A 57,505-nucleotide genomic window follows, 5' to 3' on the forward strand; every position below is an offset into this window, starting at 1 on the left:
GCGACCGCCGCGGCCGGCCCGGTCAGGGCCGCCGAGCGCACCGCCGGGGGCAGCCCGAGGCTCTGGCGCTCCACCAGCTCCCGCTCGGCGTGGCCGGCCGGGTCCCAGCGCACGAGCGCGCCCACGGCGCTCTCGTGCTCGGCGGTGACCACCACGACCCCGCCGTCGCGGGCCCGGCGCACCAGCGCCGCGGCGTTGAACCAGCGGCGCAGCGTCTGCTCCGCCGCGCGCAGGGCCGGGCGCATCAGCATCTGGTTGCCGTCCAGCAGCAGGGCCGCCGCGTAGCCGCCCTCCGCCACCGGCTCCGCGCCCGGGGTGGCGACCACGAGCGCCGGGCCGCCGGGCACGTCCGCGCGCACGGCCTCGCCCGAGGACGCCACGACCGGCACCTGCGGGAAGGCCCGCCCGAGCTCCTCCGCCGTGCGCAGCGCCCCGACGGTGACCAGCCGCATCCGCCGGAACCCGCACGCGGCGCAGGCCCAGGAGTGCGCCGAGCGCCCGCACCACCCGCACCGCGGCACCCCGCGGCGGGAGACCACCCCGAGGGGCCCGTCGCAGGAGGTGCACCGGGCCGGCTCGCGGCAGCGCTCGCAGGCCAGGTGCGGGGCGTAGCCGGCGCGGGCGACCTGCACCAGGACCGGGCCCCGCTCGAGGCCCTCGCGGGCCGCGCGGTAGGCCGTCTCGGGCAGCCGGGCCCGGGAGGCCAGCGGGTCCCGGGCGGCGTGGAAGGAGTCGGCGGTCGAGACGATCCGGGGCATGTGGGCGCGCAGCACGTCCCGCCCGGGGGCCAGCCGCCGGGCCCATCCGGAGGCCACGAGCCGCTGCGCCTCCGGGCTCACGGCGTGCCCCGCGAACAGCGCCGCGCACCCGCTGCGCCCGGCCCGCAGCAGCAGCACGTCGCGCACGTGCTGGTAGGGCGCTCGCTGCTCCACGAGGTTCTCGTCGCCGTCGTCGAAGCAGGCCACGAGTCCGAGGTCGTCCACCGGCGCGTAGGCGGCGGAGCGGGTGCCCAGGACCACCCGGACCTGCCCGGTCGCGGCGGCGAGGAACGCCCGGTAGCGCGGGGTGGGCCCGTCCTCGGCGTGCAGCCGCACGAGGTGCTCCGCCCCGATCTCGTCCACGACCGAGCGCTCGAGCCGGGCCAGGGCCTTCTGGTCGGCCACGACGGCCACCGCGCCGCGTCCGGCCCGCCAGGCGGCGCCGATCGCCGCGGCCAGCACGTCCGTCCAGTCGTGGGCGGGGTGGGAGGGCAGCACCTCGATGACCGCGCGCGGGGCACCGCCGGCGGCCAGCTCGGCCAGGAAGCCGGGGCCGCCGGTGTAGTCGGCCAGGGCGGCGTCGTGGGAGGGTCCCGGCGCGTGCGGGGACAGCCCGGTGGAGTGCCCCGGTGTCTCGGCCAGGCGCTGCTCGAGCTCCTTCTCGACGCGGGCGACCCGCGGGGGGACGGCCACCCGCACGACGTCGGCGGTGGTGCCGGCCGCGCGTGCCGCCACGTCCTCGGCCAGCCGGGCGATCTCGGGGCTCAGCACGGGCAGGGGCGAGAGCACCCGGCGCAGGGGTTGGATCCGGGCCATGACCTCGGAGTCCGCGACGCGCTCGAGGACGTAGCCGGTCAGCTCCTGGCCCCCGAAGCCGACCTTGACCCGGACCCCCGGCACGGCCGCGTCCGACAGCTCGGCGGGCACGGCGTAGTCGAAGACCCGGTCCAGGTGCGGGACGTGGGTGTCCAGCAGCACCCGGGCCACGGGGTCGTGCTCGGCCGGCAGCGCGGCGCCCACGCCCTTGGTGTCGGGTCGCGGCGGGCGGGGCGGGAAGCCCGAGAGGAGCGACAGCTGCCGCGGGGCCTCCGCGGCGGCCTCGGCATCCTCCGGGGCCATGCTCAGAGCCCGGCGGCCGACCGCAGGTCCGCGACGCGGTCGGTGCGCTCCCAGGTGAACTCCGGGTCGAGGCGGCCGAAGTGCCCGTGCGCGGCGGTCCGCGCGTAGATCGGGCGCTTGAGCTCGAGGTCCTCGATGATGGCCAGCGGGCGCAGGTCGAAGACCTCGCGGATGGCCCCTTCGATCCGGACGGGGTCGACGTGCGCGGTGCCGAACGTCTCGACGTAGAGCCCGACCGGGGCGGCGCGCCCGATCGCGTAGGCGACCTGCACCTCCACCCGGTCGGCGAGCCCTGCGGCCACCACGTTCTTGGCCACCCAGCGCATCGCGTAGGCGGCGGAGCGGTCGACCTTCGAGGGGTCCTTGCCGGAAAAGGCGCCGCCGCCGTGGCGGGCCATGCCCCCGTAGGTGTCCACGATGATCTTGCGCCCGGTCAGCCCCGCGTCTCCCACGGGCCCGCCGCGCACGAAGTTGCCGGCGGGGTTGATGATGACCTTGGTCCCGGACAGGTCCAGCCCGGTCTCCTCGAGCACGGGGGTGATCACGCTCTGCCGGAGGTCCGAGGCCAGCTGGTCGAGGTCGTAGCCCTCGACGTGCTGGGAGGAGACCACCACGGTGTCCACGGCCACCGGCCGGTGGCCGTCGTAGCCGAGGGTGACCTGGGTCTTGCCATCGGGGCGCAGCCCGGGCAGCACGGCGGTCTTGCGCACGCGCGCGAGCTGCTCGGAGAGGCGGTGGGCGATGTGGATCGGCGCCGGCATCAGCACCTCTGTCTCGTCCGAGGCGTAGCCGAACATGATGCCCTGGTCCCCGGCGCCCTGCGCGTCGCGGGCGTCCCGGGCGGTGCCCTCGCGGACCTCGAGGGACTGGAAGACGCCCTCGTAGATCTCGGGGGACTGCTCCCCCACGCTGATGGACACCCCGCAGAACTCGCCGTCGAAGCCGTGCACGGAGGAGTTGTAGCCGATGTCCAGCAGCGTCTTGCGCACCACGTTGGGGATCTCGACGTAACCGCGGGTCTTCACCTCCCCGGCCACGTGGACCAGCCCCGTGGTCACCATGGTCTCGACGGCCACGGAGGACTCGGGGTCCTGGCGCAGGAGGTCGTCCAGGATCGAGTCGCTGATCTGGTCGCAGATCTTGTCGGGGTGTCCCTCCGTGACGGACTCGGAGGTGAACAGTCTCAGGTGCTGGGTCGTCTCGCTCACGGGAGACCACACTACCGTTTGCCCCGGACGGCACAGCGCGGCCGCCCGCGCCGGGCCGCCCGGCGCGGGCGGGTCAGCCGCGGACGCCGGCCAGTTCCTGGGCGATCCGCTCGACGAGCCCGCGGGCGACCTCGTCCTTGGGGCCCTCGAGCAGCTGCTCGGGGCCGCCGGCCGCGCTGAGCACGGTCAGCGCGGTCGTGTCCTGGCCGAAGACCAGGTTCTCCCCCACGTGGTTGACGGCCAGCAGGTCGCAGCCCTTGCGCACGAGCTTCCGGCGCCCGAACGTCAGCGGGTCGGTCTCGGCGTCGCCGGTCTCGGCGGCGAAGCCCACGAGGAGCTGGCGGCGCCGGGCGGTGTTGCGCAGGTCCACGAGCTCCCGCAGGACGTCGGGGTTGCGCACGAGCTCCAGCACGGGGTTGGAGCCGTCCTCGGCCTTCTTCAGCTTCGCGTCGGCGACCCGGGCCGGGCGGTAGTCGGCCACGGCGGCGGCCATCACCACGACGTCGGCCCGCGCGGCCGCCCGCACGCACGCCCGGCGCAGCTGCTCGGCCGTGCCGGCGTGCACGACCTCCACGCCGGCCGGGACGGAGGTCTCGAGGTGCGCGGCCACGAGGACGACCTCGGCGCCGGCGTCCCGGGCGGCGGCCGCGACGGCCACGCCCTGCTTGCCGGAGGAGCGGTTGCCGAGGAAGCGGACCGGGTCCAGCGGCTCGCGGGTGCCGCCGGCGCTGACCAGCACCCGCGTCCCCGCGAGCGGGCCGTCGGCGGTCCCGCCGCTCCCGGCCAGGCGCAGGGCGGCGGCGTGGATGGCCTCGGGCTCGGGCAGTCGGCCGGGGCCGGTGTCGGGCCCCGTCAGCCGGCCCACGGCGGGCTCCAGGACGGTGTGCCCGTGGGCGCGCAGGGTCGCGACATTGGCCTGCACGGCCGGGTTCAGCCACATCTCCGTGTGCATCGCCGGGGCGAACAGCACAGGGGCGCGGGTGGCCAGCAGCGTGGTGGTCAGCAGGTCGTCGGCGAGCCCGTGGGCCGCGCGCGCGAGGAGGTCCGCGGTCGCGGGGGCGACGACGACGAGGTCGGCGCTCTGCCCCTGGTGGACGTGGTTGACCTCGTCCACCCGCTCGAACACCCCGGTGCTGACCCGCTGCCCGGAGAGCGCCTCCCACGTGGGGGCGCCGACGAAACGCAGCGCGGCCTCGGTGGGCACGGGCACGACCGTGTGGCCGCCCTCGGTGAACAGGCGCAGCAGCAGCGCCGCCTTGTAGGCGGCGATGCCCCCGCCGATGCCGAGGACGACCTTCACGCCGTGCCGCCCCGCCGCACGGGCCGGGGCCGGCTCACAGGTCCTGGAGGTCCCCGGGCTCCCGGCCCGGCTCCTCCGGGGCGGCGTCGGCGGCGTCGCCGGCGCCGTTGGCCGGGTTGTCCTCGCCGCTGCCGGGCAGGTCGCCCAGCGGCTCGAGGGGGGTCCCGCCCGCGGAGAAGTCCACGGTGGCCTCGTCGGAGAACGGAGCGCCGGCGGAGAAGTCCTCCTCCGTGCCCTGGGCGAAGAAGTCCGCGCCGAAGACGTCGGCGGCGAGGTCCGCCTCGGTGGTGAGCTGGCCGTTCTCGGCGAAGCCGGCGTGCTCCACCGGGCGTCCCTCGATCAGGCCCTCGTCGATCTCACGGAAGGAGATGGACAGGGGCTTCTCGTTGAGCTGCGTGTCGACGAGGGGACCGACGTACTCGAACAGGCCCTCGTGCAGCTGCGAGTAGTAGGCATTGATCTGCCGGGCGCGACGGGCGCCGAAGATCACGAGTCCGTACTTGGAGTCGGACTTCTTCAGCAGGGCGTCGATCGGCGGGTTGATGATGCCTTCGGTGTGGGTAGACAAGCGATTGCTCCAAACGCGGTGGACGGGTATCAGGGTGCCTGCTCGGGGTCGACCCCCATGAGCTGCACGAGTTCGGCGGCGGCGCGCTCGACGCGGTCGTTGACGACGGTGTGATCGAACTCCGGCTCGGCCGCGAGTTCCAGTTTAGCGGTTTCGAGCCGCACCCGCTGTTCCTCGGGCGTCTCGGTGCCCCGGCCCACCAGCCGGGCCACCATCTCGTCCCAGCTGGGCGGGGCGAGGAACACGAAGTTGGCCTCCGGCATGGTGGTGCGGATCTGGCGTGCGCCCTGCAGGTCGATCTCCAGCAGCACGCAGCTCCCGCGCTCCAGCGCCTGCTCCACGGTGGAGCGCAGCGTGCCGTAGCGGTGGGAGTTGTGCACCACGGCCCACTCGAGCAGCTGCCCGTCGCGGGCCATCGCGTCGAACTGCTCGTCGGAGACGAAGAAGTAGTGCACCCCGTCGACCTCCCCCGGGCGCGGGGCCCGGGTGGTCGCCGAGACGGACAGCCACACCTGCGGGTAGTGGTCCCGGACGTAGGTCGAGACCGTGCCCTTGCCCACGGCCGTGGGTCCGGCGAGCACGGTCAGGGACGGGCGCGCGGCGCGGGGCGCGTCGGGACTCACGGGCATCCTCCTGGGAACGGGGTGGGGAACACCCCAATCTACCGGATCGCGCCCCGCCCCCCGCACCCGCCGGCCGGGCTCAGCGGTCGAGGTACTCGATGAGCGCCTTGCGCTGGTGCACCCCGAGCCCGCGCAGTCGCCGCGTGCGGGCGATGCCGATCTGCTCCATGATAGCCGCCGAGCGCACCTTGCCGATCCCCGGGGTGGACTCGAGCAGGTCGGAGACCTTCAGCCGGCTCACGGCCTCGTCCTGCTCGGCCCGCTCGAGGATCTCGGCCACCGACATCCGGCGCTCGCGCAGCCCCTTCTTCACGTCGGCGCGCGCCGTCCGTGCCCGGGTGGCCTTCTCCCTCGCGGCGGCTCGCTCGTCGTCGGTCAACGGACGCAGTGCCATGTAGATCCTCCTCGTCGCCACGGGCTGCAGCCTTCGTCCGCAGGAGGACGGACAGCCCGTTTGCTAAAGAAACTACATGATTAACGATTCGCCGCAAGGCGACACGACCGGGGCGTGACCAGGGGTGTCGCCCGCGGCGTGCGCCCGGCGGGGACCGCGGGGTCTCAGCCCAGCGCCGCCGCCAGCTCCCCGGCGGAGCGCTCGACCGCCTCCCGCAGCGCGGCCACGGCCGGGCCCCGACGCAGGATCGCCCGGCTGGAGGTGGCGAGCACCTGCCCGGAGGCCGGGCCGAACACGGCCGGGAGGTCCTCGGCGCGGGCGCCCTGCGCGCCGTAGCCGGGGGCGAGCAGCGGGCCGCGCACCCCGGCCAGGTCGATCCCGAGCTCCGCCAGCGCGTCGCCGACCGTGGCGCCCACCACGAGCCCGCACGGGCCCAGGGCGGGCCGGGGGCCCGCTCCGGCGGCCGCGTCCCCGAGGGCCCGGTCGTTCTCTGCCGCGGCCGCCGAGCACACGGCGCGGGCCACCGACCCCCGGCCCCCGACGTGCTGGACGGAGCGCCCCTCCGGGTTGGAGGTGAGCGCGAGCACGAACGTGCCGCGGCCCGTGCGGGCGGCCAGGTCCAGGGCCGGGCGCAGCGACTCGAAGCCGAGGTAGGGGCTGAGCGTCACCGCGTCCGCCGCGAGCGGGGAGTCCTCCCCCAGCCAGGCGGCGGCGTAGGCCTCCATGGTGGAGCCGATGTCGCCGCGCTTGGCGTCGGCCACCGTGAGCAGCCCGGCCGAGCGCGCCCGGCCGAGCAGCTCCTCGAGCACGGCGAAGCCCGCCGCCCCGTAGGACTCGTACAGCGCCACCTGGGGCTTGACGGCGGCGGCGTGCCCGGCGGCGGCCTCGAGCACCGTCAGCGTGAACCGGCGCAGCCCCTCCGCGGTGCGGGGCAGCCCCCACGCGTCGAGCAGCCCGGGGTGCGGGTCGATGCCCACGCACAGCGGGCCGTGCGCGTCCATCGCCCGGCCCAGCCGCGCCCCGAAGGGCTCGCGGCCGGGCGCGGGCGGCGGCGCGGCCGGGCCCTCAGGCACCGACGGCCTCGGGCTGGGCCGGTGCGACGATGGCGCGCAGCCGCTGCTCGTGCTCCTGCAGGCTGGTCACGTCCCACGTGTAGGAGCGCAGCGCGGTGACCGCCTGGAGGGCGGCGCCGAGCACGGAGACCGTGGTCATCAGGGGCACGCCCACGCTCGTGGCCGCCGCCCGGATCTCGTAGCCGTCGCCGCGCGCGGCACCGCCCGCCGGCGTGTTGAAGATCAGGTCGATCTCCCCGTCGCCGATGAGGTCCACGATGGTCCGCTCCCCGGGGGCGGTCTCGCTGATCTTGCGCACCACGGTGGACTCGATGCCGTTGCGCCGCAGCACCTCGGCCGTGCCGCCGGTGGCCAGGATCTCGAAGCCGAGGTCCCGGAACATCCGCACGTAGGCGATCGAGGAGCGCTTGTCCTTGTTGGCCACCGAGACGAACATCCGCCCGGACGTGGGCAGGGACACGTTGGCCGCGGCCTGGGCCTTGGCGAAGGCCGTGTCGAAGTACTTGTCCAGGCCCATGACCTCGCCGGTGGAGCGCATCTCGGGCCCGAGCAGGGAGTCCACGACGGCGCCCTCGGCCGTGCGGAACCGGGCGAAGGGCAGCACGGCCTCCTTCACCGCCACGGGCGCCGAGGCCGGCAGGGTGGACCCGTCCATCCGCTCCGGGAGGTGCCCCTGGGCCCGCAGCTCGGCGATGGTCGTGCCGGTGCCGATCAGGGCGGCGGCCTTGGCCAGCTGCACGCCCGTGGCCTTGGAGACGAACGGGACGGTGCGCGAGGCTCGCGGGTTGGCCTCGATGACGTAGAGGACGTCGGAGGCCACCGCGAACTGGATGTTGATCAGCCCGCGCACCCCCACGCCCCGGGCGATGGCCAGGGTGGCCTCGCGCACCCGCTCGACCACGTCCGGGCCGAGCGTGATCGAGGGCAGGGTGCACGCCGAGTCGCCGGAGTGGATCCCGGCCTCCTCGATGTGCTCCATGACGCCGCCGACGTAGAGCGCCTCGCCGTCGTAGAGGGCGTCCACGTCGATCTCGATCGCGTCCTCGAGGAACTTGTCGATCAGCGCGGGCCGGGAGGGGGAGACCTCCGTGGCGTTCTGCAGGTAGCGGGCCAGGGAGGGCTCGTCGTAGACGATCTCCATCCCGCGCCCGCCGAGCACGTACGAGGGCCGCACGAGCACGGGGTAGCCGATCTCGTCGGCGATCCGCTTGGCGTCCTCGAAGGTCGAGGCGGTGCCGTTCTTCGGCTGGCGCAGGCCGGCCTCGCCGAGCACGCGGGCGAACTCCCCGCGGTCCTCGGCGAGGTCGATGGCCTCCGGGGTCGTGCCCAGGATCGGCACGCCCGCGGCCTGCAGCTGCGCGGCGAGCTTGAGCGGGGTCTGCCCGCCCAGCTGCACGAACACGCCCAGCAGCCCGCCGGTGCGCCGCTCGGTCTCGACGACCTCCATGACGTCCTCGAAGGTCAGCGGCTCGAAGTACAGCCGCGTGGAGACGTCGTAGTCGGTGGAGACGGTCTCCGGGTTGCAGTTGACCATCACGGTCTCGTGGCCGGCCGCGCGCAGGGCCATCGAGGCGTGCACGCACGAGTAGTCGAACTCGATGCCCTGCCCGATCCGGTTCGGGCCCGAGCCGAGGATCATGATCGACGGCTGCTCGTGCCGGCCGACCTCGGACTCCTCGTCGTAGGAGGAGTAGTGGTACGGGGTGAACGCCTCGAACTCCGCCGCGCACGTGTCCACGGTCTTGAACACGGGGCGGATGCCCAGGGCGTGGCGCACGCCGCGGACCACGGACTCCTCCAGGTGGGCCAGCTCGCCGATCTGCTCGTCGGAGAAGCCGTGCCGCTTGGCCAGGCGCAGGGTGCGCCCGGTGAGGTCGCCGTCCTCGCGCACGGCGCCGGCGACCTCGTTGAGCAGCACCAGCTGGTCGAGGAACCACGGGTCGATGCCCGTCGCCTCGTAGAGCCGCTCCACGGACGCGCCGGCCAGCAGGGCCTGCTGGACCTGCCGGATCCGCTCCGTGGTGGGCGTGCGGGTCGCGTCGACGAGGCGGTCCAGGGCGTCGTCGTCGAGCGCGGGGGGCACGAAGGAGAAGACGGAGTCCTTCTGCTCGAGGGAGCGCATGGCCTTCTGCAGGGCCTCGGTGAAGTTGCGCCCGATCGCCATGGCCTCCCCGACCGACTTCATGGTGGTCGTGAGCGTGGGGTCCGCGGCGGGGAACTTCTCGAACGCGAAGCGCGGGATCTTCACGACGACGTAGTCCAGCGTCGGCTCGAAGGACGCCGGGGTCTTGCGGGTGATGTCGTTGGGGATCTCGTCCAGGGTGTAGCCCAGCGAGAGCTTCGTGGCGATCTTGGCGATCGGGAAGCCGGTGGCCTTGGAGGCCAGCGCCGAGGAGCGGGAGACCCGCGGGTTCATCTCGATGACCACCACGCGGCCGGTGTCCGGCTCGATCGCGAACTGGATGTTGCAGCCGCCGGTGTCCACCCCGACCTCGCGGATCACGGCGATCGCGATGTCGCGCAGGTTCTGGTACTCGCGGTCGGTGAGCGTCATGGCCGGAGCCACGGTGATGGAGTCGCCGGTGTGCACGCCCACGGGGTCGAAGTTCTCGATGGAGCACACGACCACGACGTTGTCGTGCTTGTCGCGCATCATCTCCAGCTCGTACTCCTTCCAGCCGAGGATGGACTCCTCGAGGAGCACCTCGGAGGTGGGGCTGTACTGGATCCCGGCCCCGGCGATGCGGTGCAGGTCCTCCTCGTCGTAGGCCATGCCCGAGCCGAGCCCGCCCATGGTGAAGGACGGCCGCACGACCATGGGATAGCCCAGTTCGTCGGCCGCGGCCAGGGCCTCCGCCATGGAGTGCACGATCACCGAGCGGGCGGACTCGGCGCCGCAGCGCTCCACGACGCCCTTGAACTTCTCGCGGTCCTCGCCGAGGTTGATCGCCTCGACGTTGGCGCCGATCAGCTCCACGCCGTACTTCTCGAGCACGCCGTTGGCGTCGAGGGCGATCGCGGTGTTCAACGCGGTCTGCCCGCCCAGGGTGGGCAGCACCGCGTCCGGGCGCTCCTTGGCGATGATCTTCTCGACCACCTCGGGGGTGATCGGCTCCACGTAGGTGGCGTCGGCGAACTCGGGGTCGGTCATGATGGTCGCCGGGTTCGAGTTCACGAGGATGACCCGCAGGCCCTCCTCCTTGAGCACCCGCAGCGCCTGCGTGCCCGAGTAGTCGAACTCCGCGGCCTGCCCGATCACGATCGGCCCCGAGCCGATGACCAGAACGCTGGTGAGATCTGTCCTGCGCGGCATGTCAGTGCTGCCCTTCCGTGCTGGCGTCCCGGTCCGGCCGCGCGCCCTGCGCGCCGCCGGGGACGGCGTTGTCGATGGTCGGGTCGGCGCGGCCGTCCCGGTGGCTGTCCATCAGCTCGATGAACCGGCCGAAGAGGTAGGAGGCGTCGTGCGGGCCCGCGGCGGCCTCGGGGTGGTACTGCACCGAGAAGGCCGGCAGGTCCCGGCAGTTGAGGCCCTCCACGACGTCGTCGTTGAGGCACACGTGGCTGACCTCGACGCGCCCGAACTCCTCCAGCGGCGCCGTGACCGGGCCCTCGAGCGGGGCGTCCACGGCGAAGCCGTGGTTGTGGGCGGTGATCTCCACGCGCCCGGTCCTGCGGTCGAGCACCGGCTGGTTGATCCCGCGGTGGCCGAAGACGAGCTTGTAGGTGCCGAAGCCCAGGGCCCGGCCCAGCAGCTGGTTGCCGAAGCAGATGCCGAAGAACGGGATCCCGGCGCGCAGCACCTCGCGCAGGGTCTCGACCTGCCGCTCGGCGGTGGCCGGGTCGCCCGGGCCGTTGGAGAAGAACACCCCGCGCGGGTCCAGGGCCCGGATCTGCTCGAAGGTCGTGTCCGCCGGGACGACGTGCACGCGCACCCCGCGCTCGGCGAAGCGGTGCGGGGTCATGGACTTGATGCCCAGGTCCACGGCCACGAGCTCGTGGCGGACCTCGCCCGCCCAGCCGTGCTCGGAGGGCTCGACGACGTAGGACTCGGCCACCGAGACGGTCTCGGCGAGCCGGCGCCCCTCCATCCGCTCGGCGGCGCCCACCGCGTCCACGAGCTCGGCCTCGGGGCGGCGGGCGGCGTCACCGGAGAAGATGCCGCCGCGCATCGCGCCGCGGTCGCGCAGGTGGCGGGTGATCGCCCGGGTGTCGACGTCCTGGATGCCGACGACGCCCTGGTCGCGCAGCTGCTCGTCGAGGGAGCCCTCGGAGCGCCAGTTGGAGGGGCGGCGGGCGGCGTCGCGCACGACGTAGCCGGCCACCCAGATCCGCCGGGACTCGGCGTCGGCGGCGTTGACGCCGGTGTTGCCGATGTGCGGCGCGGTCTGCACGACCAGCTGGCCGGCGTAGGAGGGGTCGGTGATGGTCTCCTGGTAGCCGGTCATGCCGGTGGAGAAGACCGCCTCGCCGAGGGCGGTGCCCAGGGCGCCGTAGGCGCGGCCGCGGAAGACGCGGCCGTCCTCCAGCACCAGCACGGCGGGTTCAGTGGTGATCGAGCTCAAGGTCGTCCTCACGTTCGTGTCTGCGGGTCGGGAAGTCGGGTGGCGGCGGGGCGCCGCGGGTGGGTCAGGAGCGGGGTGCGGGGGCGATCGCCTCCACCGCGGCGAGCAGGCGCCGCTTGTCCTCGGCGCGCTGGGTGCGGAAGCCGGTGTCCACGACCGTGCCGCCCAGCGACCAGGTGAGCACGGCGAGCCCGTCCTTCTCGACGAACTTGCCGACCATGCCGGAGCCGGTGCCCACGGCGACGACGTCCGCCGCGGGGACGAACAGCGGCGCGGCGCCCTGCCGCTCGAAGAGCACGCCCTCGTCGAGGACGAGGGCCCGCGCCCGGGCGCGGACCCCCAGCCCGTGGGCGGCCACCCGCTCGAGCGGGGCACCGCCCAGCGTGGTGGCCACGTACATGCCCGGCACGGCGAGCCGGGGCTCGCGCTCCTCGACGCCGGCCGGCAGCGCGGGCGGCGCCGCGATCCCGGCCTGGCGCCGCACCCGTCCCGTCCAGCCCCGGCGGATCAGGGCGAACAGCACGGCGAGCACGAGGACCGTGCCGAGCACGGTGGTGAGCTGGTCCATGGGGCGGGGGCCTCCGGGGCGGTGGAAGGGGCGGGGCGGACGGTCGCGGTGGGGCTCAGGCGTCCGGCGAGGGGGTGTTCAGCGCGCCGTCGAGGACCGTGGGGTGGCCGCGGAAGAAGGTGGCGCGCACCGCTCCGGGCAGCTCCATCCCGCGGTACGGGCTGTTGCGGCCCTTGGAGGCGTGCCGGGCGGGGTCCACCACGGTGGTCGCGGCCGGGTCCCACAGCACGATGTTCGCCGGCTCGCCCTCCGCGAGGGGCCGGCCCTGGGTGCCCAGACGCCCGATCCGGGCCGGGGTCGCGGAGGTGATCCGGGCGACGTCGGGCCAGGTCAGCAGGCCGGTGTCCACGAGGGTGTGCTGGACCACGGACAGCGCGGTCTCGAGCCCGGTCATGCCGTTGGCCGCGCACGACCACTCGCACTCCTTGTCCTCGGCCGGGTGCGGGGCGTGGTCGGTGCCGATGACGTCGATGGTGCCGTCGGCCACCGCCTCGCGCAGGGCGTGCACGTCCTCGTCCGTGCGCAGCGGCGGGTTGACCTTGTAGACGGGGTCGAAGCTGCGGACCCGCTCGTCGGTGAGCAGCAGGTGGTGCGGGGTGGCCTCGGCGGTGACGTCGATGCCGCGCTGCTTGGCCCAGCGCACGATGTCGACCGAGCCCCGGGTGGAGAGGTGGCAGATGTGCACCCGGGAGCCCACGTGCTCGGCGAGCAGGACGTCGCGGGCGATGATGGCCTCCTCGGCCACCGCCGGCCAGCCGGTGAGGCCCAGCTCGGCGGAGACGGTGCCCTCGTTCATCTGGGCGCCCTCCGTGAGCCGCGGCTCCTGCGCGTGCTGGGCGACGACGCCGTCGAAGCCCTTCACGTACTCGAGCGCCCGCCGCATCAGCACCGGGTCGTGCACGCACATGCCGTCGTCGGAGAACATCCGCACGGCGGCGCGGGAGTCGGCCATGGCCATGATCTCGGACAGCCGCTCCCCCCGGAGGCCGACGGTCACGGCGCCCACGGGCCGGACGTCGACCCAGCCGGCGGACCGGCCCAGCTCGTGCACCTGCTCCACGACCCCGGCGGTGTCCGCGACGGGATCGGAGTTGGCCATCGCGAACACCGCGGTGTAGCCGCCGAGCGCAGCCGCGCGGGTGCCCGTCTCCACCGTCTCGGCGTCCTCGCGGCCCGGCTCCCGCAGGTGGGTGTGGATGTCCACGAGCCCGGGCAGGGCCACGAGCCCCGCGGCGTCGACCACCCGGGCGTCGTCCGGGGCGGGCAGGTCGGTCCCGACGCGCCGGATCAGGCCCTCGTCGACGAGGATGTCGGCGGTCTGCTCGCCGAGCAGCCGGGCGCCCTGGATGAGGTACGAGGTCATGGGATCAGCGCTCCTGGGGATGCGGGGGTGGAGGGGGCGTCGAGGTCGTCGCCGGACAGGAGCAGGTAGAGCACCGACATCCGCACGGAGACGCCGTTGCGGACCTGGTCCAGGACCGTGGAGCGCGGGGAGTCCGCCGCGGCGGAGGAGATCTCCAGGCCGCGGTTCATCGGCCCCGGGTGCATGATCGCCGTGCTCGCCCCCGCGGCGTCGAGCGCCGCGACCCGCTCCGGGGTCAGGCCCCACTCGCGGGCGTACTCGTGGGCGGTCGGGAAGAACGCGGCGTGCATCCGCTCCCGCTGCACGCGCAGCATCATCACCGCGTCCGGGGCCGGCTCCAGCGCCTGGTCGAGGGAGTAGACCACCTCGCACGGCCAGCCGGCGATGCCCACCGGCAGCAGGGTGGGCGGGGCCACGAAGGTGACCCGGGCGCCGAGGGTGGTGAACAGCCACAGGTCCGAGCGGGCCACCCGGGAGTGCAGGACGTCGCCGACGATCACCACGTGCATGCCCTCGAGGTCGAGCCCGCGGGTGCTCTCCCGGCCCTCGGTGCGGGCCCGGTGCTGGCGCAGCGTCATGGCGTCGAGCAGGGCCTGGGTGGGGTGCTCGTGCGTGCCGTCACCGGCGTTGACCACGGCGGCGTCGATCCAGTCCGACTCGGCCAGCTGCTGCGGGGAGCCGGAGGCCGAGTGCCGGATCACCACGGCGTCGGCGCTCATCGCCGCCAGCGTCTGGGCGGTGTCCTTGAGCGACTCGCCCTTGGAGACCGAGGAGCCCTTGGCGGAGAAGTTGATGACGTCCGCGGACAGGCGCTTGGCGGCCGTCTCGAAGGAGATCCGCGTGCGGGTGGAGTCCTCGAAGAAGAGGTTCACGACCGTGCGCCCGCGCAGCGCCGGCAGCTTCTTCACGGAGCGGTGGCCCACCTCGGCCATCTGGTCGGCGGTGTCGAGGATCGTCAGGGCGGCGTCGTAGGAGAGGTCCCTCGTGGACAGCAGGTGCCTCATGCGCGGGTCGCCGGCACGGGGGTCTCGATGACGACGCAGTCGGCGTGCCCGGCCGGCCGGGGGTCGGGGTCGGTCTCGGTGAGCCGGACCCGGACCTTCTCCTGGGAGGAGGTCGGCAGGTTCTTGCCGACGTGGTCGGCACGGATCGGCAGCTCCCGGTGGCCGCGGTCGACGAGCACGGCGAGGCGGACCACGCGGGGGCGCCCGACGTCGACGAGGGCGTCGAGGGCGGCGCGCACGGTGCGCCCGGAGCAGAGGACGTCGTCGACGAGGACCACGGTGCGCCCGTCGATGCCCTGCACCGGGATCCGGGTGGGCTGGGGGGCGCGGGCCGGGTTCTTGCGCAGATCGTCGCGGAACATCGTGACGTCGAGCTGGCCGAGGCTCGCCGCGGCGTCGAAGCCGGGGTCGGTCGCGGCGATCCTCGCGGCGATCCGCTGGGCCAGCGGGTAGCCGCGGCGCGGGATGCCGAGCAGGACGAGGTCCGAGCTGCCCTTGTTGGACTCGAGGATCTCGTGGGCGATGCGCGTGAGCGCGCGGTCGATGTCGGCTGCCGAGAGGATGACGCGCGCGGGCGAGGGTCCCGTCGAGGGACCGGCCGCGGAGGTGTCGTCGATCATGGGTGCCGCCTCCTTCCCCGCCTCACAGGACGGACTTAAAGGTTGCTTGCTCGCCCCAAAGTAGCACAGCGGCCGGGCCCGCCCGCGCGGGCGGGTGCCGGACGGGGCGCCGTGGTCCAGGGGCCGTGGTCTAGGCGCTGTGGTCGGCCCGCTCCCACCAGAGCGCGGTGGCGGCCGCCGAGCCGAGGGCCACGAGCACCACGCCGGCGGCCCCGGCCCAGCCGACGTCGGCCCGGTCGGGCCCCGCGGCCCCGGCGAGGAGGGCGGGCACCGCCCACGGGAACCACTCGCCGTGGCCCACGGCGGCGAGCACCTGGGCCAGGAGGACGGTGAGGAACAGCACGCCGACGGCGGGGAGGTAGCCCCGTCCCACACTGGCGGCCAGGCCGTAGGAGGCGGCCAGGCCGGCGGTGAGCAGGCCGGTGCCCAGCACGGTCCCGGTGCCGCGGACGGCCGTCGCCGCGGACCACCCGGGCAGGTCCAGCAGCGCGCCCAGGACGAGCACGAGCGCGACGAGGAGCAGGGTCAGCAGCGCGCACCACGCGAGGCCCAGGAGCAGCTTGGCCAGCACCACCGCCGTGCGGGACGTGGGCACGGCCAGCAGGTCGGTGGCGGTGCGGTCCGAGAACTCCCGGCCGAAGAGCCAGATCGCCGCGGTGCCGAAGACGAGCAGCCCGCCCACGGCGACCGTCTGGGCGGCCAGGGAGAAGTACCCGGGCCAGTCGGCGGTGCCGCCCGCCAGCTGCGCCTTGGCCCCGAGCAGCCCCAGGGTGCGGGCGCGGCCGACGTCCTGCAGGACGAACATGAAGAACGCCCCGACCAGCGCGGCCAGCACCATCGCGGCCGCGGTGGCCCACGGCACCCGGGACCGGCGCAGCTTCAGGGTCTCCGCGTGCACGGCGGCGGCGAGGTCACCGGTCACGGGCGCGCTCCTGCGGCCCGGGCGCCGGGACCTGCCCGGCCGGCGGGCGCACCAGGCGCAGGAAGTAGCCCTCGAGGTCCTCCCGGACCACCGTGAGGCCCGTGGGGGCGACCCCGCCCCGCACCAGCGCGGTGGCCACGTCGTCCGGGCGGCGCGCCGCCCGCTCCCCCGTCAGCACGACCGCGCCCGCCCGGCGGTGGGCGGGGAACCCCGCGGCCGCCAGGACCGCCACGGCCCGGTCGTCGTCGCGGGTGGTCAGCTCCAGGTGGTGCCGCACCCGCTCCGGCAGGTCCCGCGCGGGGAACTCCTCCAGCAGCCGGCCGCGGTGCAGCACGCCGATCCGGGTGGCCAGGCGGGCGACCTCGCCCAGCAGGTGGCTGGAGAGCAGCACCGTGGTGCCGTGCTCGCGGGCGAGGTCCCCGAGGAGGGCCCGGACCTCCGCCACGCCGGCCGGGTCCAGCCCGTTGACCGGCTCGTCGAGCACGAGCAGCGCGGGGCGGTGCAGCATCGCCCGGGCCAGGGCCAGCCGCTGCCGGTTGCCCTGGGAGAGGTCGCGGGCGCGGCGGTCGGCGTACTCGCCGAGACCGAACAGCTCCACCGCGTCCGGGACCGCGGCCGACGTGCGCACCCGGCGCAGCCGCCGGGCGACCTCCAGGTTCTCGCGCACGGTCAGCTCCGGATAGGCGGCGGCCGCCGCCACCAGGTAGCCCACCTGCGCCCGGGTCGAGCGGTCGCGGGGCCCGCGGCCCAGGACGGCGATCGAGCCCGCACCGGGCCGGACCATGCCCAGGACCATCCGCATCAGGGTCGTCTTCCCGGCGCCGTTGAGGCCCAGCAGCGCGTAGATCTCCCCCGTCCCGACCTCCAGGTCCACCGCGTGCACGGCGCGCACGGGACCGTAGTGCTTCGAGACGCCCCGCAGGCGCAGTGCCGGAGCTGTCATCGGGGCCTCCCCGTGCTCGTCCTGCCAGGATCGTAGCGCCCGCGCCCCGGTCCCGGCAGGGCCACGACGACGGACACCCCGCCCGGCCCGGTGCTCGGGCGGGACGGGGTGCGGATCGGCGCGGGCTCAGCCGAGCAGGGTGGGCTTCATCTGCTGCAGCCGGCCCAGCAGGCCGTTGACGAAGCGCGGCGAGTCGTCCCCGCCGAGGTCCTTCGCGAGGCCGACGGACTCGGCCACGGCGACGCCGTCCGGGACGTCGTCGTTGAACAGCAGCTCCCAGGCGCCCACGCGCAGGACGTTGCGGTCCACGGCGGGCATCCGCTCGAGCGTCCAGCCCTGGGAGTAGGTCTCGAGGTACTCGTCGAGCTCACCGCGGCGCATCGTCACCCCGAGCACCAGCTCCTCGGCGTACGGGGAGACGAGCGCCTCGCTGTGCAGCCGGCGCCGCTCCATGACCTCGCGGGCGTCCTCCCCGCGCTGCTCGGCCTCGAACAGGATCTCCACGGCGCGGCGGCGCGCCTTGCCCCGGGCGCTCACTCGTTGACGCGGCCCAGGTAGTCACCCGTGCGGGTGTCGACCTTGACCTTCGTGCCCTGCTCGAGGAACAGGGGCACCTGGATCTGGTAGCCGGTCTCCACGGTGGCGGGCTTGGTGCCGCCGGTGGAGCGGTCGCCCTGCAGGCCCGGCTCGGTGTAGGTGATCTCCAGCACCACGGACGCGGGCAGCTCGATGTAGAGCGGGGAGCCCTCGTGCATCGCGATGGTCGCGTTGATGTTCTCGAGCATGAAGTTGGCGGCGTCGCCCACGACCTCGCCGGGGACGGTGATCTGGTCGTAGTTCTTGTTGTCCATGAAGACGTAGTCGGCGCCGTCCTGGTACAGGTACTGGTACTCGCTGCGGTCCACGGTGGCGGTCTCGATCTTGGCGCCCGCGTTGAAGGTCTTGTCGACCACCTTGCCGGAGGTGATGTTGCGCATCTTCGTGCGCACGAACGCCCCGCCCTTGCCCGGCTTCACGTGCTGGAACTCGATGACGTTCCACAGGTTGCCCTCGAGCTTGAGCACGGTGCCGTTCTTGATGTCGTTGGTGGTAGCCACAGGTTCTCTCTCTAGTCTGTCTGCGTCGTCGGCAGGTCGGTGGGGTCGGAGGGTGTCGCCCCGGACCGCGGACCAGTCTAGCTGGGCGCGCCCTCGGCGATCTCCTGGTAGGTCGCGAAGAGGATCGCCTGGTCCGGGACCTCGAGGATCCGCGGCCGGGCCACGGCGTGCAGCACCACGAAGCGCAGCAGGTTGCCCCGGGTCTTCTTGTCCCGCTTCATGACCTCCAGCAGCCGCGGCCACTGGTCCCACCGGTACGTGGTGGGCAGCCCGAGGCCGCCGAGGATGCTGCGGTGGCGCTCGACGACGTCGTCGGCGAGGGTGCCGGCGGTCCGGGCGAGCTCGGCGGCGAAGACCATCCCGACCGACACCGCCGCGCCGTGGCGCCACTGGTAGCGCTCGTTGTGCTCGATGGCGTGGCCCAGAGTGTGCCCGTAGTTGAGCATCTCGCGGCGCCCGGCCTCGCGCAGGTCGCCGGAGACGACCTCGGCCTTCACCCGGATCGCGCGCTCCACGAGCTCGCGGACCACGGCGGACTGCGAGTCGCGCACCGCCTCCGGGTTCGCCTCGATCAGCTCGAGGATCCGCTCGTCGGCGATGAAGCCGCACTTGACCACCTCGGCCATGCCCGTGAGCAGCTCGTTCTCGGGCAGGGTCCGGAGCGTGTCGAGGTCGCACAGCACGGCCGCGGGCGGGTGGAAGGCGCCCACGAGGTTCTTGCCCTCGGCGGTGTTGATCCCGGTCTTGCCGCCGACGGCGGCGTCGACCATGCCCAGCAGCGTCGTGGGCACGTGCACCACGCGCACCCCGCGCAGCCAGGTCGCGGCCACGAAGCCGGCGAGGTCGGAGACCGCTCCCCCGCCCACGGAGACGATCGCGTCGGAGCGGGTGAAGTCGTTCTGGCCGAGGACCTGCCAGCAGAAGGACGCCACCTGGATGTGCTTGCCCTCCTCGGCGTCCGGGATCTCGGCGGTGAACGCCTGGTAGCCCTGGGTGCGCAGCTCCTCCATCACCACGTCGCCGGTGCTGCGCAGCGCCCGCGGGTGGATGACGAGCACGCGCTGGACCCGGTCGCCGAGCAGGCGCGCGGCCTCGCCGAGCAGGCCGTGGCCGACGAGGACGTCGTAGTCGTCGGCCGGTCCGGTGCCGGTGACGGGGATGGTCGTGACGGTGCCGGGAGCGGGCTCGCTCATGCCTGGGCCTCCTGGGGGTGGTCGGGGGCGCTCCCGGGGGGCCGGGAGCGCAGACGGGCGATCTGCGCCTCGAGGTCGGCGCCCAGCTCCGCGACGGGCCGGCCGCGGGTGCCGTCGAGGGTGATGTCGGCGAGCTCCTCGTAGCAGGCGCGGCGGGCGTCCAGCAGCTCCTGCCAGCGCCGGGCGGGGTCGGGCGGGAGCATGGGCCGGGTCCGGTTGCCGCTGATCCGCGGCAGCACCGTCGCGGCGTCCACCTTGAGGTAGGCGACGAGCTCGTGCCGCAGCAGCTCCCGGACCGAAGGGATTATCGGGGCGCCGCCGCCCACGGAGACGATCGCGTGGGCGTGACCGGGGTCGCGCAGGAGCTCCGCGACGGTGGCGGCCTCGAGGTCCCGGAAGTGCTCCTCGCCGTGCTGCGCGAAGATCTCGGAGATCACCCCGTGCCGGGAGACGATCACCTGGTCGGTGTCCACGAAGTCGTAGCCGTAGGCCGTGGACATGTGCCGGGCGAGGAAGGACTTGCCGGCGGCCATGGGCCCGATCAGCACCACGGGCCGCTGCGGGCCCGTGCGGGGGTCGCCGGTGGCGGGGTCCCGGTGGTTCACGCCCGGGCCTCCCCGCCGTCCGCCGGCGCGACCAGCGGGTCGCCCATGTGGTCGCCGGCCGTGGCCGCCGCGTCGTCGTCGAAGGCCCCGAGCTCGCCGGCGGAGGCGAGGGAGTCCGGGATCGCGGCGAGGTAGGCGTCCTTGTTCCGGGCGGTCTCGGCGATGGAGTCCCCGCCGAACTTCTCCGTCACGGCGTCCGCGAGCACGAGGGCGACCATCGCCTCGGCCACGACCCCGGCGGCGGGCACGGCGCAGACGTCGGAGCGCTGGTGGTGGGCGCGGGCGGCCTCGCCGGTGGCGACGTCCACCGTGCGCAGGGCCCTGGGGACGGTGGCGATGGGCTTCATGGCCGCGCGCACGCGCAGCACGTCGCCGATGGACATGCCGCCCTCGATCCCGCCGGCCCGGTTGCTCACCCGGCGCACGACGCCGTCGGCGCCGCGGGCGATCTCGTCGTGGGCCGCGGAGCCGGGCCGGGCGGCCGTCAGGAAGCCGTCGCCGACCTCCACGCCCTTGATGGCCTGGATGCCCATCAGCGCGCCCGCCAGGCGCGAGTCCAGCCGGCGGTCCCAGTGCACGTAGGAGCCCAGTCCCGGCGGCAGGCCGTAGGCGAGGACCTCGACGACGCCGCCGAGGGTCTCGCCCTCCCGGTGCGCGGCGTCCACGGCGGCCACCATCGCCTCCGCGGTCGCGGTGTCGTAGCAGCGCAGCGGATCGGCGTCGAGGGCGGCCACGTCCGCGGGCAGCGGCCGGGGTGTGTCCACGGGGGCGCTGACCGCGCCCACCGCGGTCGTGTGGGACACCAGCTGCACGCCCAGGGCCTCGAGGATCTTCGCGGCCACCGCGCCCAGGGCGACCCGCGTGGCGGTCTCCCGGGCGCTGGCGCGCTCCAGGACGGGGCGGGCCTCGTCGAAGCCGTACTTCTGCATGCCGGTGAGGTCGGCGTGGCCGGGGCGGGGGCGGGTCAGGGGGGCGTTGCGCGCGCGTCCCTCGAGGACCTCCGGGTCCACGGGGTCGGCGGACATGACGTCGCGCCACTTGGGCCACTCGGTGTTGGCGATCTCGATCGCCACCGGCCCGCCCTGGGTCACGCCGTGGCGCACCCCTGCGAGCAGGCGCACCTCGTCCTGCTCGAACTTCATGCGGGCCCCGCGCCCGTAGCCGAGCCGACGGCGGGCCAGGGCGTTCCGGACGTCCTGGCTGGTGAGGGAGACCCCCGCCGGAACGCCCTCGATGATCCCGACGAGCGCCTCGCCGTGGGACTCGCCGGCCGTGAGCCAACGCAACATAGCAACTCTTTCCGTTCGTGGTCTCGGCGGCAGGGACCGCCCGGGGGCGTCCTGCCGACAGGTTTCAGGTGCGGGGTGGGGACGGGACGACGCGGACGGGCCGCCCCACCGCCGTGCACAGCGCGGCGATCACGTCCTGCTCGCGGGGCAGGGGTTCGCCCGGGCCGCGACCGGTGAAGAGGCGGATCTGATCGACCGCCTGGAAGATCAGCATATCGATTCCCGGGGCCACGGCTCCCCCGGCCCGCGTCCAGGCCCGGGCGAGCGCCGACGGCCACGGGTCGTAGGCGGCGTCCAGGAGGACGCCCGTGGTGGCCGGGGCGAGCGCGGCCGCGCGCTCGGCGAGCTCGTCCGCCCCGTGCGGGGGCAGGGTCGAGACGACGACGTCGTAGCCCGGCAGCGCTCCCGGTGCCTCGTCCCAGGCCCGCAGCCGCACGGGCACCCCGAGCCGGCGTCCCGCCTCGGCCGTGCGCCCGGCGCGGGCGGCCGAGCGCACGAAGACGTCGACCGCGGGGGCGCCCAGGCCGCCGGCGGCGGCGACGGCGGCCGTGGCCGTGCCTCCCCCGCCCAGCACCGCGACGCGGGGGGTCCCGGGCACCGCGCCCGCGGCCCGCACCGCGCCCACGATCCCGGCGACGTCCGTGTTGTGGCCCAACAGCGTGCCGTCCGGGCGGAAGACCAGGGTGTTGACCACGCCCACGGCCTCGCCCAGCCCGGTGCGCTCGTCGGCGCACTCGGCGGCCACCGACTTCAGGGGCATCGTCACCGACAGCCCCCGCCAGGCGGGGTCGCCGCGCCGGGCGTCGAGGAACGCCGGGAGCTGCTCCTCGACGAGGTCGTGGGCGCCGTAGTCGATGTCCTCGCCGAGGACGGCGTACGCGGCGCGGTGCAGGTCCGGGGAGCGCGAGTGGCCGATGGGGTGGCCGACCACGGCCGCGCGGGCGGGGCTCACCCGCACCGGCCCTCGTTCTCGCTGCACCACTGGTTGTACTCCTCCACGTACTCGAGGTGCTGGGCGTAGGTCTCGGCGAACTTCGTTTCGCCCGTCTCCAGGTCCACGGTCACCCAGAAGTAGTAGTCGTTGTCCTGCGGGTCGGCGGCGGCCACGATGGCGGCGTCCCCCGGGGAGCCGATCGGGCCCACCGGCAGGCCCGGGTTGGCGAAGGTGTTGTACCGGTTGGACTCGTCGCGGCGCTCCTCCTCCGAGAAGTCGTAGCTCTTCCGGCCGAGGCCGTAGGTCACGGACGCGTCGGACTGGATGAACCCGGAGGTCTCGCCCTCGGGGTTCTCGAGCCGGTTCTCGATGGCCCCGGCCACGATGTCGTAGTGCTCGGGCTGGACCTCGAACTCGATGATCGAGCCGATGGTGAGCACCTCGAAGATCTGCTCCTCGTCGGTGATGCCGTTGTCGTCGAGGGTCGCGCGGGTGCGGTCGACCATGGTCTGCAGGACCTGCTCGGCCGTGGCGTCCAACGGGAACCGGTACTCGCCCGGGTGCAGCCAGCCCTCGAGGGTCGGGAAGCGGGCGGGGATCCCGAAGGCGCCGGTGTCCTCCTCGAGGGCCTCGAACTCCTCCACGGGGATGCCGGTGGACTCGCTGAGGATGCCGAACACGTCGGACATCCGCAGGGTCTGGGCGACGGCTGCGTAGTGGGTGGCCTCGTCCTCCTCCATGAGGGCCCCGACGGCCGCCTCCGAGCTCATCTCCGTGCGCAGCTCGTACTCGCCCGGCTGGATGAAGTCCCCGGCGTGCTCCTCCTGGAAGCTCTCCAGGAAGGTCTCGGCGTCGGCGACGACCCCCTGCTGCTCGAGGGCGACGGCGACCTGCCCGGTGGTGGCGCCCTCGGCCACGGAGAAGGTTACCGGGTCCTCGCCCTCGCCGCGGTAGTCGCGCACCTCGAACCAGCCGAAGGTGGAGCTCAGCACGGACACGGTGATCAGCCCGGCCAGCAGGAACAGGGCGATGGCCGTGGTCAGGGAGACCCGGCCGCGGCGCCGCCGCCGTTTCATCTGCTCGGGGGTCAGCTCCTCGTGCTCGAAGACGCCGCGCAGGCCCGTGGAGGGCTCCCGCGACGACGGGGCGTCCAACAGGCTCCCCAGGCCCCCGGAGCCGCCGGAGGACTCGCGGGGTGCCTCGGGGCGCCGGGGCGCCGACTGGTCGTACGGGTCGTCGCTCACGAATGCTCTCCGTCCGGATCGGTGGTCGTCAACGGTGCAGGCCGCGCCCGGTCGGGCGGTCCGGCGGTGTCCTCGGCGGGGCCCCGGGAGTCGGTGGCGGGGCCTCCGCGGTGCTCCGCGACGGGACCGTCCGCGTCGAGGTCTCCCCCATTATGCGCGACCGCGGGCGCGGCCGGGCCGAGGGCAGGCGGGTCGACCGGCGCCCCGGGCTCCGCGCCGGTGGCCTTGGCCCGGTCCAGGGCGCTCTGCAGGATGGTCGCCGCGGCCACCTGGTCGACCTTGTCCATGTGCTTGCGGCGGGAGACCCCGGCCTCGAGCAGGGACCGGTGGGCGTCCACGGTGCTCAGCCGTTCGTCGACCAGGCGCACCGGCACGTCCCAGCCCTTGGCCCGCAGCCGCCGCACGAGGGCGGCGGCGTAGTCCTGGGCCATCACGGTGGAGGCGTTCTGCCCGCCGTCCAGGCTGCGGGGCAGGCCGACGTAGACCGCGACGGCGCCGTGCTCCCGGACCAGTCCGGCCAGGAGCTTCACGTCGAAGCCCTTCTGGGGGTCGCGGCGCAGGGTCGTCAGCGGGGTCGCGAGGATCCCGTCGGGGTCGCCGAGGGCGACCCCCACGCGGACGAGGCCGACGTCGACCCCGATCCTGCGGCCCCGGACGTAGGCGTCGCTCACGCGGCGGCGCCGCCCGTCGTGCGGGTGACGTCCGCCAGCACCGCGTCGAGGGCCGCCCCGATCTGCGAGGCGTCCTGCCCGCCGCCCTGGGCGATGTCGTCCTTGCCGCCGCCGCCGCCGCCGAGGACCTGGGCGGCGGTGCGCACGAGCCGGCCGGCCTTGACGCCGGCCGCGCGGGCACCCTCCGTGGTGGCGACCAGCACCAGCGGGCGGCCCTTGGCCACACCGGCCACGGCGACCACCGCGGCGGCCTGGCCGAGGCGACCGCGCAGGTCGAGGGCGAGGGCGCGGACGTCGTCGGCGCCGGCGACCTCACCGGCGTCGTGCACGAGCGCGGTGACCGGGCCGATCTCGCGGGCGTTCTGCAGCAGAGCGCCGGCCTGGGCCTGGAGCTTCTCGCGGCGCAGGCCGGCGAGCTCCTTCTCCGCGGACCTGAGCTTGTCGAGGGTGGCGGCCAGCCGCTCCGGCAGCTCGGCGGAGCTCTGCACCTTGAGCATGTCGGTGAGCTGGTGCACCAGGGTGCGCTCGGCGGCCAGGTGGCGGAAGGAGTCCAGGCCCACCAGCGCCTCGACGCGGCGGTTGCCCGAGCCCACGGACTGCTCGGTGAGCAGGGTCAGCGAGCCGATCTGGGCGGTCGCACCCACGTGGGTGCCGCCGCACAGCTCGCGCGACCAGGGTCCGTTCATCTCGACGACCCGCACCCGGTCCCCGTACTTCTCGCCGAACAGCGACGTCGCGCCCATGGCCTTGGCCTCGGCGAGGGGCATCTCCTGGGTGACGACCTCGTGGTTGTCGTGGATCGCGGCGTTGGAGACCTCCTCGATCTCCTGGCGCTGGGCCTCGCTCAGGCCCTCCCCCCAGGCGAAGTCGAAGCGCAGGTAGCCCTCCTTGTTGAAGGACCCGCGCTGCACGGCCTCCGGCCCGAGGATGTCGTGCAGGGCCGCGTGGACGACGTGGGTGCCGGAGTGGGCCATCTCCCCGGCGCGCCGCCGGGCGACGTCCACCTGCGCGTGCACCGTGGCGCCGGCGACGGCCTCGCCCTCGCGCACGACCGCCTGGTGCACGGACAGGCCCTTCACGGGCTGCTGCACGTCGGTGACCTCGAGGACGAACCCGTCGCCGGTGATCGTGCCCCGGTCCGCCGCCTGACCGCCGGACTCGGCGTAGAAGGGGGTCTCGTCGAGGACGACCTCGACGGCGGTCCCCGCCGGCGCGGCCGGCACGGTCACGCCGTCCTGCAGCAGGGCGCGCAGCACGGTCTCGCCGCGCAGCCGCTCGTAGCCGGTGAACACGGAGCCGCCCTCGTCGACCAGCCGGCGGAACACCGAGAGGTCGGCGTGGGCGCCCTTCTTGGCCCGGGCGTCCTGCTGGGCGCGGCTGCGCTGCTCCTCCATGAGCCCGCGGAAGGCGGTCTCGTCGACGGCGACCCCGGCCTCGGCGGCCATCTCGAGGGTCAGGTCGATCGGGAAGCCGTAGGTGTCGTGCAGGGCGAACGCCTCGGCCCCGGAGACGGCCTGGTCCTGCCGCTTCGCGCCGGCCACGGCCTCGTTGAGCCGGGTGGTGCCGGACTCGATGGTCTTCAGGAACGCCTTCTCCTCGGCGTAGGCGATCCGGGAGATCCGCTCGAAGTCGTCGGCCACGTAGGGGTAGACGCCCTGCATGGCGTCCCGGGAGGCCGGGAGCAGCACGGGCAGGCAGGGATCGGTGACGCCCATGAGGCGCATCGCGCGGATCGCCCGGCGCAGCAGGCGGCGCAGGATGTAGCCGCGGCCCTCGTTGGACGGGCTGACGCCGTCGGCGATGAGCATCAGCGAGGAGCGGACGTGGTCGGCGACCACGCGCATCCGCACGTCGTCGTCGTAGCCCTCCTCACCGGGCTTCTCGGACCCGTGGTAGCGCCTCCCGGACAGCTCGGCCGCCCGGTCGAGGACCGGCCGGACCTGGTCGGTCTCGTAGAAGTTCTCGACGCCCTGCAGGAGCATGGCCAGGCGCTCGACGCCCAGGCCGGTGTCGATGTTCTGCTCCGGCAGGTCGCCGAGGATCTCGTAGTCCTTGCCGGAGCCCTCGCCGCGCTGGTACTGCATGAAGACGAGGTTCCAGATCTCGATGTAGCGGTCGTCGTCGACCGCCGGGCCGCCCTCCCGGCCGTAGTGGGGGCCGCGGTCGTAGAAGATCTCGGAGTCCGGGCCCGCGGGGCCGGGCTGGCCGGTGTCCCAGTAGTTCTCGTCGCGGCCCATCCGCTGGATCCGCTCGGCGGGCACGCCCACCGTGTCCTTCCACAGGGCGTAGGACTCCTCGTCGCCCTCGTAGACGGTCACCCACAGGCGGTCGGGGTCGAGACCGAAGCCGCCCTGCTGGAGGGGGCCGGTGAGCAGCTCCCACGCCATGGGGATGGCGCGCTCCTTGAAGTAGTCGCCGAAGGAGAAGTTGCCGGCCATCTGGAAGAACGTGCCGTGGCGGGCCGTCTTGCCGACCTCCTCGATGTCCAGGGTGCGGATGCACTTCTGGATGGAGGTGGCCCGCTTGTAGGGGGCCGTCTCCTGGCCGAGGAAGTACGGGATGAACGGCACCATGCCGGCGATCGTGAACATGGCACCGGGCTGGGAGGAGACCAGGGAGGCGGAGGGCACCACGGTGTGGCCCTGGCCTTCGAAGTAGTCCAGCCAGCGCTTGGCGATTTCCTGAGACAGCATTACCGGTGCTTTCCTTCGCGGTCGGTCGAGGGGTCGGTGGGGTCCGCCGGGGAACGGTCCCCGCGGGGGGTCGCGGTGCCGTCGAGCACCTGCGGCGAGGCCGTGCGGGCGGTCAGGCGGGGGGACGGCGACCCGGGGGCGCGCACGCCGAAGGACTCGCGCAGCTCGGCCTCGCGCTCGTCCATCCCCGCCCGGACGGTGGCCGCGAAGCGGTAGAGCCGGGAGCGCCAGTCGCCGGCCCGGGGGGTGCGCGCCGGCCGGGCCGCACCGGGCACCGAGAGGTCCTGGCCCGGGGCGCGGGGGATCCGGGTGGCGGCGGCGCCGAGGAGGCCGCCGGCGGCCACGAGGGCGAGCTTGCCCCAGAAGCTCATGGCCGGTCCTCCCCCGGTTCGTGGCCGCCCGGACCGCCGGCTCCCGGGGCGCCGCCGGTCTCGTCGTCGGCCCCGAAGCGGTCGGCCCGGTGCGAGCCCTGCGGGGCGGCGTCGCCGGTGAACGCGCGGCGCACCCCGTGGGAGAACGCCGCGACCTTGATCAGCGGCTGGCCCACCGTGGAGGCGACCAGGGAGGACAGCGCCGAGACGTTCGCGGACGCGTCGGAGACGTTGGTCGTGATCCCGTCCACCTTCTCGAGCTGCGAGTTCGTGGTCGACACGGTGCGGGTGACCTCGTCGATGAGGGGGACGGTCTCGTTGTTGAGCGAGCGGATCGTCAGCCGCAGCTCGTCGAAGACCTTGCCGAGCTTGAGGATCGGCACGGCGAGCAGGAGCACCAGTACGGCGAACACCCCCGCGGCGAGCAGTCCTGCGATTTCTCCACCGGTCATGGGGCGGCGCGCTCCTTGCTGGTCGGGTCCGAGGGGGCCGGGGCGGAAGGCCGCCCCGGGCGTGCGGCGAGGGGCACCGGCGCGGTGCCCGGGGATCAACTGTACCGAACGGGAAGAGCCCGCGGCGCTGGCGCCGCGGGCTCTCCGCCGGTGAGGCCCTGTCCCGGCGGGGCCGGGACAGGAGCCCGCAGGGATCAGGCCATGCGGGCGTAGTACTCCACCACGAGCTGCTCCTCGCAGGTCACGGGGACCTCGGCGCGCTTGGGCTTGCGCACCAGCTTGGCCTGCAGCTTCTCGATCGACACGTCGAGGTAGCCCGGGGTGTCGGGCAGCACGGCCTGGTGGGCGCCGGCGGCTGCGACCTGGAAGGGCGCCATCTTCTCCGACTTGGGGTGCACGTGGATCAGCTGGCCCTCCTTCACGCTGTAGGAGGGGCGGTCCACCCGCTGGCCGTCCACCATGATGTGGCGGTGCACGACCATCTGGCGGGCCTGGGCCATGGTGCGGGCGAAGCCGGAGCGCAGCACCAGGGCGTCGAGGCGGGACTCGAGCAGGGCGACCAGGTTCTCACCGGTCTGGCCCTCCTGGCGCTTGGCCTCGACGTAGGCGATGTGCATCTGCTTCTCGCGGATGTTGTACTGCGCGCGGAGACGCTGCTTCTCGCGCAGACGGACGGCGTAGTCCGAGTCGGCCTTGCGGCGGGCACGACCGTGCTCACCGGGGCCGTAGGGACGGCGTTCGAAGTACTTCTCGGCCTTCGGGGTCAGGGCGATCCCGAGGGCGCGGGACTTGCGCACCTGACGGCGCGCACGCGTGTTGTTAGCCACGTTTACCTTTCACAATGCGGTGCTCTCCCCCGTCCGGCGTGCGGTGCGGGGGGAGCGTGTTCTGTACGGTCCGGCCTCCGAGGACGGGAACGGTCCCGCCGGAGAGGTGAGGATCAGCCGCAATCCTTGTGTTCCTGCAAGCGCCGTGGCCACGCGCCGCGCACCGTGGTTGAGGCGGTGCGCCGGACGTGCGGGAGCACGGGCCTTGCCGGCCGACAGTCCAGTATAGCGTGCGCGGGACCGGCGCGCGCCCCGGTGCCCCGCGCGCCGGAGCGCCGCCCGTGCGGCACGGGCGGCGCTCCGGTCCTCGCGGGGTGCGGCGGTGTCAGTCGACGTCCTCGTCGACCCAGTCGAAGGTCTTCGTGACGGCCTTCTGCCAGTTGCGGAACAGCCGTCCGCGCTCGGCCTCGTCCACCTGCGGGGTCCAGCGCCGGTCCTCGGCCCAGTTCGCGGTGACCTCCTCCGTCCCGGACCAGAAGCCCACGGCGATGCCCGCGGCGTAGGCGGCGCCGAGGGCCGTGGTCTCCGTGACCCTCGGGCGGATGACGGGCACGCCGAGCTGGTCCGCCTGGAACTGCATGAGCAGCTCGTTGGCGGTCATGCCGCCGTCGACCTTGAGCTCGGTGATGTCCACCCCGGCGTCGGCGTTCATCGCCTCGACCACCTCCCGGGACTGGTAGGCCGTGGCCTCGAGCGCGGCCCGGGCGATGTGCCCCTTGTTGACGTAGCGGGTCAGGCCCACGAGGGCGCCGCGGGCGTCCGAGCGCCAGTAGGGGGCGAACAGGCCGCTGAAGGCCGGGACGAAGTAGGCCCCGCCGTTGTTCTCGACCGAGCGGGCCAGCGACTCGACCTCCGGTGCGGAGGAGAGGATCCCCAGGTTGTCCCGCAGCCACTGGACCAGGGAGCCGGTCACCGCGATCGAGCCCTCCAGGGCGTAGACGGCGTCCTGGTCGCCGATCTTGTAGCACACGGTGCTCAGCAGGCCGTTCTCCGAGTGCACCACCTCGGTGCCCACGTTCATCAGCACGAAGCTGCCCGTGCCGTAGGTGTTCTTGCCCATGCCCTTCTCGAAGCAGGCCTGCCCGAACATCGCGGCCTGCTGGTCGCCCAGGATGCCGGCGATCGGCACGTCCTTGAGGAACCCGCGGGTGCGGCCCTTGCCGTAGACCTCGGAGGAGGAGCGGATCTCGGGCAGCATCGACGTGGGGATGCCCATGTCGGCGCAGATCTCCTCGTTCCAGTCGAGGGTCTCGAGGTTCATGAGCATGGTGCGCGAGGCGTTGGTGACGTCGGTGACGTGCACCCCGCCGTCCACGCCGCCGGTCATGTTCCACACCAGCCAGGAGTCGGTGTTGCCCATGAGCAGGTCGCCGCGCTCGGCGCGCTCCCGCGCCCCGTCCACGTTGTCCAGGATCCACTTGACCTTCGGGCCCGAGAAGTAGCTGGCCAGGGGCAGGCCCACGCGGTCCTTGTACCGGTCCGCGCCGACGTCCCCGCCGAGCTCCTCGACGATCTTCTGGGTCCGGGTGTCCTGCCAGACGATGGCGTTGTAGACGGGCTGCCCGGTGGTGCGGTCCCAGACCACGGTGGTCTCGCGCTGGTTGGTGATGCCCACGGCGGCCAGATCCCGGGCGTTGATCTCGGCGGAGGCCTCGGCGTCCGCGACGACCTTGCGGACGTTGCGCCAGATCTCCATCGGGTCGTGCTCGACCCAGCCGGCGCGCGGGAAGATCTGCTCGTGCTCGAGCTGGCCCGTGCTGACGATCGAGCCCTGGTGGTCGAAGATGATCGCCCGGGTGCTGGTGGTGCCCTGGTCGATGGCCATGACGTGCTGCGGTTCGGTGCTCATCGGTGGTACCTCGCTTCGTGGTGGTGTGCTGCGGGTCGGACGGGTGCGGGCGCGCGGCCTCAGGCCGGCGGGTTCGAGTAGAGCTGGTAGAAGCCGCCGGCGAGCAGGGCGCCGAGGACCGGGCCCACGACCGGGACCCAGGCGTAGCCCCAGTCGCTGCTGCCCTTGCCGCGGATCGGCAGGAGGGCGTGGGCGATGCGGGGCCCGAGGTCACGGGCGGGGTTGATGGCGTAGCCCGTCGGCCCGCCGAGGCTCGCGCCGATGCCGACGACGAGCAGGGCCACGGCCAGCGGGCCGAGCTGGGAGGGGGTGTTGCCGAAGAGCAGGATCACCGCGACGAGGACGAACGTGCCGATCACCTCGGTGACCACGTTCCAGCCGTAGGAGCGCACCGCGGGCCCGGTCGAGAACACGGCGAGCTTGGTCTCCCCGAGGACCTCCTCGCCCTCGATGTCCTCGTCGAAGTGCTTCTTGTAGGCCAGGAACGCCACGACCGCGCCCAGGATGCCGCCGAGGAGCTCGCCGGCGAAGTAGACGAGCGTGCTGACCGGGGTGATGGCCACGCCGGGGGCGTACTCCTCGGACCCGCTGGCCCACAGGCCCACGGTCACGGCGGGGTTGATGTGGGCCCCGGACTGGTAGGCCACGAACACGCCGGCGAACACGGCGAGGCCCCAGCCGAAGTTGATCATCAGGAACCCGCCGCCGAGGCCCTTCGTCCGCGGCAGCACGGCGTTGGCGACGACGCCGCAGCCGAGCAGCAGCAGCATCGCGGTGCCGGCCACCTCGGACCAGAAGACGGTGGACAGCGGGATGGGGACGGACGGCACCACGGTCTGGGCCAGGACGTTGGACATGGTCAGCACTGCGACTCCTCGGGTGGGGCGGACGGGGCGGACCGGCCTGCCCGTCGGGGGCGGGCCGGGGTGGAGCGGGAGGTGGTCTCCGGTGGGCGGCTCAGCCGTCGGCCGGGCGCACGAGCTCGAGCACGTCGGGGGCGGCGGCCCGGGCGGCGGCGGCCGAGGTCTCGTCGTGGGCGGCGGCGGCGGCGTCCTCCGCCTGGCAGCGGGCCCGGTAGGCCTCGACCTCGGCGGCGCGCCGGCGCCCGTCCCAGCCGAGGGACTCGGCGGCGAGGTCGGCGATCTCCTCGACGGCGTCGAGCCCGTGGCGCTCCTGCTCCCACGTGAGCCGGGTGCGGGTGTCGTAGAGGTCCTCCAGGTGCAGCGCGCCCTCGTGCGTGCAGGCGTGCACGATCTCGGCCCGCAGGTACGCCGGCGCGCCCTCGAGCGGGCGGGCCAGGTCGGGACGCTCCTCGACGAGCTCGACGAGCTCGGAGACCGCCGACCCGTAGCGGCCGAGCAGGTGCTGCACCCGCTCCTCGCTCCAGTCGTGGCGGGCGCCCAGCGCACCGGCCTGCCGGCGCAGGGCGAGGTAGCCCTCGGCGCCCAGCAGCGGCGTGCGGTCGGTGACCGAGGGCACGGCCTTGGCCCGCTCCTCGCCCAGGGCCAGGTCCACGGCGTCCTCGGCCATCACCCGGTAGGTGGTGAGCTTGCCGCCGGCGATCGAGATCAGCCCGGGGGCGACCTCGGTGACGGTGTGCTCGCGGGAGATCTTCGTGGACTGCGCGTCCCCCTCGCCCTTCTTGGTCCCCGGCTGGAGCAGCGGCCGCAGCCCGGCGTACGTGCCGATGACGTCCGCGCGGGTGAGCGGTCGGTCCAGGACCACGTTGGCGTGGTCGATGACGTAGTCGATGTCCTCCGCGGTGGCCACCGGGTTGACGAGGTCCTGGTGGTAGGGGGTGTCGGTGGTGCCGATGATCCAGTACCGCGCCCACGGGATGATGAACAGCACCGACTTCTCGGTCTGCAGGATCAGCCCCTTCTCGCCGCGGATCCGGTCCCGGGGCACGATGATGTGGATGCCCTTGGAGGCGAGCACCTTCAGCCCGCCCTCCGCGGCGGCGAGGTCCTGGGTCTGCTCGGTCCACACCCCGGTGGCGGCGATCACGGTCTTCGCCCGCACCGTGCGCTCCTCGCCCGTCTCGAGGTCGCGGACGGTCGCCCCGACGACGCGGCCGGACCCGTCCTTCGGGAAGGCGACCGCCTGCGTGCGGTTCGCGGCGAGCGCGCCGTAGCGCACTGCGGTGCGCACGATCGTCAGGACGAGGCGGGCGTCGTCGACCTGCCCGTCCCAGTACTGGACGGCGCCGACCATGGAGCCGGGCTTGACGTCGGGGAAGACCCGCTGCACGCCCTTGAAGCCGTAGTGGCGCTGGTAGGGCAGGGTCGCGACCTTGGCGCCGAGGTGGGCCAGGGCGTCGTAGAGGCCGATCCCGGCGGTGACGTAGGGCCGCTCCCAGAAGCGGTGGGTCAGCGGGTAGAGGAAGGGCACGGGCTTGACGAGGTGCGGGGCGAGGAAGTCGAGCAGCAGCTCGCGCTCCCGCAGCGCCTCGGAGACCAGCTTGAAGTCGAGCTGCTGGAGGTAGCGCAGGCCGCCGTGCACGAGCTTGGAGGACCACTGGGAGGTCCCGCCGGCCCAGTCCTGGGCCTCGACGATGCCGGTGCGCAGGCCGCGGGTGACGGCGTCGAGGGCGATGCCGGCGCCGGTGATGCCGCCTCCGACGACGAGGACGTCGAGCTCGGGACCGTCGGAGAACTCGGCGAGCGCTCGGTCCCGCTCGGTGCTGGAGAGGGAGGGGTGGGCCATGGTGGGGAGCCTTTCGTGGCGGGTGCGGACGCGTCGTGTGGTCTGTCTCACACTCTGGTGCGGATTGCACCTATGCTCAAATGGAATGAACGGACGTGCAGGAGGAGGTTGCAACCGTGCACGATGATGCCGAGCTCCACCACGCGGCGGAGCTGTACTACGTGCAGGGCATGACGATGGAGGCGGTGGCGGACCGGTTCGGCGTCTCGCGCCCGACGGTCTCGCGGATGCTGCAGGCGGCGCGGGACCGGGGGATCGTGCGGATCAGCCTCTCGGCTCCCCCGGACGCGGGACACGACCTGTCCCACCGGCTCCGGGAGGCCTTCGGGGTCACGGTGCACGTGACGGGTACCCCCCGCGGCCCCACGGATCCGCAGCGGCTCGAGTCGGTGGCGCGCTCGGCCGCGGGGCTGCTCGGCGAGTGGTTCGGGGACGGGATGACGCTGGCGGTCGCGTGGGGCACCACGACCTCCGCGATCGCCGGGCACCTCCAGCCCAAGGCCACGCGCGACGCCGTCGTGGTGCAGATGAACGGCGCGGTCAGCGCCCGCTCCCCCGGGGCGGCGCAGTCCTCGGCGCTGCTGGGCCGGATGTCGACGGCGTTCGGGGCCGCGCTGATGCCCTTCCCCACCCCGGCGTTCTTCGACAACGAGGAGACCCGCACCCTCATGTGGCAGGAGTCCTCGGTGCGCCGGGTCCTGGCGGCGCGCAACGGCGCGGACCTGGCGGTGTTCAGCGTCGGGGCCTTCCGCGGGCCGATGATCTCCCAGGTCTACAGCAACGGCTACCTCCCGGACGAGGCCTTCCGCGAGCTGGTGGCGCAGCGGGTGGTGGGGGACGTGTGCACGGTGTTCCTGCGGGAGGACGGGAGCTACGCCGACCTCGACCTCAACCGCCGGGCCAGCGGGCCCACGCCCATGGAGCTGCGCCGGATCCCGCGCCGGCTGTGCGTGGTGGCCGGGGACCACAAGGTGCCGGGCGTGGTGGGCGCCCTGCGGGCCGGCGTGGTCACGGACCTGGTGATCGACGAGCGCACCGCGGCCTCGGTGGTGCGCCACCTCTTCGGCCGCTGAGCGCTCCTGCGCTCACCGGCCGCGCACGATGCCGCGCAGCAGCTCCAACTGCTGGCCGATCTGGCGCTCCCGGCCCCGGTCGACGGGCCGGTAGTAGTCGGTGCCGACGAGCTCGTCCGGCGGGTACTGCTGAGCGGCCACCCCGGTGGGCTCGTCGTGGGAGGACACGTAGTCCCGGCCGTGGCCGAGCTGGCCGGCCCCCGGGTAGTGGGCGTCGCGCAGGTGCGGCGGCACGGGCCCGGCCCGGCCGGCGCGGACGTCGGCGATCGCCTCGTTGATCGCCGTGTAGGCGGCGTTGGACTTCGGCGCCGTGGCGAGGTGGGCGACCGCCTGGGCCAGGGGGATCCGGCCCTCGGGCATGCCGATGAGCTGGACGGCGTCGGCGGCGGCCACCGCGGTCTGCAGCGCCGTCGGGTCGGCCGTCCCGATGTCCTCGGAGGCGGAGATGATGAGCCGCCGGGCGATGAACCGGGGGTCCTCCCCCGCCTCGAGCATCCGGGCGAGGTAGTGCATCGCGGCGTCGACGTCGGAGCCGCGGATCGACTTGATGAACGCGCTGACCACGTCGTAGTGCTGGTCCCCGTTCTTGTCGTAGCGCACGGCCGCCCGGTCCAGGGCCTCCTCCGCGTGCTCGCGGGTGATCACGGGGACGCCCGGGGCCGCGTCCTCCCGCTCCGGCGCCCGGTCGTCCTCCGGCGCCCGGTCGTCCTCCGGCGCCCCGGCGGTCTCCGGCCCCTGGTCCTCCTCCGGCGCCCGGGTCCGCTCCGAGAAGGCGGCTCCCGCGGCCGCCTCCAGGGAGGTCAGCGCCTTGCGGGCGTCCCCGCCGCACAGGTCCAGGAGGTGCTCACGGGCCGGCGCGGACAGCTCCACCTCGCCGTTGAGCCCCCGGGGGTCGACGACGGCGCGATCGAGCAGCCCCGCGATGTCGGCGCGCTGCAGCGGCTGCAGGGTCAGCAGCAGCGAGCGCGAGAGCAGGGGCGAGATCACGGAGAACGACGGGTTCTCCGTGGTGGCCGCGACCAGCACCACCCACTGGTTCTCCACCCCGGGCAGCAGGGCGTCCTGCTGGGCCTTGGTGAAGCGGTGGATCTCGTCGAGGAACAGCACGGTGGTGCGCCCGTGCAGGTCCCGGTCGGTCAGTGCCTCGTCCATCACCTTTCGCACGTCCTTGACCCCGGCGGTGATCGCGGAGAGCTCCACGAACTTCCGGGACACCCCCCGGGCGATGACGTGGGCCAGGGTGGTCTTGCCCGTGCCCGGGGGTCCCCAGAGGATGATCGACGACGGCCCGGCCGGGCCGCGGTCCTCCCCCGCCAGCACCCGCAGCGGGGACCCGGGCCTGAGCAGGTGCTGCTGGCCGACGATCTCGTCGAGGGTGCGCGGGCGCATCCGCACCGCGAGCGGGGACCGGCCGCGCCGGGACCGGCCGGGGCGGGACCGGCCGGGGCGGGACGGGGGGCCGCCGCGCGGCGCACCGGGATCGCGGTCCGGGCCGGGGGCGTCGAGGTCGTCGAAGAGGGAGCCGGTCACGGCTCCAGGCTAGTCCCCGGCGCGGGGACGCGGCCTAGGACCTCCGGGGCCGGCCCAGCTCCGCGCTGTCCAGGACCAGGGTGACCGGCCCGTCGTTGACGAGCTCCACCTGCATCGTGGCCCCGAACCGGCCGGTCTCCACGTGCGCGCCGAGCTCCCGCAGCGCCTGCACGTAGGCCTCGAACAGCGGCTCCGAGACCGGTCCCGGTGCGGCCGCGGACCACGAGGGGCGCCGGCCCCGGCGGGCGTCGCCGTAGAGGGTGAACTGGCTGATCGCCAGCACCGGGGCGCCGAGCTCCGAGCACGACCGCTCGCCAGCGAGCAGCCGCAGGTGCCAGGTGCGCTCGGCCAGCTTCGCCGCCGTCGCGGCGTCGTCGTCGTGGGTGACACCCACGAGGGCCACCAGGCCCGGTCGCTCGATCCGGCCCACCACGGAGCCCTCGACGGTCACGGCGGCACGGGCCACCCGCTGCAGGACGATGCGCATGGGTCCCAGTCCACCACACGGGCGTCCGGGAGCGGGCCCTCGGATACGCTCGTGCCATGGCATCCGCGGTCACCACGGCACGGGCCGACGCCCTGGTGGCGGAGCTGTTCGCCCCCGCCCCGCTGGTGCTGTCCCTCCTGGTGCTCGCCGGCTGGTCGGCCGCGGACTGGACGGGGGCGGCGTGGGGGCTCGGGACGGCGGTGCTCGTCGCGTCCCTGCCGATGCTCGTCCTGCGGGTCCTGGCCCGCCGCGGCCGGGTGGACGGGCACTTCGTGCGCTCCCGCGCGCAGCGGCTGCCCGTCTACGCCGCCACGGGCGTGCTCACCGCCCTCGTGGCGGCGGCCGGGCTGCGGCTGGGGGCTCCGCCCCTGGTGCCGGTGACCACCGCGTTCGTGCTGCTGGGCCTCCTGGTGCTGCTGGTCGTGACGCTGTGGTGGAAGGTCTCCGCCCACGTGGCGATGGCGGCGTGCTGGGCCGTGGCCCTCGGCGCCCTGACGTTCCCCGGGGCCGCCCTGCTCGCCGCGCCGGTCCCCGCCGCGGTGGCCCTCTCCCGGGTGCGCACCGGCGACCACACCCCGGCGCAGGCGGCGGCCGGGGCCCTCATCGGCGTGCTGATCGGCCTGGCCCACACGGCCGTCACCGGCCCGCTCCGCTGAACCCGGTGCCCCGGCCGGGCCCACCGCGCCCACCACGGCGGCGCGGCCGCGCGACAGGAAGGGCCCGCGTGACCGAGGATGGGAGGGTGGACGGCTCCCGGCCGCCCCGACGACCCGATCCCGAGGACCCGCCGTGTCACCACGTCCCACGACCCGCATCATGACCGCCGCCTCGATCGGCGCCCTCGTCGTCACGCTCACCGGCTGCGGCGAGGACGTCCAGGAGGTCGACGCCGACTACGCCCAGATCTGCGTGCGGGAGGACCCCGCGACGGGTGAGACCGTGCGCGTGGACGACGACGACTGCGACGAGGCCGGCCGGCCGCGCGGCTCGTTCATCCCCATGTTCCTGTTCCTCAACGCCAGCCGGTCCTTCGCCGTGCCGCCGGTCGGCTCCGCGGTGCCGCGCTCCTCGGGCTTCACGACCACCCGCCCGCCGGCCTCCGCCTCCGTGGCCCGGGGCTTCGCCCCGTCCGGGACCTCCGTGGGCAAGACCGGGGTGTCGAAGGGCTTCGGCGGCACCAGGAGCGGGGCGGGCTCCTGATGCGGCGGATCGACGGGCTCCCGCCCCGGCCCGGGTGGGAGCGGATCGTGCACGACGAGGGCCTGACCTACGCCTTCACCGAGCGCCCCGACGGCACCCGGTTCTCCTACTGGAACGAGACGGCCGCCTACGTCCTCTCCCCCGGCGAGGTGGACGAGCTGGAGTCCGCCACGGACGAGCTGTACCGGATGACCCTGGAGGCCGCCCGCTACATGGCCACCGGGGCGCTGGGCACCCTCGGGCTCTCGGAGGCGGCGTTCGAGCTCGCCCAGCACTCCCTGAGCCTGCGCGAGCCCTCGATCTACGGCCGGTTCGACCTCGCCTGGGACGGCACCGGCCCGGCGAAGATGCTCGAGTTCAACGGCGACACCCCCACCGGCCTGGTGGAGGGCGCCGTGTGCCAGTGGTCGCGCGCGGAGGCGCTGCACCCCGGACTGGGCGAGGAGCACGGCGACTTCGACCAGCTCAACGGCCTGTGGCCGATGCTCGTGCAGCGGTGGCGGCAGCGGCTGCCGTCGTCGGCGTCGAAGGTCCTGCACGTGGCCTACACCCGCGAGGAGGAGACCGGCGAGGACACCGCGAACGCGGCCGTGCTCGCCGCCACCGCCGCGGAGGCCGGCTACCGCACCGTCCTGCTGCCCGTGGAGGACGTGCGCTTCGACACCCGCTCGAACCACTGGGTGCACGCCGCCGGCGACGTCGACGACCCGAGGGTGGTCTCGGGCATCGAGGAGCTGTTCGCCCTGCACCCCTGGGAGGTGATGGTCGACGACGGCCCCGGCGGCTTCGTGCTGCACGACCCCCTGCTGATGCACCACTGGTACGAGCCCGCCTGGAAGATGTTCTGCTCCACCAAGCTGCTGCTCGTGGCCCTGTGGCGGTGCTTCCCGGACCACCCCCACCTGCTGCCCGCCTACGTGGACGGGCCCAACGGCCTGGCGGAGTGGGTGCGCAAGCCCATCTTCGGCCGCGAGGGGGACGGGATCGAGATCCGTGCCCGGGACGTGCACGTGCGCTCCCCTCGGCCACACCCCTCCCCGATGGACGTGTGGCAGGGCTACGTGCCGCTGCGGAACTTCCCCGGCGCGGACGGGGCGCCCAACCACCCGGTCGTGGGCTCCTGGGTGGTCGGCGACGACGGGTCCGCCGGCATCGGCATCCGCGAGTCCGACGGCCCGCTCACCGACTACTGGTGCCGCTTCGTGCCCAACATCATCGACAGGAAGGGTCTGCTGTGACCGCGCACCTGCTCCCCCGGTCCATCTCCACGGCCACCTCCGCGGTGATCGGCGCGACCTCGATCGCCCCGCTGTACTCGGTGGTGGTCAGCCTCGGGCTGATGCACGCGCTCGTGGGCCGGTGGACGCCGGTGGTGCTGGTCGCCGCCGTGGTCCCGATGGCGGTCGTCTCGGTCTGCTTCGCCCGGCTGGACGAGCTCTACGAGGACCAGGGCACCGTCTACCGCTGGGCCCGGGAGGCCTACGGGGCGTTCGTGGGCTTCCTGGGCGGCTGGGGGCTGTGGCTCTCGGCGACCCTCGTGCTCGCCTCCCTGGCCTGGGTCACGGCCGACTCGGCGCTCTTCGCCCTGGGCGCCGACCCCGGCCCGTGGGCCGTCACCGCCGTGGCCGCGGTGCTCATGGCGGTCTTCGCGGCGATCTCCTCGACGGGGATCCGGGTCTCCGCCGCCGTGCAGTCGGTCTTCGCCGCCCTGCAGCTGGTCGGGGTGGGGGTGCTGGTGTGGGCCACGCGCACGGCCCCCGTCGTCGACGGCGCGGCGGCCGGGGACGGCGAGTGGAGCGGGTTCTACACCGCAGTCCTGGCCGGCGGGGAGCTCACGGCCGGCAACGTGGCCGCCGCCCTGCTCCTGGCCCTGTTCCTGTACTGGGGCTGGGACTCGACGTTCTCCCTCACCGAGGAGTCCACCACGCAGCGAGCCCCGCGGGTCTCCGCCTGGATCGCGCTGACGGCGGTGGCCGCCGTCTACGCCGTCATCGGCTGGTCCTACGTGCCCGGGGCCTCGGTGGGCTCCCCGCTGCTGGCGGGCCTCGTGGCGGTCTCGGCGGCCGCGTCGATCGGCACCACCATGATCCCCACCTCGCGCGGTCTCATGTCGATGGCGCGCGGTGGGCACCTGCCCCGCCGCTTCGTGTCCCTGGCCTTCGCGACGTGGACGACCGCGGCCGTGGCCGCCGCCTGGATGACGTTCTCGGGCGCGCTCTTCGACGACACCATCGGGGTCATCTCGGTGCTCGTGGCGCTCTACTACGGGCTGGCCTGCGCGGCGACCGCCAAGCTCGGGCGCACCGCCGGCGCGCGCGCCCTGGGGGTCGCGGGGGCGGCGCTCATGGCCGTGGCCCTGGTGCTCACGGGCCTGGAGTACGTGCTCTCCGCCACCTGGGTCTGGGTGGGCGGGGTGTTGGTGCTGCTCGTGGTGCCGCTCTGGTTCCTCCTGGGCCGCGGCCGCGACCCGCTGCCCGGGGCCCACGAGCGCGCCCCGCACCTGGAGAGCCTGCGCAACTGAGCGGTGGGGCCGGGCGGCGGAGCGCTCAGGGCAGCACGCTGAAGCCCGGTGGCAGCGCCTGCCGGCCCGTGAGCGCCAGGAGCATCTCCGGCACGTGGCCGCGCTCGGCTGCGATCTCGACGGCGGTGTGCCCGGCGTCGGCCAGCACCGCGTCCGGGGGCCGGCGGTCCAGGCCGCAGGCCGCGGCGACGTCCAGCCCGTGCACGGCCAGCTCGAAGGTGCGCGTGGGCAGGTAGGCGCTCAGGCGCGTGCCGCCGACCACCGTGCGGATCACCGGGTCCTCGTCCGCGGGCACCCGTGCCAGCGCCTCGCGGGCCCGCTCCAGGGACGCCCGCACCGTGGCCGCGGGGTGCCGGCCCAGCTCCTGGCCGGCCGCCACGCCGCGGGCCGCGACCGCCCCGGGCGCCGCGGCCGCGGCCGCCAGCACGTAGTACTGCCCGGTCCGGGTGCAGACCGGCTCCCCGGCCGGGACGGCCAGGTAGTCGGCGAGGGTGAGCAGGGCCCGGTGGGTGTGCCCCACGAGGGCGCGGACGTCCCAGGTGCCCAGCCCCGGTCGTGTCCAGTGGTGCGGCCGCAGTTCCTCGACGAGCTCGGCGAACCAGGCACCGGCGTCGAGGAGGGCGGCGCGGGCGGCGGCAGGGTCTCGGGTCACGACATCCCCCTGGGTCTCGGCGGCCGGTGCCCCGCCCGCCACGGACGGCGCGGGCCGGGTCCCGTCCGGACGGACGGCACCCGGCCCTCTGGTGAGCCGTAGCCTACTGCGCGGACGCGGCCGCGGGCCCGGATCCGCCCCCGGTGGCCGCTTCCGTGACGTCCTGCGCCGCGCGGAGGCCCTTGGTCTGCTAAGCCTCGGCCTGCTCGCCCTCGTCCCGTTTGCCTTCGGGCTGCTGGCCCTTGGGCTCGGGCCTGGCGTCCACCCCGGCCTCCTTGCGCTGCTGCGGGGTGATCGCGGCGGGGGCCGCCGTCAGCGGGTCGTACCCGTTGCCGGTCTTCGGGAAGGCGATGACCTCCCGGATGGAGTCCGTCCCGGCCAGCAGCGCGACCACGCGGTCCCAGCCGAACGCGATGCCGCCGTGCGGGGGCGCGCCGTACTTGAAGCCCTCCAGCAGGAAGCCGAACTTCTCGTCCGCCTCCTCCTCCCCGATGCCCATGACCTCGAAGACCCGCCGCTGGACGTCCTGGCGGTGGATGCGGATCGAGCCGCCGCCGATCTCGTTGCCGTTGCAGACGATGTCGTAGGCGTAGGCGAGCGCGTGCTCGGGGTCCTGGTCGAAGGTGTCCAGGAACTCGGGCTTGGGCGAGGTGAACGCGTGGTGCACGGCGGTCCAGGCGCCGGCGCCCACGGCGACGTCGCCGGACTCCACGGCCTCGGCCGCGGACTCGAACATCGGCGCGTCCACGACCCACACGAACGCCCAGGCGTCCTCGTCGATCAGGCCGGTGCGGTGGCCGATCTCCACGCGGGCCGCGCCGAGCAGGGCGCGGGTGGACTTCCTCTCGCCGGCGCCGAAGAAGATGCAGTCACCGGGCCGGGCGCCGGTGGCGGCGGCCAGGCCGTCGCGCTCGGCCTCGGTGATGTTCTTGGCCACGGGCCCGGTGAGGGTGCCGTCCTCGCCGACCAGGACGTAGGCCAGGCCCTTGGCGCCGCGCTGCTTGGCCCACTCCTGCCAGGCGTCCAGGGTCCGGCGCGGCTGGGAGGCCCCGCCGGGCATGACCACGGCACCCACGTAGGGTGCCTTGAACACGCGGAAGGTGGTGTCCTGGAAGTACTCGGTCAGCTCGGTGAGCTCCAGGCCGAAGCGCAGGTCCGGCTTGTCGGAGCCGTACCTGGCCATGGCCTCGGCGTAGGTCATCCGGCGGATCGGGGTGGGGATCTCCACGCCGATGAGCTGCCACAGGGCGGCGACGATGCGCTCGCCCAGGGCGATGACGTCGTCCTGCTCCACGAAGGAGGCCTCGATGTCGAGCTGGGTGAACTCGGGCTGGCGGTCGGCGCGGAAGTCCTCGTCCCGGTAGCAGCGGGCGATCTGGTAGTACTTCTCGATCCCGCCGACCTGCAGCAGCTGCTTGAACAGCTGCGGGGACTGCGGCAGGGCGTACCAGGAGCCCGGGGCCAGGCGGGCCGGGACCAGGAAGTCGCGAGCGCCCTCGGGGGTGGAGCGGGTCAGCGTCGGGGTCTCGACCTCCGTGAAGCCGTCCTCGTGCAGCATCTCGCGCGCCACCCGGTTGGCCGCCGAGCGCAGGCGCATGATGCGCGCGGGCTCGGGCCGGCGCAGGTCCAGGTAGCGGTGCCGCAGGCGGGTCTCCTCCCCGACCTCCACGTGCTCGTCCACCTGGAAGGGCAGCGGGGCGGCGGTGTTGAGCACCGTCACGGTCCCGGCCATGACCTCGACCTCGCCGGTGGCCAGGGCGGGGTTCTCGTTGCCCTCGGGCCGGCGCTCCACGGTGCCGGTGACCTGCAGGACGTACTCGTTGCGCAGGTGGTGGAAGTCCGCCTCGTCGCGCACCACGATCTGCGCGACCCCGGAGGCGTCGCGCAGGTCCAGGAAGGCCACCCCTCCGTGGTCGCGGCGCCGGCCGACCCAGCCGGCCAGCGTGACGGTCTCTCCGATGTGCTCGGCGCGCAGCTCGCCGAGGTTGTGTGTGCGCAGCACTCAAAAACCCTTCGTTGTTCGGGAGGTCCGGACGGGGCCGCGCGGATCGCGCGTTTGCCCGGGATTCACCGGGTGCCCCTACTCTCGTCCGGGAACGAGTTTACAGCCCGCTCTCCGGGCACCGGCACGACGTCAGGACGACCATGAGCCGCACCACCGACCAGCCCGCCCTGGCCCGGCGCCTCGGCACCCTCGACGCCACCGTGCTCGGCGTCGGCTCCATGGTCGGGGCGGGGGTGTTCGTGGCCTTCGCCCCGGCCGCCGCCCACGCCGGGCCGTGGCTGCCCGCGGCCCTGCTGCTCGCGGCGGTGGTCGCGTGGTGCAACGCGACGTCCACCGCGCAGCTGGCCGCCGTCCACCCCGCCTCGGGCGGCACCTACCTCTATGCGAACCGGCAGCTCGGGCCGTGGCCGGGGTTCGTGGCCGGATGGGGCTTCGTGACCGGCAAGACCGCCTCTGCGGCCGCCATGTCGCTCACCTTCGGGCTCTACGCCGCCGAGCTGCTCGGGGCCGGCGACGCCGGGGCCCGGCTGCTCGCCGTCGCCGCCGTCCTCGGCCTGACGGCGGTGAACCTCGGCGGGGTGAGCCGCACCGCCCGGCTGACGCGTCTGCTGGTGGTCCCCGTGCTGGCCGTGCTGCTGGCCGTGACGGTGCTGCTGTTCACCACCCCGGGCCCGGCGGCCGGGGCGGGGCCCGGGTGGGACGGGAGCGGGTGGGGGGTGCTGCCCGCGGCGGGGATCCTCTTCTTCGCCTTCGCCGGCTACGCCCGCGTGGCCACCCTGGGCGAGGAGGTCCGGGACCCGGCGCGGACCATCCCGCGGGCGGTGCTCGGGGCCCTGGCGTTCACCCTGCTGCTCTACGGGGGCCTGGGCCTGGGCCTGCTCCGCTTCCTCGGGGCGGACCGGCTGGCGTCGGCGGCCGCGCCGCTGCTCACGGTGGTCGAGGTCGCGGGGTGGTCCGCCGGGGCCACGGCCGCCGGGGCCGTCGTCGTCACGGCGGCCGCGGCCCTGGCCACGCTCGGGGCGCTGCTGGCCCTGGTCGCCGGGATCTCCCGCACCGCGCTGGCCATGGCGCGGCAGCGGGACCTGCCCGGCCCACTGGGCGCGGTCTCGGACCGGCACCGGGTGCCGTGGGCCGCGGAGGTCGCCGTGGCCGGGGTCGTGGTGGTCCTGGTGCTGGTCGGGGACGTGCGCACCGTGATCGGCTTCTCCAGCTTCGGGGTGCTCGTCTACTACGCGCTGGCCAACCTCTCGGCGCTCACCCTGCGCGAGCGCCCCGGCTGGGCGCCCCGGGCGGTCAACGCCCTGGGCCTGGCCGGCTGCCTGCTGCTGGCCCTCACCCTGCCCGCGGCCTCGGTGCTGACCATGCTCGGCGTCTTCGCCGCGGGCCTGGCCGGGCGGGCCGCAGTCCTCTCCCGGCGCCGCTGAGCCCAGGCACCGCCGACACGCCGAGTCCCCAGTCCCGTGGCAGTTCCCCAGGCCCGATGCTGGGGAGACGCCACGGGACTGGGGACTCGGGGCGCCGGGCGCCCCCGCGGGGGGCCCGGGTCAGGCCTCCACGGCCCGCACGACCGGGCGCAGGTCCTCGGCCGGCGGGGTCCAGGCGGCCGGGTCGGCGGGGACCTGCTCGCCGGAGCGGATGTCCTTGACCTCGTGGGCGAGGGTCCCGTCCTCCCCGCGGACCGTGAACCACACGTAGGGGATGCCGCGGCGCTCGGCGTAGCGGATCTGCTTGCCGAACTTCGCGGCGCTGGCCGAGACCTCGCACGCGATGCCACGGGCGCGCAGCTGCGCGGCCACGTCCTGGGCCTGCGACCAGGAATCCTCGTCCACGAGAGAGACCAGCACCGCGGTGGGGACCGTGCGGGAGGCCCCGGCCATGCCCTGGGAGAGGATGCGGGAGACGAGCCGGGTGACGCCCACGGACAGGCCCACGCCGGGGTAGGTCTTCTTGCCGGTGGAGGCGAGGGACTCGTAGCGGCCGCCGGAGCACACGGAGCCCAGCTGCTCGTGGCCCACGAGCACGGTCTCGTAGACGGTGCCGGTGTAGTAGTCGAGGCCGCGGGCGATCGAAAGATCGGCCACCACCGTGCCGGGGGCGCGCCGGGAGGCCTCGCCCACGACCTCGGCGAGCTCCTGCAGCCCCTCCTCGAGCAACCGGGTGTTCACCCCGAGGGCGCGGACCTGCTCCACGAAGGAGGTGTCCTCGGTGCGGATGGACGCCAGCTGCAGCGCGGCCTGCGCCTGCTCGGGGGTGGCGCCGACCTCGTCGCACAGGGCCTGGACGACCCGCTCGGGGCCGATCTTCTCGAGCTTGTCGATGTTGCGCAGCACCCCGGCGGTGTCCTGCAGCCCGATGCCCTGGTAGAACCCCTCGGCCAGCTTGCGGTTGTTGACGCGCAGCACGAACGGCGGGATGGGCAGCTTCGACAGGGCATCGATCATCACGAGCGCGAGCTCCACGTCGTAGCGGAACGGCAGCGTGCCGTCGCCCACCACGTCGATGTCCGCCTGGGTGAACTCGCGGGCCCGGCCCTCCTGGGGTCGTTCGCCGCGCCAGACCTTCTGCATCTGGTAGCGGCGGAACGGGAAGGCGAGGTGCCCGCCGTTCTCCACCACGTACCGGGCGAAGGGCACGGTGAGGTCGAAGTGCAGCGCCAGCTGGTCGTCGCCGCGCTCGGCGGGGGCGGTGTCCTCGTCCTCCTGCAGGCGGGAGACGACGTAGACCTCCTTGTCGATCTCACCCTTGCGCAGCAGCTGCCCGACCGTCTCGACGGCGCGGGTCTCGATCGAGGAAAAGCCGTGCAGCTCGAAGCTCTCCCGCAGGACGTCGAGGACGTGCAGCTCGACCAGACGCTCCTCCGGAAGCCATTCGGGGAAACCGGACAGGGAGGTCTTGCGGGCCATGGGGACGTGCTCCTCGGGTGGGACGGCGGTGGGCGGGGGACCGGGCGGGCCGGACGGTTCCGCCCTCATCCTAGAGAGCCGTGCCCGCCCCGCCCAAAGCCCGGCCCAGGCCGCGCCGGGTCCCGGTCCCGGGGTACCGGTCCTGGGGGCCCGCTCCGGCCGGGCGCGGAGGGCCGACGGCGGGAGGGTGCCGTCTCGGTAGTATGGGGCAGACGATTGTCCGAAGCCGGACCGGCGCCGGGCTCGAACCCGGTGCCGATCCGGCGAGAGCGAAAGAGTTGTAGCGGTGACAGAACGTCTCGAATCCGACGACCGGCCCACCCCCCGTCCCGCCCCCGGCCCGGGAGCCGCGCCGAAGCCCGGCGCCCCGAAACCCGGTGCGCCCCGGCCCGGGGCCCCGGCGCCTGCCGCCCCCGGCGCAGCCGCGGTCCAGCCGGCCGCGGTCCAGCCGGCCGCGGCCCAGCCGGCGGCGGCCCCCGCCCTGGCCTCGCCGGAGTCCGTGGCCCGGGCCCGGGCCTTCGGCCGGGTCACCGAGGACGGGCACGTCTACGTCGTCGTGGACGGCGAGGAGGTGCTGTGCGGGCAGTTCCCGGACGCCTCGGAGGACGAGGCGCTGGGCTACTTCGCCCGCAAGTACGACGACGTCGAGGCGCAGGTCGCCCTGCTCGAGCAGCGGGTGGCCGCCGGCGCCCCGTCGGCGGACATGCAGAGCACCGTCGACCACCTCGCCGAGCAGGTGGGCCAGCGCAACATGCTCGGGGACATCCGGGGCCTCGAGTCCCGACTGGAGGCCCTGCGCCCGGCGATCCGCGGGCTCGAGGCGACCGAGCGGGCCGCGCACGAGGCCCAGCGGGCCCAGAACGTCGCGGCGCGCGAGGCGATCGTCGCGGAAGCGGAGCAGATCGCCGCGCAGGACCCTCAGCGCACCCAGTGGAAGCAGTCCTCCGCCCGGATGGCCGAGCTGTTCGACCAGTGGAAGGCCCACCAGAAGTCCGGGATCCGCCTGGGCCGGGCCGCGGAGGACGCGCTGTGGAAGCGGTTCCGCACCGCCCGCACCACGTTCGACCGCCACCGCCGCGCCTTCTTCTCCCAGCTGGACGCCGACAACGCCGAGGCCAAGAAGGCCAAGGAGGCCCTCATCGCCGAGGCCGAGGCCCTCTCCGGCTCCACCGACTGGGGGGCCACGGCCGCGGAGTACCGCCTGCTCATGGACCGGTGGAAGGAGTCCAAGCGCGCGTCCAAGAAGGACGACGACGCCCTGTGGGCCCGGTTCCGCGCCGCGCAGGACAAGTTCTTCGAGGCGCGCCAGGCCGACAACGACCGGATCGACCAGGAGTTCGAGGGCAACCTCGTGGTGAAGGAGCAGCTGCTCGCCGAGGCCAAGACCCTGCTGCCCGTCACGGACCCCAAGGCCGCCCGGCGGGCCCTCGGTGACATCCTGGACCGGTGGGAGCAGGCCGGGAAGGTCCCCCGCGCCCACCTGCGCCGGGTGGAGGCCGAGTTGCGCGCCGTCGAGGACGCCGTGCGCCAGGCCGAGGACGAGAAGTGGCAGCGCTCCAACCCGGAGACGAAGGCCCGCTCCAACTCGATGCTCAGCCAGCTCGAGTCGAAGATCGAGGACCAGGAGGCCGCCCTGGCCAAGGCGCAGGCCGCCGGGGACACCCGGCGCGCGGCCAAGCTGGAGGGCGAGCTCGCCACCAGCCGGCAGTGGCTGGAGACGCTGCGCCGCTCCGCCGCCGACCTGCGCTGAGCGCGGCGGGCCCCGGGAGGGCCCCGGGCACGTGCTGTCCACAGCACGGGCCCGGGGCCTTTCCCGTGCCCGGCTCGTCGGGGAGGCTGGGCCCATGCACGATCCGCCCTGGCACCCCGAGGCCCTGCTGCTGCCCGACCGGCCCTTTCCCCGGTCCGAGCTCTCCGCCCTCGTGACGGACGGGGTGCTCGTGCCCGTGGTGCTGGAGGCCCACGTCCTGCGCGGGCGCCCGGTGACGCGGGCGGTGAAGGTCGCGGCGCTGGAGGCGCAGCTGCCCCCGCACCTGCTGCGGCGCGGGGTGCTCGGGCGGCTCTCCGCCGCGTGGTTCTACGACTGCGCCGCGCGCCCCACCGTGCTCCCGGTGCTGCTGGACAAGCTGCGGCGCACCACGATGTCCCCGGTGCCCGAGGGCCTGGCGCTGCACCAGGTCACCCTGGGCGGCTACGACGTGCACGACGCCGGGCCGGTGCAGGTCACCACGCCGCTGCGCACCGCCGTGGACCTCGCCCTGCACGTCCCGCACCGGGAGGGGCAGGCCGCCCTGGAGCAGCTCATGCACGCCCCGCACCTGCACTGCCCGCCCCCGTTGGTGCTGGCCGCGCTCGAGAGCTTCGAGCGGATGCCCGGGCGGCAGGCGGCGCTGCTGCGGGTGCGCCGCGCCGCGCGGGCGATCGACCGGCCGGTGCGCTGAGCACCCCGGCGGGCGGCCCGCCGGGGCGGGACCCGGGCGCGGGGTTCAGCGGGAGGACGGCTCCGGGATGGGGCGGTTGCCGGAGGTGCGGTAGACGTCGTAGACGCCGTCGATGCGGCGGACCTGGTTGAGCACGTGGTTCAGGTAGCGCGGGTCGCCCATCTCGAAGGCGAACCGGGAGATGGCCAGCCGGGACTTCGAGGTGTGCACCGAGGCGGCGAGGATGTTGACGTGGTTCTCCGACAGCACCCGGGTCACGTCCGAGAGCAGGGACTTCCGGTCGAGGGCCTCCACCTGGATCTCCACGAGGAACACGCTGGACTGGGTCGGGGCCCACTGGACCTCGACGACCCGCTCGGTGGAGGTCAGCGCCAGCATGTTGGCGCAGTCCTTGCGGTGCACCGAGATGCCGGTGCCGCGGGTCACGAAGCCCATGATGTCGTCCGGCGGCACGGGGGTGCAGCAGCGGGCGAGCTTGACGTAGACGTCCGAGGCGCCCTGGACGAGGACCCCGGAGTCGGACACCCGCGGGCGCACCGGCTGGGTCGCGATGGTGGTCTCCGCGAAGTCCTCCTCCGCCCCGTCGGCCCCGCCGAGGTTGCCGACGATCTTCTCGACGACGTCCTGGGCGCTGACCACGTCCGAGCCGACCGCCTCGTAGAGGGAGCTGATGTCGGTGCGGTGGAAGTCCTGGGCCACCGCCAGCAGGGACTCCTGGGTCAGGGTGCGCTGCAGCGGCAGGTGGTGCTTGCGCAGGGCCCGGGTGAGCGCGTCCTTGCCCTTCTCGATGGCCTCCTCGCGGCGCTCCTTGGAGAACCACTGCCGGATCTTGTTGCGCGCCCGCGGGGACTTCACGAACTTCAGCCAGTCCTGGGAGGGCCCGGCGTGCTCGGACTTGGAGGTGAGCACCTCCACCCAGTCCCCGTGCTGGAGCTCGGAGGACAGCGGCACGAGCTTGCCGTTGACCCGCGCGCCGATCGTCTTGTGCCCCACCTCCGTGTGCACGGCGTAGGCGAAGTCCACGGGCGTGGAGCCGGCGGGCAGGGCCATGACCTCGCCCTTGGGGGTGAAGACGTACACCTCGGAGGTGTTGATCTGGTAGCGCAGGGAGTCGAGGAACTCGGAGGAGTCCTGGGTCTCCTCCTGCCAGGACACCAGGGAGCTCAGCCACGCGAGGTCCCCCTCCTGCGCCTTGGGCGTGGCGGAGTTCGCCTGGTTGGCCTGGTCCTTGTACTTCCAGTGGGCGGCCACGCCGTACTCCGCGCGCCGGTGCATCTCGTGGGTGCGGATCTGGATCTCCACCGGCCGCCCGTCCGGGCCGATCACCGTGGTGTGCAGGGACTGGTACATGTTGAACTTCGGCATGGCGATGTAGTCCTTGAACCGCCCCGGCAGCGGGCGCCACCGCGCGTGCAGGGCGCCCAGCGCCGCGTAGCACTCCCGCACCGTGTTCACGAGCACCCGGACCGCCTGCAGGTCCTGGATCTCGTCGAAGTCCTTCCCGCGCACGATCATCTTCTGGTAGATCGAGTAGTAGTGCTTGGGCCGGCCCGTGATGGTGGCCTCGATCCCGGCCTCGGAGAGGTCCAGGGCGATCCGCTCCCGGATCTTGGCCAGGGAGCGCTCGCGCTGCGGCTGGCGCTCCCCCACCATCCGCACGATCTCCTCGTAGACCTTGGGGTAGAGCGCCGCGAAGGCCAGGTCCTCGAGCTCCCACTTGATGGTGTTCATGCCGAGCCGGTGGGCCAGCGGGGCGAAGATCTCCAGGGTCTCGCGCGCCTTCTTCGAGGATGAGGTCTGGGAGACGAAGCGCCACGTGCGGGCGTTGTGCAGCCGGTCGGCGAGCTTGATGACGAGCACGCGGATGTCCTTGGCCATCGCCACGATCATCTTGCGCACCGTCTCGGCCTGCGCAGCGTCCCCGTACTGGACCTTGTCCAGCTTCGTCACGCCGTCGACGAGCGCGGCGACCTCGTCGCCGAACTCCGCGCGCAGCTGCTCGAGCGTGTAGTCGGTGTCCTCGACGGTGTCGTGCAGCAGCGCGGCCACCAGGGTGGCCCCCGTCATGCCGAGCTCGGCGAGGATCGTGGTCACGGCCACGGGGTGGGTGATGTAGGGGTCGCCGCTCTTGCGCTTCTGGCCCTCGTGGCACTTCTCCGCCACCTTGAACGCGCGGGCGAGGACCTCGACGTCCTCCTCCGGGTGGGTGGTGCGCACGGTGTGCAGCAGCGGCTCCAGGATCGGCGAGTGCTCCATCGGCCGCCCGGAGAGGTAGGACAGGCTCGAGCGGGTGCGGTCGCTGCGGCCCGGGAACACGGCGCGGCCCAGCAGCGGCCGGGAGGCGGGCACCACGTAGTGCGTGCCGGCCATGTCGGACCGGCGCGGTGGGGTCGGGGCGGTGCCCTGGCCGGCGGGGACGGCCCCGTCGTCGGACGAGCTCATGGCCGAAGCTCCCTTTCCAATCGTGCACGCGGGGCGGCGGCCGTGCGGCCGCCGCCCCGGTCGTCGAGCTGACGTGTGCTGCTGTGCGGCGGGGCGCACCTGCGCGACCCGCCCTGCGGTGGACCCAGTCTAGTGCGCCACGGCCTCCTCGGCGGCACGCTCCGCCGGGAGGCCCGCCCGGGCCTCCTGCTCGCGCACGTCCCGGTCCCGGGACCGCAGCAGGGCGTACAGCGGCGAGGCCACGAACAGGGTCGCCACGGTGCCCACGATGATCCCCACGAACAGCGACAGGGACAGGTCCTTGAGGGTGCCCGCGCCGAGCACCAGCCAGCCGATGAACAGGATCGAGCCGACGGGCAGGATGCCCACCACGGACGTGTTGATCGAGCGCACCAGGGTCTGGTTGACGGCGAGGTTCACCTGGTCGGAGAACCGCCGTTCCGCGCGCTCGGGCGGGGCCGTGCCGTCGAGCAGTCCCTCGGTGTTCTCCCGGACCTTGTCGAAGACCACCACGGAGTCGTACAGGGAGTAGCTGAGCACCGTGAGGAAGCCGATCACCGCGGAGGGGGTGACCTCGAAGCCCACGAGGGAGTAGACCCCGGCGGTGATCGCGACGCTCGCGATCATCCCGGCGACCGCCGAGACGGACATCTTCCACGTGCGGAAGTACAGGGCCATCAGCACGGTCGCCAGCACCACGAAGGCGACGAGGCCCTGCAGCGCCTGCCGGGTCACGCCGGCGCCCCAGGTGGGCCCGACGAAGGTGGAGGTCACCTCGTCCTCGCTCACCCCGTAGGCCTCGACCAGGGCGTCCTTGACCGCGAGGGTCTCGTCGTCGTCGAGCTGCTCGGTCTGCACGCGGATCGTCTCGGGGGCGATGTTGGTGACCTCGACCTCCGCGGCGTCCGAGGACGCGGCGACCGCCTCCCGGCCCGTCGCCACGTCCGGGTCGGAGACGGCCGAGACGGTGAACTCGGAGCCGCCGGTGAAGTCGATGCCGAGGTTGAACCCGCCCTTGACCACGGGCACCAGCAGCGAGAGGACCACCAGCGCGGCGGCGACCGCGAGCCACAGCTTCGCCCGGCCCACGAAGGGGTAGGAGGTGCGCCCGCTGTGCAGGGCGTTGCCGAAATCAGCGAAGCGGGACATCAGGCGTTCTCCTCGGTGGTGCGGGCGGACGACGACGCGCCGACCGGGGCGTCCTGCGGTGCGGGCCGGTCCGGCGGGGCGCCCTGCGCGGCGCGGCGGCGCCGTTCGGCGATGGTCAGCCCGTCGTGCTCGGGGGCGGGCTCGCGCAGCCGCCCGGCGCCGCGGTACAGGGGCACCGCGTCGAGGGCCTCGGGGTTGAGCCCGGAGTGCTTGCCGCCGCCGCCGAAGTACCGGGTGCGGGCGAGCAGCACCATCACCGGGTGCGTGAACAGGAAGACGACTAACAGGTCGGCGATCGCGGTCAGCCCGAGGGTGAAGGCGAAGCCGCGGACGTTGCCCACGGCCACGAAGTACAGCACGCCGGCGGCCAGCAGGTTCACGGCCTTCGACGCGAGCACGGTCTGGCGGGCGCGGCGCCAGCCGTGGTCGACCGCCGCGGGGATGGAGCGGCCGCTGCGGATCTCGTCGCGGATGCGCTCGAAGTAGACGATGAACGAGTCGGCGGTCTGGCCGATCGCCACGATCAGGCCCGCGACGCCGGCGAGGGAGAGCCGGTAGTTCGCGGACCAGCCGAGCAGGCTGATGGCCAGCCACGTGAGCACGCCCGCGACCACGAGGGAGCTGATCGTCACGAGCCCCAGCAGCCGGTACTGGAAGAGCGAGTACACGCACACGAGCACCAGGCCGATGATCCCGGCGACGATGCCCATCCGCAGCTGGTCGGCGCCGAGGGTCGCGGAGATCTGCTGCTCGGACTGGATCTCGAAGCTCATCGGCAGCGCGCCGTACTTGAGCTGCTCGGCGAGGAAGCGGGCCTGCTCCTCGGTGTAGTCGCCCGTGATCTGGGCCTTGCCGTCGGAGATCACGGCGTTCATCTGCGGTGCGATGACCACCTGGCCGTCGAGCAGGATCGCGAACTGGTGGCGGGGGTCGCCGGGGGTGGCGCTGCCGATGCCGTAGAGCCGCTCGGAGAGCTGCTGGAAGGTGCCCGTGGCCTCGCGGCCGAACTGCAGGTTCACGGCGAACCGGTTCAGGGACACGCCTTGCGAGTTCTGCTCGGTCCCGTAGGAGGCGTCCTCGATGTCGGTGCCCTGGATCTCGACGGGACCCAGGAGGTACTTGGTGCCGGCCTCGGGCTCGCAGGCGACGATCGGCGCGTCGGCGTCCTGGGCCTCCCGCTCCTCGGGGGACTGGGGGGCGGTGCAGTCTGTCTCCTCGAACTCCCGGTACAGCTCCGGGGTGATCCAGTTGGGATCGGAGGCGTCGGTGGGTTCGGCCGTGGGCTCGGGCAGCTCGTCGTCGGGCACGCGCTGGTCCTCGGGCACGGGCTCGGCCGCGGCGGTGGTGAGCACGGGCCGGAAGTTCATCTGCGCCGAGGTCTGGATGAGCTCACGGGTCTCGGGCGAGGGCACCCCGGGCATGGAGACCACGATGTTGCTGCCGGACTGGGTGGCGATCTCCGCCTCGGCGACGCCGGAGCCGTCCACGCGCTGGCGGATGATCTCCACGGCCTGGTCCAGCTGCTCGGCGGTGATCTCCTGGCCGGTGTCCTCGCCCTGCAGGGACGGGGAGAGGATCATCTGGGTGCCGCCCTCGAGGTCGAGGGCGAGCTTGGGCCCCCACCCGGTGCGGTCGGTGCCGACGCCCCAGGCGAGCAGCCCGCCGAGCGCCGCGAGCAGCACGAGCAGCCCCACCAGGGAGCGGCGCGCGGTGGAGAGGGCGGCCCGCACGCCGGAGCGCGCCGGTGCGGTGCTCCCCCCGCCCCGCCCGGGGGCGGGGCGGGGTTCACCGGAGGTCTTGCGTGTGGTCAGTGCCATCGTCTTCCTTACGCACCACGGCCCGGTCGTCCCGGGCCTGCTCATGGCAACGGGCCGACCAGCGGTCGGCCCGTTCCCGAAGGGGGGATCAGTCGTTGCGCGGTCCGTGCTCGCGCCGGGGGTCGTCGTCCCGCGGGTCGACCGGCGTGGACCCGGAGCCGGGGGCGTCGGTGTCGAGCGGGTCCGGCTCGGTGTCCGCCGCGGGGGCGGCGGGGACCTCGTCCTCGACGACCGTGGTGACGGTCTGCAGGTGCACGGTCACGGCGGTGCCCGGGGCGATCTCCAGGAGGACCTTGTTCGCGTCCCGGTCGATGGAGCGGACCGTGCCGTAGAGGCCGTAGTTCGTCATGACCTCGGTGCCCGGGCCCATGGCCGACTGCTTCTCCTTGACCTGGGCCAGGGCCTTCTTCTGCCGGCGCATGGGCAGCCAGACCAGCAGCACCAGGGCCACGAGCATCAGCGGCAGCAGGAAGGGAGTACCGCCTCCGGTGGGCTGCGCGGCCTGGGCGGAGAGGGACTGGGCGAGGAGGAGCGGGCTCACGGACTTCCGTTCGATCGGTGGCGGGTGTCCGTCCCATGGTAGGGGATCGAACCCGGTGCACCCTGGAAACCCACCGGATGACCCGCGCGGTCCTCGCCGCTCAGTCCTCGAACAGGGACGGGGATCCCTCGTCGCCGGCCGGGTCCGCCCCCGTCCCGCCGAGGGCCGCGCGCAGCCCCGGGTCCCGGAACGCTGCGTGCTCCGGGAGCGCCAGGCCCAGGTGCTCCCAGGCCGCCGCCATGGCGATCCGCCCCCGCGGGGTCCGGCCGAGCAGGCCCTCCCGGACGAGGTAGGGCTCGGCCACGGTCTCGACGGTCTCGGTCTCCTCCCCCACCGCGATCGCCAGCGTGGACAGCCCGACCGGCCCGCCGCCGAACTTCTTCACGAGCGCCTCGAGCACCGACCGGTCCAGGCGGTCGAGGCCGCGGGCGTCCACCTCGTACATGTCCAGGGCGGCGGCGGCGGTGCGGGCGTCGATCCGGTCCACGCCGTGCACGAGCGCCCAGTCCCGCACCCGGCGCAGCAGCCGGTTGGCGATGCGGGGGGTGCCCCGGGAGCGGGAGGCGACCTCGGCGAAGCCCTCGGCCGTCATCGCCAGGTCCATGAGCCCGGCGGAGCGGCGCAGCACGAGCTCGAGCTCCTCCACGGAGTAGAACTCGAGGTGACCGGTGAAGCCGAAGCGGTCGCGCAGCGGGCCGGGCAGGAGACCGGCCCGGGTGGTGGCGCCCACCAGGGTGAAGGGCGGGAGGTCCAGCGGGATGGACGTGGCGCCGGCGCCCTTGCCGACCACGATGTCCACCCGGAAGTCCTCCATGGCCATGTAGAGCATCTCCTCGGCCGGCCGGGACATGCGGTGGATCTCGTCCAGGAACAGCACCTCCCCCTCGGTGAGGGAGGACAGGATCGCCGCGAGGTCGCCGGCGTGCTGGATGGCCGGGCCGGAGGAGATCCGCAGGGGCGCGCCCATCTCCTCCGCGATGATCATCGCGAGGGTCGTCTTGCCCAGCCCGGGCGGGCCGGAGAGCAGGACGTGGTCGGCGGAGCGCCCGCGCAGCCGCGAGGCCTCCAGCACCAGGGACAGCTGCCCGCGCACCCGCTTCTGCCCGACGAACTCGTCCAGGTTGGCCGGCCGCAGGGCGGACTCGAGGTGCTTCTCGTCGGGCTCGTCAGCCGGGGAGACCAGCCGGTCGCGGGCGTTCACGGCCGCGCCGTCCTCGCGGGCCACGGTCAGGTCCCCCGCTCGGCGCCGGCGCGGGCACCGGTCCTGGCGGTGCCGAGCCACGCGAGCACGGTGCGCAGGATGGTGGCCACGTCCCCGGAGGCCGTGAGCTCCTCGCGGTCGGCGAGGGCGTCGGCGATGCCGCGGGCGGCGTCCTTCTCGTTCCAGCCCAGGCCCACGAGGGCCTCGAGCACCTGCTCCCGCCAGGGCTCGACCGGAGCGGCGGCGGGCGGGGCGGGGCGGTCGGGGACGATGAGCTTGTCGGCCAGTTCCAGGACGATCCGGCGGGCGCCCTTGGGCCCGATGCCGGGCACCGTGGTGAAGGCCTTGGGGTCCCCCTGGGCGATGGCGCGGTGCACCTCGTCGGGGCCGAGCACGGAGAGCACGGCCAGGGCCGTGCGCGGGCCCACGCCGCTGATCCCGAGCATGATCTCGAAGACTTCCCGCTCGGCCGGGCTGCGGAAGCCGAACAGCAGCGGGGACTCGTCCTTGCGCGCCACGTACGCCGTGTCGAGCCGGACCTCTCCCCCGATCCGCAGACCGGACAGCGTCTCCGGCGTCGCCTGGACCTGGACGCCGAAGCCGCCCACCGCCACGACGGCGGTGGTGAGGCCGACGTGCTCGACCTGTCCCGTGATGGACGCGATCACCGCGCGCCTCCTTCCCGTGCTCCGGCGGGGGCCGGGAACGGTCGATCGAACACATCTACGAATACGGACTCGCGGGCCACTGTAGCAGGGTGCACGGACTCAGCCTCCCCCGCCCCGGCGGGCCCGGGCCTCCGCCTCGGCCCAGGCCCGCTGGGCCGGGGTCATGCCGGTGCGGGCGGAGGCGAGGGGGCGGGCGCCCTGGTGCGTCTCGGTGCGGGCCGTCGCGTCCACGCCCGTGCCGCCCCCGCGCCAGCCGTGGCAGATGGCGATGGCCAGGGCGTCGGCGGCGTCGGCGGGCCGGGGCGCCTCCTCGAGCCGGAGGATGCGCACGACCATCCGGGCCACGGAGGACTTGTCGGCCCGTCCCTCGCCGGTGACCGCGGCCTTGACCTCGGACGGGGTGTGCCACGCGACCGGCACGCCGTGCCGGGCGGCCGAGGCGATCACGGCCCCGGAGGCGTGGGCGGTGCCGATGACCGTGTTCACGCTGGTCTGGGCGAACACCCGCTCCAGGGCGAGGACGTCGGGGTGGTACCGCTCGATCCACCGCTCGGTGGCCTCCCAGATCCGCAGCACGCGCACGTCGAGCGGGTCGGCTGCCTGCGTGCCGGCGACGCCGACGTCGACGAAGGACGCGGTGCGGTTGCCGGCCATGTCGATCAGGCCGAACCCGCACCGCGTCAGTCCCGGGTCGACCCCGAGGATCCGCTGCGTGGCCGTGGTCAGTCCTCGGAGTCGAGCTGCGCGAGGACCTCGGCGGGGATGTCCGCGTTGGAGTAGACGTTCTGCACGTCGTCGAGCTCCTCCACGGCGTCGGCCAGGCGCAGGAACTTGCGCGCGCCCTCCTCGTCCAGCTCCACCAGCATGCTCGGGCGGAACTGCGGGTCGTCGTTGTTGTACTCGAGGCCCGCCTCGTCGAGGGCGGCGCGGATGGCCGGCAGGTCGGTGGCCTCGGAGACGACCTCGAAGACGTCCTCCTGCTCCACGACCTCGTCCGCGCCGGCGTCCAGGACGGCCATGAGGACGTCGTCCTCGGTCAGCCCGTCGGTGCGGGTGACCTCCACGACGCCCTTGCGCTCGAAGAGGAACGCCACGGAGCCGGAGTCCGCCATCGTGCCGCCGTTGCGGGTCACGGCCACGCGCACCTCGGAGGCGGCGCGGTTCTTGTTGTCCGTGAGGCACTCGATGTACAGCGCCGTGCCCTGCGGGCCCCGGGCCTCGTAGATGATCTCGGTGTAGTCGACGACCTCACCGGTCAGCCCGGCACCGCGCTTGACCGCGCGGTCGATGTTCGCCACCGGCACCGAGTTCTTCTTGGCCTTCGACACGGCCAGGTCCAGCGCCGGGTTGCCCGCGGTGTCGGGCCCGCCCATGCGCGCGGCCACCTCGATGCCCTTGATGTACTTGGCGAAGGCCTTGGCGCGCTTGGCGTCGATCGCGGCCTTCTTGTGCTTGGTCGTGGCCCACTTGGAGTGTCCTGACATGCGTTCCTCCTCGGAAGTCGTGACGGGAAGTCGTGACGGGAAGTCGTGACGGGACGTCGCGCTCGATGATCTCGCGAGCCGTCGGCCGCCGTCCCGACGCGGCCCGTCCCGGCGGCAGGCCGGGACGGGCCGGAAAAGTCCTGGTCCATTCTACCGGGTGCGGCGCCGCCCGGACCCGGCCGGCGCTCACGGGCCGGCGCCGGCCCGTCAGCGCGGACGGCTCTGGGCGACCTCCCGGGCGTGCTCGGCGAGCGTGTCGTCCAGCGGCTCGGCGTCGAAGGCCCCGAAGCGGCGCTCCACCGCGGCCCGGATGAGGTGGTCCGCCACGGCGGGGTTCTTCGGCAGCATCGACCCGTGCAGGTAGGAGGCCACCACGTGGTGCACGCGCGCCCCCTCGGTGCCGTCCTCCCCGTTGTTGCCGGCGCCCTTGCGGAC

Annotated in this window: 52 protein-coding genes (2 of these 52 only partly in view); 8 read left to right on the forward strand and 44 right to left on the reverse strand. The window is 74.0% G+C overall.

All coding sequences use genetic code 11. The annotated features are described in order from the left end of the window. The 30 genes from RE027_RS11200 to RE027_RS11345 form a co-directional block, all read right to left on the reverse strand. Nucleotides 1-1,877 carry the 5' portion of a primosomal protein N' family DNA-binding protein gene (locus tag RE027_RS11200; RefSeq protein ID WP_368808349.1) on the reverse strand. 238 nt of this gene lie to the left of the window's left edge, so 1,877 of the gene's 2,115 nt are visible here — the first part of the coding sequence; the start codon lies at nt 1,875-1,877; the stop codon falls past the left edge of the window. Nucleotides 1,878-1,879: 2 nt separating this feature from the next. Continuing rightward, a complete protein-coding gene (gene metK / locus RE027_RS11205) occupies nt 1,880-3,085 on the reverse strand; it encodes a methionine adenosyltransferase (RefSeq protein ID WP_368808350.1) in 1,206 nt (401 codons plus the stop codon). Between the two features lie 73 nt (nt 3,086-3,158). Next, complete coding sequence (gene coaBC, locus RE027_RS11210) at nt 3,159-4,385, reverse strand: bifunctional phosphopantothenoylcysteine decarboxylase/phosphopantothenate--cysteine ligase CoaBC (RefSeq protein ID WP_368808351.1); 1,227 nt, start codon at nt 4,383-4,385, stop codon at nt 3,159-3,161. Between the two features lie 34 nt (nt 4,386-4,419). After that, on the reverse strand, nt 4,420-4,953 hold the full coding sequence (gene rpoZ, locus RE027_RS11215) for a DNA-directed RNA polymerase subunit omega (RefSeq protein WP_368808352.1): 534 nt from the start codon (nt 4,951-4,953) through the stop codon (nt 4,420-4,422). Between the two features lie 29 nt (nt 4,954-4,982). Further along, nucleotides 4,983-5,582: a guanylate kinase gene (gene gmk / locus RE027_RS11220; RefSeq protein ID WP_438612433.1), complete on the reverse strand. Its 600-nt coding sequence runs from the start codon at nt 5,580-5,582 to the stop codon at nt 4,983-4,985. A gap of 73 nt (nt 5,583-5,655) precedes the next feature. Beyond that, nucleotides 5,656-5,970 (reverse strand): integration host factor, actinobacterial type, encoded by a 315-nt coding sequence (gene mihF / locus RE027_RS11225; protein WP_368808354.1) that lies wholly within the window; start codon nt 5,968-5,970, stop codon nt 5,656-5,658. 164 nt (nt 5,971-6,134) lie between these two features. Further along, the gene (gene pyrF, locus RE027_RS11230) at nt 6,135-7,043 is read right to left on the reverse strand and encodes an orotidine-5'-phosphate decarboxylase (protein ID WP_368808355.1); all 909 of its coding nucleotides are present in this window, start codon (nt 7,041-7,043) and stop codon (nt 6,135-6,137) included. Further along, the gene (gene carB, locus RE027_RS11235; RefSeq protein ID WP_368808356.1) at nt 7,036-10,356 is read right to left on the reverse strand and encodes a carbamoyl-phosphate synthase large subunit; all 3,321 of its coding nucleotides are present in this window, start codon (nt 10,354-10,356) and stop codon (nt 7,036-7,038) included. The genes pyrF and carB overlap by 8 nt, the downstream gene beginning before the upstream one ends. A gap of 1 nt (nt 10,357) precedes the next feature. Continuing rightward, entirely contained in the window at nt 10,358-11,605 is a 1,248-nt protein-coding gene (gene carA / locus RE027_RS11240; protein ID WP_368808357.1) for a glutamine-hydrolyzing carbamoyl-phosphate synthase small subunit, read from the reverse strand. A gap of 64 nt (nt 11,606-11,669) precedes the next feature. Beyond that, nucleotides 11,670-12,173, reverse strand: coding sequence for a PH-like domain-containing protein (locus RE027_RS11245; protein ID WP_368808358.1), 504 nt, complete (start codon nt 12,171-12,173; stop codon nt 11,670-11,672). A gap of 55 nt (nt 12,174-12,228) precedes the next feature. Continuing rightward, nucleotides 12,229-13,536, reverse strand: a complete 1,308-nt coding sequence (locus RE027_RS11250) for a dihydroorotase (protein WP_368808359.1) — start codon at nt 13,534-13,536, stop codon at nt 12,229-12,231. Then, nucleotides 13,533-14,540, reverse strand: coding sequence for an aspartate carbamoyltransferase catalytic subunit (locus RE027_RS11255; protein WP_368808360.1), 1,008 nt, complete (start codon nt 14,538-14,540; stop codon nt 13,533-13,535). Before RE027_RS11255 ends, RE027_RS11250 begins: the two co-directional genes overlap by 4 nt. After that, nucleotides 14,537-15,160 (reverse strand): bifunctional pyr operon transcriptional regulator/uracil phosphoribosyltransferase PyrR, encoded by a 624-nt coding sequence (gene pyrR / locus RE027_RS11260; RefSeq protein WP_368808361.1) that lies wholly within the window; start codon nt 15,158-15,160, stop codon nt 14,537-14,539. Before pyrR ends, RE027_RS11255 begins: the two co-directional genes overlap by 4 nt. 130 nt (nt 15,161-15,290) lie before the next feature. After that, nucleotides 15,291-16,082 carry an ABC transporter permease gene (locus RE027_RS11265; RefSeq protein WP_368808362.1) on the reverse strand — a complete coding sequence of 264 codons (792 nt, stop codon included), beginning with the start codon at nt 16,080-16,082 and terminating at the stop codon, nt 15,291-15,293. Next, on the reverse strand, nt 16,072-17,025 hold the full coding sequence (locus RE027_RS11270) for an ABC transporter ATP-binding protein (RefSeq protein ID WP_368808363.1): 954 nt from the start codon (nt 17,023-17,025) through the stop codon (nt 16,072-16,074). Before RE027_RS11270 ends, RE027_RS11265 begins: the two co-directional genes overlap by 11 nt. Before the next feature lie 126 nt (nt 17,026-17,151). Continuing rightward, nucleotides 17,152-17,562 (reverse strand): transcription antitermination factor NusB, encoded by a 411-nt coding sequence (gene nusB, locus RE027_RS11275; protein WP_368808364.1) that lies wholly within the window; start codon nt 17,560-17,562, stop codon nt 17,152-17,154. Next, the gene (efp, locus tag RE027_RS11280; protein ID WP_368808365.1) at nt 17,559-18,122 is read right to left on the reverse strand and encodes an elongation factor P; all 564 of its coding nucleotides are present in this window, start codon (nt 18,120-18,122) and stop codon (nt 17,559-17,561) included. Before efp ends, nusB begins: the two co-directional genes overlap by 4 nt. Before the next feature lie 77 nt (nt 18,123-18,199). Beyond that, the gene (gene aroB / locus RE027_RS11285) at nt 18,200-19,315 is read right to left on the reverse strand and encodes a 3-dehydroquinate synthase (protein WP_368808366.1); all 1,116 of its coding nucleotides are present in this window, start codon (nt 19,313-19,315) and stop codon (nt 18,200-18,202) included. Then, on the reverse strand, nt 19,312-19,920 hold the full coding sequence (locus RE027_RS11290) for a shikimate kinase (RefSeq protein WP_368808367.1): 609 nt from the start codon (nt 19,918-19,920) through the stop codon (nt 19,312-19,314). The genes aroB and RE027_RS11290 overlap by 4 nt, the downstream gene beginning before the upstream one ends. Beyond that, a complete protein-coding gene (gene aroC, locus RE027_RS11295) occupies nt 19,917-21,209 on the reverse strand; it encodes a chorismate synthase (RefSeq protein WP_368808368.1) in 1,293 nt (430 codons plus the stop codon). Before aroC ends, RE027_RS11290 begins: the two co-directional genes overlap by 4 nt. A gap of 64 nt (nt 21,210-21,273) precedes the next feature. Further along, nucleotides 21,274-22,188, reverse strand: coding sequence for a shikimate dehydrogenase (locus tag RE027_RS11300; RefSeq protein ID WP_368808369.1), 915 nt, complete (start codon nt 22,186-22,188; stop codon nt 21,274-21,276). Further along, complete coding sequence (locus RE027_RS11305; protein WP_368808370.1) at nt 22,158-23,387, reverse strand: endolytic transglycosylase MltG; 1,230 nt, start codon at nt 23,385-23,387, stop codon at nt 22,158-22,160. The genes RE027_RS11300 and RE027_RS11305 overlap by 31 nt, the downstream gene beginning before the upstream one ends. After that, nucleotides 23,384-24,058 carry a Holliday junction resolvase RuvX gene (gene ruvX / locus RE027_RS11310; RefSeq protein WP_368808371.1) on the reverse strand — a complete coding sequence of 225 codons (675 nt, stop codon included), beginning with the start codon at nt 24,056-24,058 and terminating at the stop codon, nt 23,384-23,386. Before ruvX ends, RE027_RS11305 begins: the two co-directional genes overlap by 4 nt. Then, nucleotides 24,055-26,751, reverse strand: coding sequence for an alanine--tRNA ligase (gene alaS / locus RE027_RS11315; protein WP_368808372.1), 2,697 nt, complete (start codon nt 26,749-26,751; stop codon nt 24,055-24,057). Before alaS ends, ruvX begins: the two co-directional genes overlap by 4 nt. Then, complete coding sequence (locus RE027_RS11320) at nt 26,751-27,122, reverse strand: hypothetical protein (RefSeq protein WP_368808373.1); 372 nt, start codon at nt 27,120-27,122, stop codon at nt 26,751-26,753. The genes alaS and RE027_RS11320 overlap by 1 nt, the downstream gene beginning before the upstream one ends. Beyond that, nucleotides 27,119-27,574: a DUF948 domain-containing protein gene (locus RE027_RS11325; protein WP_368808374.1), complete on the reverse strand. Its 456-nt coding sequence runs from the start codon at nt 27,572-27,574 to the stop codon at nt 27,119-27,121. Before RE027_RS11325 ends, RE027_RS11320 begins: the two co-directional genes overlap by 4 nt. Nucleotides 27,575-27,768: 194 nt before the next feature. After that, entirely contained in the window at nt 27,769-28,401 is a 633-nt protein-coding gene (rpsD, locus tag RE027_RS11330; RefSeq protein ID WP_047803317.1) for a 30S ribosomal protein S4, read from the reverse strand. Nucleotides 28,402-28,726: 325 nt separating this feature from the next. Continuing rightward, a complete protein-coding gene (gene glpK, locus RE027_RS11335; RefSeq protein ID WP_368808375.1) occupies nt 28,727-30,250 on the reverse strand; it encodes a glycerol kinase GlpK in 1,524 nt (507 codons plus the stop codon). Nucleotides 30,251-30,309: 59 nt separating this feature from the next. Further along, nucleotides 30,310-31,107, reverse strand: coding sequence for an MIP/aquaporin family protein (locus tag RE027_RS11340; RefSeq protein ID WP_368808414.1), 798 nt, complete (start codon nt 31,105-31,107; stop codon nt 30,310-30,312). A 100-nt stretch (nt 31,108-31,207) separates the two neighbouring features. Then, nucleotides 31,208-32,956: a glycerol-3-phosphate dehydrogenase/oxidase gene (locus tag RE027_RS11345; RefSeq protein ID WP_368808376.1), complete on the reverse strand. Its 1,749-nt coding sequence runs from the start codon at nt 32,954-32,956 to the stop codon at nt 31,208-31,210. Between the two features lie 116 nt (nt 32,957-33,072). Between RE027_RS11345 and RE027_RS11350 the strand changes: the two genes are divergently transcribed. Then, entirely contained in the window at nt 33,073-34,029 is a 957-nt protein-coding gene (locus RE027_RS11350) for a sugar-binding transcriptional regulator (protein WP_368808377.1), read from the forward strand. A gap of 12 nt (nt 34,030-34,041) precedes the next feature. On the opposite strand, the gene RE027_RS11355 is transcribed toward RE027_RS11350, so the two are convergent. Then, nucleotides 34,042-35,559, reverse strand: coding sequence for a replication-associated recombination protein A (locus RE027_RS11355; protein ID WP_368808378.1), 1,518 nt, complete (start codon nt 35,557-35,559; stop codon nt 34,042-34,044). A gap of 34 nt (nt 35,560-35,593) precedes the next feature. Further along, nucleotides 35,594-36,046, reverse strand: a complete 453-nt coding sequence (gene dtd, locus RE027_RS11360; protein WP_368808379.1) for a D-aminoacyl-tRNA deacylase — start codon at nt 36,044-36,046, stop codon at nt 35,594-35,596. A gap of 56 nt (nt 36,047-36,102) precedes the next feature. Between dtd and RE027_RS11365 the strand changes: the two genes are divergently transcribed. From RE027_RS11365 to RE027_RS11380, 4 genes are all read left to right on the forward strand, one after another. After that, nucleotides 36,103-36,702, forward strand: coding sequence for a hypothetical protein (locus RE027_RS11365; protein WP_368808380.1), 600 nt, complete (start codon nt 36,103-36,105; stop codon nt 36,700-36,702). 133 nt (nt 36,703-36,835) lie between these two features. Then, nucleotides 36,836-37,246 (forward strand): hypothetical protein, encoded by a 411-nt coding sequence (locus RE027_RS11370; protein WP_368808381.1) that lies wholly within the window; start codon nt 36,836-36,838, stop codon nt 37,244-37,246. Further along, a complete protein-coding gene (locus RE027_RS11375) occupies nt 37,246-38,484 on the forward strand; it encodes a glutathionylspermidine synthase family protein (protein WP_368808382.1) in 1,239 nt (412 codons plus the stop codon). Before RE027_RS11370 ends, RE027_RS11375 begins: the two co-directional genes overlap by 1 nt. Further along, a complete protein-coding gene (locus tag RE027_RS11380) occupies nt 38,481-39,767 on the forward strand; it encodes an amino acid permease (protein ID WP_368808383.1) in 1,287 nt (428 codons plus the stop codon). The genes RE027_RS11375 and RE027_RS11380 overlap by 4 nt, the downstream gene beginning before the upstream one ends. A 25-nt stretch (nt 39,768-39,792) precedes the next feature. On the opposite strand, the gene RE027_RS11385 is transcribed toward RE027_RS11380, so the two are convergent. Together RE027_RS11385 and aspS are read right to left on the reverse strand one after the other, a co-directional pair. Next, nucleotides 39,793-40,419 (reverse strand): maleylpyruvate isomerase family mycothiol-dependent enzyme, encoded by a 627-nt coding sequence (locus RE027_RS11385; RefSeq protein WP_368808384.1) that lies wholly within the window; start codon nt 40,417-40,419, stop codon nt 39,793-39,795. A 190-nt stretch (nt 40,420-40,609) separates the two neighbouring features. Next, nucleotides 40,610-42,421 carry an aspartate--tRNA ligase gene (aspS, locus tag RE027_RS11390; protein WP_368808385.1) on the reverse strand — a complete coding sequence of 604 codons (1,812 nt, stop codon included), beginning with the start codon at nt 42,419-42,421 and terminating at the stop codon, nt 40,610-40,612. A 143-nt stretch (nt 42,422-42,564) separates the two neighbouring features. On the opposite strand from aspS, the gene RE027_RS11395 reads away from it, so the two are divergent. Further along, a complete protein-coding gene (locus RE027_RS11395; protein WP_368808386.1) occupies nt 42,565-43,848 on the forward strand; it encodes an APC family permease in 1,284 nt (427 codons plus the stop codon). 120 nt (nt 43,849-43,968) lie between these two features. On the opposite strand, the gene hisS is transcribed toward RE027_RS11395, so the two are convergent. Beyond that, nucleotides 43,969-45,327, reverse strand: a complete 1,359-nt coding sequence (hisS, locus tag RE027_RS11400; protein WP_368808387.1) for a histidine--tRNA ligase — start codon at nt 45,325-45,327, stop codon at nt 43,969-43,971. Between the two features lie 286 nt (nt 45,328-45,613). Between hisS and RE027_RS11405 the strand changes: the two genes are divergently transcribed. Both RE027_RS11405 and RE027_RS11410 read left to right on the forward strand, forming a co-directional pair. Further along, complete coding sequence (locus RE027_RS11405) at nt 45,614-47,077, forward strand: DUF349 domain-containing protein (RefSeq protein WP_368808388.1); 1,464 nt, start codon at nt 45,614-45,616, stop codon at nt 47,075-47,077. A 94-nt stretch (nt 47,078-47,171) separates the two neighbouring features. Next, nucleotides 47,172-47,768: a type IV toxin-antitoxin system AbiEi family antitoxin gene (locus RE027_RS11410; RefSeq protein ID WP_368808389.1), complete on the forward strand. Its 597-nt coding sequence runs from the start codon at nt 47,172-47,174 to the stop codon at nt 47,766-47,768. A gap of 45 nt (nt 47,769-47,813) precedes the next feature. On the opposite strand, the gene RE027_RS11415 is transcribed toward RE027_RS11410, so the two are convergent. From RE027_RS11415 to RE027_RS11455, 9 genes are all read right to left on the reverse strand, one after another. Further along, nucleotides 47,814-50,138, reverse strand: coding sequence for a RelA/SpoT family protein (locus RE027_RS11415; protein ID WP_368808415.1), 2,325 nt, complete (start codon nt 50,136-50,138; stop codon nt 47,814-47,816). A gap of 201 nt (nt 50,139-50,339) precedes the next feature. Continuing rightward, on the reverse strand, nt 50,340-51,359 hold the full coding sequence (gene secF, locus RE027_RS11420) for a protein translocase subunit SecF (protein ID WP_368808390.1): 1,020 nt from the start codon (nt 51,357-51,359) through the stop codon (nt 50,340-50,342). Then, on the reverse strand, nt 51,359-53,176 hold the full coding sequence (gene secD / locus RE027_RS11425) for a protein translocase subunit SecD (RefSeq protein WP_368808391.1): 1,818 nt from the start codon (nt 53,174-53,176) through the stop codon (nt 51,359-51,361). Before secD ends, secF begins: the two co-directional genes overlap by 1 nt. Nucleotides 53,177-53,264: 88 nt before the next feature. Then, complete coding sequence (locus RE027_RS11430; protein ID WP_368808392.1) at nt 53,265-53,717, reverse strand: preprotein translocase subunit YajC; 453 nt, start codon at nt 53,715-53,717, stop codon at nt 53,265-53,267. A gap of 100 nt (nt 53,718-53,817) precedes the next feature. Beyond that, a complete protein-coding gene (ruvB, locus tag RE027_RS11435) occupies nt 53,818-54,900 on the reverse strand; it encodes a Holliday junction branch migration DNA helicase RuvB (RefSeq protein ID WP_368808416.1) in 1,083 nt (360 codons plus the stop codon). A 44-nt stretch (nt 54,901-54,944) separates the two neighbouring features. Beyond that, on the reverse strand, nt 54,945-55,586 hold the full coding sequence (gene ruvA, locus RE027_RS11440; protein ID WP_368808393.1) for a Holliday junction branch migration protein RuvA: 642 nt from the start codon (nt 55,584-55,586) through the stop codon (nt 54,945-54,947). 99 nt (nt 55,587-55,685) lie between these two features. Beyond that, nucleotides 55,686-56,312, reverse strand: a complete 627-nt coding sequence (gene ruvC / locus RE027_RS11445; RefSeq protein ID WP_368808417.1) for a crossover junction endodeoxyribonuclease RuvC — start codon at nt 56,310-56,312, stop codon at nt 55,686-55,688. Beyond that, a complete protein-coding gene (locus RE027_RS11450) occupies nt 56,309-57,070 on the reverse strand; it encodes a YebC/PmpR family DNA-binding transcriptional regulator (RefSeq protein ID WP_368808394.1) in 762 nt (253 codons plus the stop codon). The genes ruvC and RE027_RS11450 overlap by 4 nt, the downstream gene beginning before the upstream one ends. Nucleotides 57,071-57,277: 207 nt before the next feature. Further along, on the reverse strand, nt 57,278-57,505 hold the 3' portion of the coding sequence (locus RE027_RS11455) for a type 1 glutamine amidotransferase (protein WP_368808395.1). It continues 495 nt past the right edge of the window; only the last 228 of its 723 coding nucleotides appear in the window; the start codon falls outside the window, past its right edge — the gene reads right to left on this strand; it ends in the stop codon at nt 57,278-57,280.

The sequence above is a fragment of the Kocuria sabuli genome, from assembly GCF_040981185.1.
Lineage (GTDB): Bacteria > Actinomycetota > Actinomycetes > Actinomycetales > Micrococcaceae > Kocuria > Kocuria sabuli.

Coding starts and splice junctions, on each gene's coding strand:
- gmk (WP_438612433.1), bottom strand. CDS start 5,582: ATGCCCGTGAGTCCCGACGCGCCCCGCGCCGCGCGCCCGTCCCTGACC.
- mihF (WP_368808354.1), bottom strand. CDS start 5,970: ATGGCACTGCGTCCGTTGACCGACGACGAGCGAGCCGCCGCGAGGGAG.
- carB (WP_368808356.1), bottom strand. CDS start 10,356: ATGCCGCGCAGGACAGATCTCACCAGCGTTCTGGTCATCGGCTCGGGG.
- RE027_RS11245 (WP_368808358.1), bottom strand. CDS start 12,173: ATGGACCAGCTCACCACCGTGCTCGGCACGGTCCTCGTGCTCGCCGTG.
- RE027_RS11250 (WP_368808359.1), bottom strand. CDS start 13,536: ATGACCTCGTACCTCATCCAGGGCGCCCGGCTGCTCGGCGAGCAGACC.
- RE027_RS11255 (WP_368808360.1), bottom strand. CDS start 14,540: ATGAGGCACCTGCTGTCCACGAGGGACCTCTCCTACGACGCCGCCCTG.
- pyrR (WP_368808361.1), bottom strand. CDS start 15,160: ATGATCGACGACACCTCCGCGGCCGGTCCCTCGACGGGACCCTCGCCC.
- RE027_RS11270 (WP_368808363.1), bottom strand. CDS start 17,025: ATGACAGCTCCGGCACTGCGCCTGCGGGGCGTCTCGAAGCACTACGGT.
- aroB (WP_368808366.1), bottom strand. CDS start 19,315: ATGAGCGAGCCCGCTCCCGGCACCGTCACGACCATCCCCGTCACCGGC.
- aroC (WP_368808368.1), bottom strand. CDS start 21,209: ATGTTGCGTTGGCTCACGGCCGGCGAGTCCCACGGCGAGGCGCTCGTC.
- alaS (WP_368808372.1), bottom strand. CDS start 26,751: ATGCTGTCTCAGGAAATCGCCAAGCGCTGGCTGGACTACTTCGAAGGC.
- RE027_RS11320 (WP_368808373.1), bottom strand. CDS start 27,122: ATGAGCTTCTGGGGCAAGCTCGCCCTCGTGGCCGCCGGCGGCCTCCTC.
- RE027_RS11325 (WP_368808374.1), bottom strand. CDS start 27,574: ATGACCGGTGGAGAAATCGCAGGACTGCTCGCCGCGGGGGTGTTCGCC.
- glpK (WP_368808375.1), bottom strand. CDS start 30,250: ATGAGCACCGAACCGCAGCACGTCATGGCCATCGACCAGGGCACCACC.
- RE027_RS11340 (WP_368808414.1), bottom strand. CDS start 31,107: ATGTCCAACGTCCTGGCCCAGACCGTGGTGCCGTCCGTCCCCATCCCG.
- RE027_RS11345 (WP_368808376.1), bottom strand. CDS start 32,956: ATGGCCCACCCCTCCCTCTCCAGCACCGAGCGGGACCGAGCGCTCGCC.
- dtd (WP_368808379.1), bottom strand. CDS start 36,046: ATGCGCATCGTCCTGCAGCGGGTGGCCCGTGCCGCCGTGACCGTCGAG.
- RE027_RS11365 (WP_368808380.1), top strand. CDS start 36,103: ATGGCATCCGCGGTCACCACGGCACGGGCCGACGCCCTGGTGGCGGAG.
- RE027_RS11375 (WP_368808382.1), top strand. CDS start 37,246: ATGCGGCGGATCGACGGGCTCCCGCCCCGGCCCGGGTGGGAGCGGATC.
- RE027_RS11395 (WP_368808386.1), top strand. CDS start 42,565: ATGAGCCGCACCACCGACCAGCCCGCCCTGGCCCGGCGCCTCGGCACC.
- hisS (WP_368808387.1), bottom strand. CDS start 45,327: ATGGCCCGCAAGACCTCCCTGTCCGGTTTCCCCGAATGGCTTCCGGAG.
- RE027_RS11410 (WP_368808389.1), top strand. CDS start 47,172: ATGCACGATCCGCCCTGGCACCCCGAGGCCCTGCTGCTGCCCGACCGG.
- RE027_RS11415 (WP_368808415.1), bottom strand. CDS start 50,138: ATGGCCGGCACGCACTACGTGGTGCCCGCCTCCCGGCCGCTGCTGGGC.
- secF (WP_368808390.1), bottom strand. CDS start 51,359: ATGTCCCGCTTCGCTGATTTCGGCAACGCCCTGCACAGCGGGCGCACC.
- secD (WP_368808391.1), bottom strand. CDS start 53,176: ATGGCACTGACCACACGCAAGACCTCCGGTGAACCCCGCCCCGCCCCC.
- RE027_RS11450 (WP_368808394.1), bottom strand. CDS start 57,070: ATGTCAGGACACTCCAAGTGGGCCACGACCAAGCACAAGAAGGCCGCG.